The 57,163-nt window shown below is 72.5% G+C and carries 51 protein-coding genes (1 of these 51 cut by a window edge); 28 read left to right on the top strand and 23 right to left on the bottom strand.

Annotated elements, in window-relative coordinates:
* The 5 genes from B9S64_RS27465 to B9S64_RS27480 all read right to left on the bottom strand — a co-directional run.
* A protein-coding gene (locus B9S64_RS27465) for a nitrite/sulfite reductase (RefSeq protein WP_103488397.1) crosses the window boundary here: on the bottom strand, window positions 1–128 show its 5' end (the start). The gene continues 1,567 nt to the left of window position 1, outside the view; 128 of the gene's 1,695 nt are visible here — the first part of the coding sequence; it begins with the start codon at window positions 126–128; the stop codon falls past the left edge of the window.
* Window positions 129–245: 117 nt separating this feature from the next.
* On the bottom strand, window positions 246–329 hold the full coding sequence (locus tag B9S64_RS35575) for a putative leader peptide (RefSeq protein WP_309486338.1): 84 nt from the start codon (window positions 327–329) through the stop codon (window positions 246–248).
* 184 nt (window positions 330–513) lie between these two features.
* Window positions 514–1,140, bottom strand: coding sequence for a GNAT family N-acetyltransferase (locus B9S64_RS27470; RefSeq protein WP_103488396.1), 627 nt, complete (start codon window positions 1,138–1,140; stop codon window positions 514–516).
* Window positions 1,141–1,355: 215 nt separating this feature from the next.
* On the bottom strand, window positions 1,356–2,618 hold the full coding sequence (locus B9S64_RS27475) for a GAF domain-containing protein (protein ID WP_103488395.1): 1,263 nt from the start codon (window positions 2,616–2,618) through the stop codon (window positions 1,356–1,358).
* Between the two features lie 335 nt (window positions 2,619–2,953).
* Window positions 2,954–4,588 carry an acyl-CoA dehydrogenase family protein gene (locus B9S64_RS27480; protein WP_103488394.1) on the bottom strand — a complete coding sequence of 545 codons (1,635 nt, stop codon included), beginning with the start codon at window positions 4,586–4,588 and terminating at the stop codon, window positions 2,954–2,956.
* A 17-nt stretch (window positions 4,589–4,605) separates the two neighbouring features.
* On the opposite strand from B9S64_RS27480, the gene B9S64_RS27485 reads away from it, so the two are divergent.
* Window positions 4,606–5,808, top strand: a complete 1,203-nt coding sequence (locus tag B9S64_RS27485; RefSeq protein ID WP_103488393.1) for a YihY/virulence factor BrkB family protein — start codon at window positions 4,606–4,608, stop codon at window positions 5,806–5,808.
* Window positions 5,809–5,876: 68 nt separating this feature from the next.
* On the opposite strand, the gene B9S64_RS27490 is transcribed toward B9S64_RS27485, so the two are convergent.
* From B9S64_RS27490 to B9S64_RS27500, 3 genes are read right to left on the bottom strand one after another with little or no spacing between them, the layout of a single operon-like run.
* Window positions 5,877–7,403: a 3-hydroxyacyl-CoA dehydrogenase gene (locus B9S64_RS27490; RefSeq protein WP_109492153.1), complete on the bottom strand. Its 1,527-nt coding sequence runs from the start codon at window positions 7,401–7,403 to the stop codon at window positions 5,877–5,879.
* A gap of 52 nt (window positions 7,404–7,455) precedes the next feature.
* Window positions 7,456–8,301, bottom strand: a complete 846-nt coding sequence (locus tag B9S64_RS27495) for a CoA-transferase subunit beta (protein WP_258037691.1) — start codon at window positions 8,299–8,301, stop codon at window positions 7,456–7,458.
* Between the two features lie 26 nt (window positions 8,302–8,327).
* The gene (locus B9S64_RS27500; RefSeq protein WP_103488956.1) at window positions 8,328–9,245 is read right to left on the bottom strand and encodes a CoA transferase subunit A; all 918 of its coding nucleotides are present in this window, start codon (window positions 9,243–9,245) and stop codon (window positions 8,328–8,330) included.
* A gap of 169 nt (window positions 9,246–9,414) precedes the next feature.
* Between B9S64_RS27500 and B9S64_RS27505 the strand changes: the two genes are divergently transcribed.
* The 4 genes from B9S64_RS27505 (at window position 9,415) to B9S64_RS27520 (ending at window position 13,709) form a co-directional block, all read left to right on the top strand.
* Window positions 9,415–10,317 (top strand): LysR family transcriptional regulator, encoded by a 903-nt coding sequence (locus B9S64_RS27505; protein ID WP_103488948.1) that lies wholly within the window; start codon window positions 9,415–9,417, stop codon window positions 10,315–10,317.
* 172 nt (window positions 10,318–10,489) lie between these two features.
* Window positions 10,490–11,716, top strand: coding sequence for an acetyl-CoA C-acetyltransferase (locus B9S64_RS27510; protein ID WP_103488949.1), 1,227 nt, complete (start codon window positions 10,490–10,492; stop codon window positions 11,714–11,716).
* Between the two features lie 154 nt (window positions 11,717–11,870).
* Window positions 11,871–13,214 carry an MFS transporter gene (locus tag B9S64_RS27515; RefSeq protein WP_103488950.1) on the top strand — a complete coding sequence of 448 codons (1,344 nt, stop codon included), beginning with the start codon at window positions 11,871–11,873 and terminating at the stop codon, window positions 13,212–13,214.
* A gap of 33 nt (window positions 13,215–13,247) precedes the next feature.
* Window positions 13,248–13,709, top strand: a complete 462-nt coding sequence (locus B9S64_RS27520; RefSeq protein ID WP_103488951.1) for a MaoC family dehydratase — start codon at window positions 13,248–13,250, stop codon at window positions 13,707–13,709.
* A 63-nt stretch (window positions 13,710–13,772) separates the two neighbouring features.
* On the opposite strand, the gene B9S64_RS27525 is transcribed toward B9S64_RS27520, so the two are convergent.
* The 4 genes from B9S64_RS27525 to B9S64_RS27540 are packed head-to-tail and all read right to left on the bottom strand — an operon-like array spanning window position 13,773 to window position 17,886.
* A complete protein-coding gene (locus B9S64_RS27525) occupies window positions 13,773–15,251 on the bottom strand; it encodes a sialate:H+ symport family MFS transporter (RefSeq protein ID WP_103488952.1) in 1,479 nt (492 codons plus the stop codon).
* Between the two features lie 57 nt (window positions 15,252–15,308).
* The gene (locus B9S64_RS27530; protein ID WP_103488953.1) at window positions 15,309–15,989 is read right to left on the bottom strand and encodes an N-acetylmannosamine-6-phosphate 2-epimerase; all 681 of its coding nucleotides are present in this window, start codon (window positions 15,987–15,989) and stop codon (window positions 15,309–15,311) included.
* Complete coding sequence (locus B9S64_RS27535; protein WP_109492154.1) at window positions 15,986–16,930, bottom strand: ROK family protein; 945 nt, start codon at window positions 16,928–16,930, stop codon at window positions 15,986–15,988. Before B9S64_RS27535 ends, B9S64_RS27530 begins: the two co-directional genes overlap by 4 nt.
* Window positions 16,927–17,886, bottom strand: a complete 960-nt coding sequence (locus B9S64_RS27540; protein ID WP_103493099.1) for a dihydrodipicolinate synthase family protein — start codon at window positions 17,884–17,886, stop codon at window positions 16,927–16,929. The genes B9S64_RS27535 and B9S64_RS27540 overlap by 4 nt, the downstream gene beginning before the upstream one ends.
* A 209-nt stretch (window positions 17,887–18,095) precedes the next feature.
* Here B9S64_RS27540 and B9S64_RS27545 point away from each other — a divergent pair, with 209 nt between their 5' ends.
* Window positions 18,096–18,875 (top strand): FadR/GntR family transcriptional regulator, encoded by a 780-nt coding sequence (locus B9S64_RS27545; RefSeq protein ID WP_103493086.1) that lies wholly within the window; start codon window positions 18,096–18,098, stop codon window positions 18,873–18,875.
* On the opposite strand, the gene B9S64_RS27550 is transcribed toward B9S64_RS27545, so the two are convergent.
* The 5 genes from B9S64_RS27550 to B9S64_RS27570 all read right to left on the bottom strand — a co-directional run bounded on the left by B9S64_RS27550 (window position 18,779) and on the right by B9S64_RS27570 (window position 24,919).
* Window positions 18,779–20,035: an FAD-dependent monooxygenase gene (locus B9S64_RS27550; protein ID WP_103493087.1), complete on the bottom strand. Its 1,257-nt coding sequence runs from the start codon at window positions 20,033–20,035 to the stop codon at window positions 18,779–18,781. The genes B9S64_RS27545 and B9S64_RS27550 overlap by 97 nt on opposite strands.
* A 160-nt stretch (window positions 20,036–20,195) precedes the next feature.
* Window positions 20,196–21,647 (bottom strand): exo-alpha-sialidase, encoded by a 1,452-nt coding sequence (locus B9S64_RS27555; protein ID WP_103493088.1) that lies wholly within the window; start codon window positions 21,645–21,647, stop codon window positions 20,196–20,198.
* Window positions 21,648–21,718: 71 nt separating this feature from the next.
* Window positions 21,719–23,014 carry a GDSL-type esterase/lipase family protein gene (locus tag B9S64_RS27560; protein ID WP_258038005.1) on the bottom strand — a complete coding sequence of 432 codons (1,296 nt, stop codon included), beginning with the start codon at window positions 23,012–23,014 and terminating at the stop codon, window positions 21,719–21,721.
* 14 nt (window positions 23,015–23,028) lie between these two features.
* Window positions 23,029–24,033, bottom strand: a complete 1,005-nt coding sequence (locus tag B9S64_RS27565; protein WP_103493090.1) for an acetylxylan esterase — start codon at window positions 24,031–24,033, stop codon at window positions 23,029–23,031.
* Between the two features lie 154 nt (window positions 24,034–24,187).
* The gene (locus B9S64_RS27570) at window positions 24,188–24,919 is read right to left on the bottom strand and encodes a FadR/GntR family transcriptional regulator (protein ID WP_103493091.1); all 732 of its coding nucleotides are present in this window, start codon (window positions 24,917–24,919) and stop codon (window positions 24,188–24,190) included.
* Window positions 24,920–25,088: 169 nt separating this feature from the next.
* On the opposite strand from B9S64_RS27570, the gene B9S64_RS27575 reads away from it, so the two are divergent.
* The 5 genes from B9S64_RS27575 to B9S64_RS27595 all read left to right on the top strand — a co-directional run bounded on the left by B9S64_RS27575 (window position 25,089) and on the right by B9S64_RS27595 (window position 31,613).
* Entirely contained in the window at window positions 25,089–26,684 is a 1,596-nt protein-coding gene (locus B9S64_RS27575; protein ID WP_103493092.1) for an ABC transporter substrate-binding protein, read from the top strand.
* 73 nt (window positions 26,685–26,757) lie between these two features.
* Entirely contained in the window at window positions 26,758–27,708 is a 951-nt protein-coding gene (locus B9S64_RS27580; RefSeq protein ID WP_028442625.1) for an ABC transporter permease, read from the top strand.
* 1 nt (window position 27,709) lies between these two features.
* Window positions 27,710–29,677 (top strand): dipeptide/oligopeptide/nickel ABC transporter permease/ATP-binding protein, encoded by a 1,968-nt coding sequence (locus B9S64_RS27585; protein WP_103493093.1) that lies wholly within the window; start codon window positions 27,710–27,712, stop codon window positions 29,675–29,677.
* Window positions 29,674–30,681, top strand: coding sequence for an ABC transporter ATP-binding protein (locus B9S64_RS27590; RefSeq protein WP_103493094.1), 1,008 nt, complete (start codon window positions 29,674–29,676; stop codon window positions 30,679–30,681). The genes B9S64_RS27585 and B9S64_RS27590 overlap by 4 nt, the downstream gene beginning before the upstream one ends.
* Window positions 30,678–31,613, top strand: coding sequence for a dihydrodipicolinate synthase family protein (locus B9S64_RS27595; RefSeq protein ID WP_103493095.1), 936 nt, complete (start codon window positions 30,678–30,680; stop codon window positions 31,611–31,613). Before B9S64_RS27590 ends, B9S64_RS27595 begins: the two co-directional genes overlap by 4 nt.
* Before the next feature lie 72 nt (window positions 31,614–31,685).
* On the opposite strand, the gene B9S64_RS35445 is transcribed toward B9S64_RS27595, so the two are convergent.
* Window positions 31,686–32,402: a chaplin gene (locus B9S64_RS35445; protein WP_103493096.1), complete on the bottom strand. Its 717-nt coding sequence runs from the start codon at window positions 32,400–32,402 to the stop codon at window positions 31,686–31,688.
* Window positions 32,403–32,672: 270 nt separating this feature from the next.
* Here B9S64_RS35445 and B9S64_RS27605 point away from each other — a divergent pair, with 270 nt between their 5' ends.
* From B9S64_RS27605 to B9S64_RS27630, 6 genes are all read left to right on the top strand, one after another.
* Window positions 32,673–33,074 (top strand): rodlin, encoded by a 402-nt coding sequence (locus B9S64_RS27605; RefSeq protein WP_028442620.1) that lies wholly within the window; start codon window positions 32,673–32,675, stop codon window positions 33,072–33,074.
* Window positions 33,075–33,298: 224 nt separating this feature from the next.
* Window positions 33,299–33,532 (top strand): chaplin, encoded by a 234-nt coding sequence (locus B9S64_RS27610; protein WP_028442619.1) that lies wholly within the window; start codon window positions 33,299–33,301, stop codon window positions 33,530–33,532.
* A 270-nt stretch (window positions 33,533–33,802) separates the two neighbouring features.
* Window positions 33,803–34,090, top strand: coding sequence for a hypothetical protein (locus tag B9S64_RS27615; RefSeq protein ID WP_028442618.1), 288 nt, complete (start codon window positions 33,803–33,805; stop codon window positions 34,088–34,090).
* Between the two features lie 187 nt (window positions 34,091–34,277).
* Entirely contained in the window at window positions 34,278–34,688 is a 411-nt protein-coding gene (locus B9S64_RS27620) for a rodlin (protein ID WP_028442617.1), read from the top strand.
* Window positions 34,689–34,938: 250 nt separating this feature from the next.
* Window positions 34,939–35,124 (top strand): hypothetical protein, encoded by a 186-nt coding sequence (locus B9S64_RS27625; protein ID WP_028442616.1) that lies wholly within the window; start codon window positions 34,939–34,941, stop codon window positions 35,122–35,124.
* Window positions 35,125–35,251: 127 nt separating this feature from the next.
* On the top strand, window positions 35,252–35,659 hold the full coding sequence (locus tag B9S64_RS27630) for a rodlin (RefSeq protein WP_103493097.1): 408 nt from the start codon (window positions 35,252–35,254) through the stop codon (window positions 35,657–35,659).
* Window positions 35,660–35,778: 119 nt separating this feature from the next.
* Here the strand turns inward: B9S64_RS27630 and B9S64_RS27635 are convergent, their stop codons facing one another.
* Complete coding sequence (locus tag B9S64_RS27635) at window positions 35,779–36,279, bottom strand: DUF5949 family protein (protein ID WP_103493100.1); 501 nt, start codon at window positions 36,277–36,279, stop codon at window positions 35,779–35,781.
* A 377-nt stretch (window positions 36,280–36,656) separates the two neighbouring features.
* On the opposite strand from B9S64_RS27635, the gene rsgA reads away from it, so the two are divergent.
* Together rsgA and B9S64_RS27645 are read left to right on the top strand one after the other, a co-directional pair.
* The gene (gene rsgA / locus B9S64_RS27640) at window positions 36,657–37,811 is read left to right on the top strand and encodes a ribosome small subunit-dependent GTPase A (RefSeq protein ID WP_103493098.1); all 1,155 of its coding nucleotides are present in this window, start codon (window positions 36,657–36,659) and stop codon (window positions 37,809–37,811) included.
* A 76-nt stretch (window positions 37,812–37,887) separates the two neighbouring features.
* Window positions 37,888–39,249, top strand: a complete 1,362-nt coding sequence (locus B9S64_RS27645) for a bifunctional transcriptional activator/DNA repair enzyme AdaA (protein ID WP_103505233.1) — start codon at window positions 37,888–37,890, stop codon at window positions 39,247–39,249.
* A gap of 4 nt (window positions 39,250–39,253) precedes the next feature.
* Here B9S64_RS27645 and B9S64_RS27650 read toward each other — a convergent pair whose 3' ends face one another.
* From B9S64_RS27650 to B9S64_RS27660, 3 genes are all read right to left on the bottom strand, one after another.
* Entirely contained in the window at window positions 39,254–39,631 is a 378-nt protein-coding gene (locus B9S64_RS27650; RefSeq protein WP_181012266.1) for a PPOX class F420-dependent oxidoreductase, read from the bottom strand.
* 143 nt (window positions 39,632–39,774) lie between these two features.
* A complete protein-coding gene (locus tag B9S64_RS27655; RefSeq protein WP_103490995.1) occupies window positions 39,775–40,257 on the bottom strand; it encodes a DUF456 domain-containing protein in 483 nt (160 codons plus the stop codon).
* A gap of 190 nt (window positions 40,258–40,447) precedes the next feature.
* Window positions 40,448–41,434: a helix-turn-helix domain-containing protein gene (locus tag B9S64_RS27660; RefSeq protein WP_103490994.1), complete on the bottom strand. Its 987-nt coding sequence runs from the start codon at window positions 41,432–41,434 to the stop codon at window positions 40,448–40,450.
* Window positions 41,435–42,657: 1,223 nt separating this feature from the next.
* Between B9S64_RS27660 and B9S64_RS35255 the strand changes: the two genes are divergently transcribed.
* From B9S64_RS35255 to B9S64_RS27700, 8 genes are all read left to right on the top strand, one after another.
* The gene (locus B9S64_RS35255) at window positions 42,658–44,133 is read left to right on the top strand and encodes a protein phosphatase 2C domain-containing protein (RefSeq protein WP_258317586.1); all 1,476 of its coding nucleotides are present in this window, start codon (window positions 42,658–42,660) and stop codon (window positions 44,131–44,133) included.
* Window positions 44,134–44,255: 122 nt separating this feature from the next.
* Window positions 44,256–45,998 carry a pyruvate dehydrogenase gene (locus B9S64_RS27670; RefSeq protein ID WP_103488450.1) on the top strand — a complete coding sequence of 581 codons (1,743 nt, stop codon included), beginning with the start codon at window positions 44,256–44,258 and terminating at the stop codon, window positions 45,996–45,998.
* 254 nt (window positions 45,999–46,252) lie between these two features.
* Entirely contained in the window at window positions 46,253–47,443 is a 1,191-nt protein-coding gene (locus B9S64_RS27675; protein WP_103488451.1) for an FAD-binding oxidoreductase, read from the top strand.
* 5 nt (window positions 47,444–47,448) lie between these two features.
* Window positions 47,449–47,766 (top strand): (2Fe-2S)-binding protein, encoded by a 318-nt coding sequence (locus tag B9S64_RS27680; RefSeq protein WP_374936017.1) that lies wholly within the window; start codon window positions 47,449–47,451, stop codon window positions 47,764–47,766.
* Window positions 47,747–49,294, top strand: a complete 1,548-nt coding sequence (locus B9S64_RS27685; protein ID WP_103488453.1) for an NAD(P)/FAD-dependent oxidoreductase — start codon at window positions 47,747–47,749, stop codon at window positions 49,292–49,294. The genes B9S64_RS27680 and B9S64_RS27685 overlap by 20 nt, the downstream gene beginning before the upstream one ends.
* Before the next feature lie 301 nt (window positions 49,295–49,595).
* Window positions 49,596–50,504, top strand: a complete 909-nt coding sequence (locus tag B9S64_RS27690; protein ID WP_103488454.1) for a dihydrodipicolinate synthase family protein — start codon at window positions 49,596–49,598, stop codon at window positions 50,502–50,504.
* A 187-nt stretch (window positions 50,505–50,691) separates the two neighbouring features.
* A complete protein-coding gene (locus B9S64_RS27695) occupies window positions 50,692–51,693 on the top strand; it encodes a proline racemase family protein (RefSeq protein WP_103488455.1) in 1,002 nt (333 codons plus the stop codon).
* A gap of 98 nt (window positions 51,694–51,791) precedes the next feature.
* Complete coding sequence (locus B9S64_RS27700; RefSeq protein ID WP_103488456.1) at window positions 51,792–52,562, top strand: GntR family transcriptional regulator; 771 nt, start codon at window positions 51,792–51,794, stop codon at window positions 52,560–52,562.
* 327 nt (window positions 52,563–52,889) lie between these two features.
* Here the strand turns inward: B9S64_RS27700 and B9S64_RS27705 are convergent, their stop codons facing one another.
* Window positions 52,890–54,356, bottom strand: a complete 1,467-nt coding sequence (locus tag B9S64_RS27705) for an aminopeptidase P family protein (protein ID WP_355967745.1) — start codon at window positions 54,354–54,356, stop codon at window positions 52,890–52,892.
* 304 nt (window positions 54,357–54,660) lie between these two features.
* On the opposite strand from B9S64_RS27705, the gene B9S64_RS27710 reads away from it, so the two are divergent.
* On the top strand, window positions 54,661–57,096 hold the full coding sequence (locus tag B9S64_RS27710; protein WP_374936016.1) for a M9 family metallopeptidase: 2,436 nt from the start codon (window positions 54,661–54,663) through the stop codon (window positions 57,094–57,096).
* Window positions 57,097–57,163 lie beyond the last annotated feature (67 nt).

Here is a 57,163-nt window from a genome sequence, read left to right on the forward strand (position 1 = left end):
TCGTCCTTCTTGAACTGCTCGTTCCCGTTGAGCGGAGTGAAGTGCCCCATGGCCCACTGGCCCTCGCCACGGTGCCGGCTGACCTTGCGGCGGGGCGTCACGGCAGGGGGCTGTTCGGTGGTGGCCATGGCGAATACGTCCTTCGGGACTGCAGGAGGGCGGCTTTGAGCTGCACACTCGCGTGAGGCGCGGCGGTGCGCAGGGGTGGTGCGGGGAAAAGGGATCGCGGCAGTGCTGGAGAACTCTCAGCTGGCCGGACAGATGGCGCTGGACATGCGGCCGAGGTCGACGTGCCGCCGACTCACCAAGGCAATTCCAGTTCCAGACATGGCGGAAGCGTGTCACGCGGATCTCGGGCCAGTCCACCACGATCCATCATGTGGACGAGATGGTCCCGAGGCGTGAGATGGTGTGGGGTCGGTCACGCTCTGCGGGTCGACAAAGCGACCCATTACGGGAATCGGAAGGGGGCGGTCCGGAACGCTCCGGCGCCGGGGCCGGTCTCCCTGACGCTCAGGCGGTGGGGGACGGGTACGCGCCGGGCCAGGGGCCGGGGGCCTCGACGTCCGCCTCCCGCTCGGTGCGGGTGTCGAAGAGCCGGAATCCGCGCCGCAGGTAGTTGTCCATGGCGTGCGGACCGTCGTCGGAACAGGTGTGCAGCCATACCCGGGTGGTCGCCGCCCGGCCCTCGTGCCGCTCGGCCAGGTCCCAGGCGCGGGCCACCCCGTACGACAGGAGGTGGCCGCCGATCCGGCGGCCCCTGAAGGCGGGGATCAGCCCGAAGTACGCGATCTCGACCACGCCGTCCTCCTGGGGGTCGAGCTCGATGAACCCGGCGGGGGTGCCGTTCTCGTACGCCACCCACGTCTCGGCCGCGGGCCGCCCGAGGATCTCCTGCCACTGGGCGTACGACAGGCCGAGGCGGTCCGTCCACCGGATGTCCCCGCCGACCGCCGCGTACAGGAAGCGGCTGAACTCCGGCAGCGGCGTCCGCGCGCACACGATCCGTACGTCGCCCGCCGGGGCGGCGGCCGGGCGCAGGTCGGAGGGGGAGGTCTGCTCAAGGGACCAGATCGTCACCTCCACCTCGGCGGGGGCCGTCTCGGAGGTGGCGGGCGCGGGGCGCGTGGCGTTGCTCATGGCCGCCAGAAAACCACGCCGCCGTCCCGTCCCGCACACCGGGGCGGCCGCGAGGTGCCATGTCACATGTCGCGGCCCGTCACCGTCCGGCCCGTGACTGCCCCCCGGCCCGTGACTGTCCGGCCCACGACGGTCCAGCCCCTCACGTCCGTCCGGCGTGCCGGGCCGCCCGGCTGCCGCCCCGCACGCCCCGCGCGCCCGGACCGCCCCGTCCCTCAGACCCGGTGTGTGGAGGCGCGTGCCCCGAGCACCACCGGGGCCGTCGAGCGGGGCAGCAGGTCCTCCGGCTGGTCGGGGTGGACCACCTCCACCTCGACGTCCTCGCCGAAGCGGTACGGGCGGTGGGCGAGCACCTCCGCCAGATGGCGGCGTATCCGCGAGATCTCCGCCCGCACCGTCACCGTCCTGGTCGGGTCGCCGAAGACGTCCTGGGCCAGTTCCGCGGCGGTGCGCCCCTCCCGGTGCACGGCGAGCGCGTACAGCAGCTCCGCGTGCCGGGGCGAGAGCCGCACCGTCCAGGTGCCCACCGGCCCCGCCACATGCGCCACCAGCCCCCGCGGCCGGCTCAGGTCGAGCACCACCCGGCGCGGCGGCGCGTCCCTCTGGCCCTCGGCCACCTGCACCAGCCAGCCGCCCGGCAACGGCTCCACCCGGCACATCCCCAGCGAGGCCAGCCACACCCGGCCGGGCCCCAGCGACTTCGGCAGCGGCAGGCGGTCCACCGGCGGCATCCCGCTCACGGCGGCCAGCCACCCGTGGCCGTCCACCACCAGCGCCCGGCCGCCCAGCCGGCACAGGATCGGGGCGGCCACCGACCGCAGCCGCTCGATGGCGACCAGATGCCGCGCGCGCATCTCGCCCTCCGCGAGCGCGGCCACCGAACCGACCAGGGCGAGCGTCGCGGGATGGAAGGTGGACGCCGGGCCGCTGATGTCCACGATGCCCATCAGCTTGCCGTCCCGCGGATCACGCACCGGAGCCGCCGCGCACGTCCAGCCGTGCAGGGCGCGGATGAAGTGCTCGGCGGAGTGGACCTGGACGGGCGACCGGGTGGCCAGCGCCGTCCCGATCGCGTTCGTCCCGGTCGTCGACTCCGACCAGGCGGCCCCCTCCTCCAGGCAGATGTCCTTGGCCCGGCGCATCACCGCCGCGTGGCCCTGGCGCCACAGCACCCGGCCCTCCGGGTCCGTGACGACCAGGATCTGCTGCGCGGCGTCGGCGATCGCGGCCAGCCCGTCCCGCAGCACCGGCATCACCCCGCCCAGCGCCGACGTCCTGCGGCGGTGTTCGATCTCGTCCATCTCCAGCAGTTCGCTCCCCGGCGACTGCTCCGGATCGACGCCGATGCGCAGCACCCGCTCCCAGGACGCGTCGATCTCGGCGCGCGGCGTGGGCACCGGGCGGTCGCCCGCGAGCCGGGCCCCACGGGCCCGGCGCACCGGACGGACGGTGCCGGTGACGACAGGACGTGTTTCCATGACGGCCCCCCAAGACAGCGCGCGGGCCCGCTCCGGAAGTGAGCTACCCGGCCCGGAACCCCATCCTGCCGTCTCCCGGGCCCTGTTGACCTCGCAGTCCACGAATGGTTTGCAACCCATTGCAACTCTGGTGAGCGGCCGCGGACCGTACCAGAGTGGCAGAACACCACGCGGCGGTGTCCGACGACGCCACCGTGGGGTGCGTACAAGCGTGGAGGGTGGTGCCGTGTCGGCGCAGCACCACCCTCCGTCGTTTGCCCCGGGGTGTCCGGCGGATCAGAGCCGGGCGCCCCTACGCGTGGGCCACGGCGCCCCCTACGCGTGGGCCGGGCGCCCTACACGTGGGCCCGTGCGCGCTCCACGACCGCCGCCAGATCCAGGCTGTGCGGCAGCGTCCCGAAGGCGGCGCCCCAGTCCCCGCCCAGCCGTGAGGCGCAGAACACGTCCGCGACCTCGGGCGGCGCCCAGCGCAGCAGCAGCGACCCCTGGAGCACCAGCGCCATCCGCTCGACCAGCCGCCGGGCGCGCGCCTCGACGCCGTCCAGGTCAGCCAGTTCGGTCAGCAGGTCCTTGATCGCCGCGTCCAGCCGGTGATCGGCGCCGCGCGCCTCGCCCACCTCCCGGAGGAAGGCGTCGAGGGCCTGCGGCTCGCGCCGGAGCGCCCGCAGGACGTCGAGCGCCTGGACATTGCCCGAGCCCTCCCAGATCGAGTTGAGCGGTGCCTCGCGCAGCAGCCGCGGCATCCCGGACTCCTCGACGTACCCGTTGCCGCCCAGGCACTCCAGGGCCTCGCCGACGACCGCGGTGCACCGCTTGGTCACCCAGTACTTCGCCGTCGGCACCGCGATCCGCAGGAAGGCCCGCTCCGCCTCGGTGTCCGCGTCGTACGCGGCGGCCAGCCGCAGCGCCAGCGTCGTCGCCGCCTCCGACTCCACGGCCAGGTCCGCCAGCACGTTCCGCATCAGCGGCTTCTCGATCAGCAGGCCGCCGAACGCGCTCCGGTAGGCGCTGTGGTGGACCGCCTGCGCCACCGCCTGCCGCATCAGCGCCGCCGACCCCACCACACAGTCCAGCCGGGTCGCCGCCACCATCTCGATGATGGTGCGCACCCCCCGCCCCTCCTCGCCGACCAGGCGGGCCCACGTCCCGTCGAACTCGACCTCGGCGGAGGCGTTCGACCGGTTGCCCAGCTTGTCCTTGAGCCGCTGGATCGCGAAGACGTTGCGGACACCGTCGGGCAGGACGCGCGGGACGAGGAAGCAGCTCAGCCCGCCCGGCGCCTGCGCCAGCACCAGGAACCCGTCGGACATCGGCGCCGAGCAGAACCACTTGTGGCCGGTCAGCAGGTACTCCCCGGCACCGTCCAGCGGTTCGGCGCGGGTCGTGTTGGAGCGTACGTCGGTGCCGCCCTGCTTCTCCGTCATGCCCATCCCGAAGAGCACCCCGGCCTTCTCCCGGGCGGGCCGCAGTCCCTCCTCGTACACGTGCGAGGTGAGCAGCGGCTCCCACTCGGCGGCCAGCGCCGGGTCGGTCCGCAGCGCGGGCACCGCCGCGTGCGTCATGGACAGCGGGCAGCCGTGGCCGGCCTCGACCTGCGTCCACACCAGGAACCCGGCGGCCCGGCGCACATGGCCGCCGGGCCTGCCCCAGGCGTCGGTCAGACCGGCCGACACCGCGTGCCCGAGCAGCCGGTGCCAGGCGGGGTGGAACTCCACCTCGTCCAGCCGGTGCCCGTACCGGTCGTACGTGCGCGCTCTCGGCGGGTTCTCGTTCGCCTGCGCCCCCCAGCTCTGGGCCTGGGCGGACCCGGCGGAGCGCCCGAGCGTCTCCAGTTCCTCCCGCGCCTCGACGTGGATTCCGGGCTCCAGATGCCGCTCGACGGCCTCGGCCAGCACCCGGTCGGCGGCGAAGACGTCATAGCCGACCAGCGGCGGAACCTGGTTGGTCACTGTGTGGGTGGTTGCTGCCATGCCGATACGGTAAAGAGGTGCAGGCAGCAAAAGAAACACCCGAACGCCCATCGGGCCGGCTCCACCGGGCGCGCGTCCTCTACCGCAACGTGTCCAAGCGGCGGATGGTGTGGCACTTGCTCAAGGACACGGTCAACTCGTGCATGGAGTACCGCATCCTCGGGCTCGCCGCGGAGGCCGCGTTCTTCACCCTGCTGTCCTTGCCCCCGCTGCTGCTCGGCCTGATCGGACTGCTCGGCTACGTCGACGAGTGGACGTCCACCACCACGGTGGCCTCCATCGAACGCAACATCCTGAGCGCCGTGCAGACCGTGCTGTCCGAGCGCGGCGTCAACGAGATCGCCAAGCCGCTGCTGCAGGACGTCACCACCGGGGCCCGCCCCGACGTCATCTCCATCGGTTTCGCCATCGCCCTCTGGTCGGGCTCACGCGCGGTGAACGTCTTCATCGACACCATCACCGTGATGTACGGACTCGACGGGCACCGCGGCATCGTCAAGACCCGGCTGCTCGCCTTCCTGCTGTACGTGGTCGCGCTGCTGCTCGGCTCCGTGGTGCTGCCGTTGCTGGTGGTCGGGCCCGACCGGGTCGTGCGGTACGTCCCGTGGGGCACCGAGGTGCTCGCCGTCCTGTACTGGCCCCTGGTCATCGTGCTGTCCATCGCGTTCCTGACGACGCTCTACCACGTGTCGGTACCCGTGCGTTCGCCCTGGCTGGAGGATGTGCCCGGCGCCCTGGTGGCCCTGGGGATGTGGGTCGTGGGCAGCTTCCTGCTGCGGATCTACCTCACGAGCACGGTCGAGGGGCCCACGATCTACGGTTCGCTGGCCGCCCCCATCGCCGTCCTGCTCTGGATAGGGATCTCGGCCTTCGCCGTGCTGGTCGGCGCCGCCGTCAACGCCGCGATCGACCGGGTCTGGCCGTCCCTGGCCACCGCCGAGGCCCGGGAGGCCACCGAGCGCGCCCGCACCGCGCAGGCCGCCGAACTCGTCGCACGCGCCCAGGCGGCCAACTGGGAGGCCTACGCGGACGACGAGGACGACGAGGACGACGTGTCCATGCCGTCCGAGTTCCCCGAGCGCTGGTCCCGCTTCCTGCCCCCGGACGACGTGAAGGCCCGGCTGCACACCGGCCGCGACCCGAAGGACCCCAAAGACCCCAAGGGCCCCGGAGGCGGCGGAAAAGGCACCGGGGAGTCCCCGGACGGCCGCGAGCACTGACCCCGCGGTGTGGCGGCGCGCCGGGGACCGTCACCCCGGCGCCGTGTCCGGGGACGTGCCCGGTGGCGTCACCCGGCGCAGTCCTCCGGGGAGGTGCCCGGCCAGGTCAGCGGCAGGCCCAGGTGCGCGCGTTCGGTCAGCCAGCGGGTCGGCCGGTGGCGCGGGTCGCCGGTCGTGGCGTGCAGGGCCCGCTGGAGCTCCAGCATCCGGCCGGCCCCGATCCGGTCGCCCCAGGCCAGCGGCCCCACCGGGTAACCCAGTCCCGTCGTCACCGCCAGGTCGATGTCCGCCGGCGCGGCGAGCGAGCGCTCCGCGATCGAAGTGGCGACGGACACCACGGAGGCCAGCAGCCGCTGCGCCACCGAGCCCGCCGTGTCCCGGACCACCGACACGGCGTACGGCTCCCCGCCGTCCGCCGCCCTGGCCAGCACCGCCCGCGCGTCCCGGGCCGCGTCCGGACCGGCCGCCGGGGTCACCGCGAGGACCCGGCGCCGGCCCGCCGGGGGCAGCGGGTCCACCCCGAAGGTCCGGTCGGCGGGCAGGCCCTCCTCTGCCACCGCGGAGGCCACGGTGGTGCCCCAGACCGGGACCAGGACCAGCGCCCGCGCCGACGGCCGCGGCCCGTCCTCCACCGTCGCCCCGGCGGCGGCCAGCGCCCCGGCGTACGCGGGGTCCCCGCCCGCCACGAAGACCGGGCGGTCCGGATCGCCGGTCACCGCCGCCTCGGCTGCCGGGGCGGGGGCCCCGGGGCCGTACGCGTACCAGCCCCGGCCGGTCTTGCGGCCGTGCAGCCCCGCTGTGACCCGGTTCGGGGTGAGGAAGGAGGGGCGCAGCCGGTCCTCGTACCGGAAGCCCTCCCAGACCGAGTCGATGACCGCCGCCGTGACGTCCAGCCCGGTGAGGTCCATCAGCTCGAAGGGGCCCATCCGCAGCCCCAGCACGTCCCGGGCGATCCGGTCGAGGACGGCGGGCGGGGCCACCGACTCCTCCAGCAGCGCCAGCGCCTCCGTGACCAGGCCCCGGCCCGCGTGGTTGACCAGGAAGCCCGGGGTGTCGGAGACCGTGACCGCGCGGTGGCCGCAGCCGGTCACCAGCTCCGTGAGGAACGGCGTGATCTCCGGCCGGGTGGCCGCGCCCGGCACCACCTCGACGATCCTCATCAGCGGTACCGGGTTGAAGAAGTGCAGCCCCGCCAGCCGCGTCGGGTCCTCCAGGGCGGCGGCGATCCGGGTCACGGAGAGGGACGAGGTGTTGGTGGCGAAGACCGTGGAGGCGGGCAGGACCTTCTCCAGCCGGCCGAACACCTCGGCCTTGGTCTCCAGGTCCTCCCGTACGGCCTCGACGACCAGCGCGACGTCCGGTCCCGGGGCCCACGGGTCCTCCAGCGGGACCAGCCGCTCCAGGGCCGCCGGGAGCCCGGCCTCCGGCATCCGGCCCTTGGCCACCGCCCGCTCCAGCATGGACCGTACGAAGTCCACGGCGGCCGTCACCGCCTCCCGCCGTACGTCGGCCAGCTCGACGGTGTGTCCGGCGACGGCCGCCCACTGGGCGATGCCTCGGCCCATGGCTCCGGCGCCGACGATCCTGATGCGCATGACGGGTGCGGTCCTCTCGTTGAAGCGAACGGGTGCGCGACGGTGTGCCGCCTCAGCGAAGATAGACCCGGCCGGGGTCCACGTCCTCGCGCAGCAGCCGCAGTTCGGCCGCGGTCGGCGGCGGCACGGTCGCCACCCGGTCGGCCACCGCCAGCTCCCAGCCGGTCGCCGCCCGCACCTGATCCACCGTCACCCCCGGGTGCGTGGCGACCAGACGCAGTTGGTCACCGACGCCCTCGCGGGCCAGGATGCCCAGTTCGGTGATGACCCGGGTGACCCCCGCGCCCAGCGGCCGGATGCCCTCCGCCAGCGCCCGGTCCGGTCCCGGTGTGGTGCAGAAGTCCAGGAACTCCGTGAAGGAGCGCGGGTCATGACGGCGCATCACCACGAAGACCTCCCGTGAGTTGGCCATCACCTCGACCCCGCCGCCGGACCCCGGCAGCCGTACCTCGGGACGCTCCCAGTCCCCGATCACCGAGGTGTTGAGGTTGCCCCACCGGTCGATCTGCGCGGCCCCCAGGAACCCGACGTCGATGTGCCCGCCCTGGAGCACATAGCCGAACAGCGCGGGCATCGACAGCACGGCCTCCGCACCGGAGATCAGCACCGCGTCGGCGATCGTCTCCGGCAGATGCGAGGGGTGCGCCCCGCACACCCCGGACTCGTAGACGACCTCGATCTCCGGGGCGACCGTCAGACGGGCCAGCTCGGTGGCGAGAGTCGGCAGCCCGATCCCGGCGAACACCGTGCGGCGCGCGGCCAGTTCACGGGATGCGACGACGGAGAGCAGCTCCGAGGACGTGACGGACGTGACGGATGTGGCGGATGTGGTGGAGGTGACGGATGTGACGGATGTGACGGACGCGGTGGTGCCCGCGTCCGGTGCGGTGGTGGTCATGACCTGTTCCCTCTCCCTCGGCGCGCTCACAGCCGCCGCCCGTAGTCCACCGGTTCGCTGAGCGCCTCGCCGACCGCGAGCCCCGCCCAGAACTCCTCGCCCAGCTTGTCGACGTACGCGGCGTGGTCCTCGGTGCCGTACACCCACTCCCGGAGCCACTCCCGCAGCCGCTCCGGGTCCTTGCTGATGTGCGACCAGGCGCGGTAGAAGGCGTTGTCACGGTCGTAGTAGCCCTGCGCGAAGGACGGGTGCGCGCCGCGCGGGCAGACCACCACCGCGTCCACCGCGTGCGCGGGGATCAGGGTGCGGTTGGGGTCGGAGCGCACCACCTCGTCGGCGACGACCTCCTCCACGACGACGATCGCCTTGTCCGCCGCGTAGACCGCCTCCGCCTGGATACCGGTCAGCCCCCACATCTGGGTGTTGCCCCGGCGGTCCGCCCGCTGGGCGTGGACGATCGTCACGTCCGGGTTCACCGGCGGGACGACGTAGATCCGCTCCTGCTCACCGTCCGGTCCCGGATAGGGCGAGGTCACCGTGCGCAGGTCGCTGTTGATCCCGGGCAGGTCGCTGCCGCCGTAGCTGCGCAGCGGATAGAAGGGCAGGCGCTGCGCACCGGCGAGGTAGCGGCAGACCATCCCGTAGTGGCTGTACTCCTCGAAGGCCAGCGGCGCCGGGTCGGCGCGCTCGATCCTGCGCCGGAGCTCACCGAGCGAACCGGCGGAGGAGTTGCCCACGAAGGAGGAGACCAGCCGCGAGACACAGCCCGCGGCGATCATCTGGTCCACCACGATGTCCGCCGTCATCCGCACCACCGTGAGGTCGCGGCGGCCCTGCCGGATGATCTCGTGCCCGGCGGCGGTGGGGACGAGGTGGGTGAAGCCTTCCAGGCTGACGGTGGCGCCGTCGTGCACGAAGGAGGCGACGGCCTCCCTCATCGACATGACCACGCCGGCTCCGGCGGCCGTATCCGTCCGTTCCACGGTGCTCCTCGGCGAGTGTGTGGGGGGTGTCCCCAGGGGGTGTCCTCCTACCGTGTCAGCGGCTATTGATTGCTGTCCAATACCGAATTAGGGTCCCGTCAAGACCGCAGAGCTATGAATGGAGGGTCCGATGGAACTGCGTCACCTCGCCGCGTTCACCGCCGTGGCCGAGGAGCTGCACTTCGGCCGGGCGGCCCGGCGCCTCCAGATGGCACAGCCCCCGCTCAGCCAGCAGATCCGCCAGCTGGAGAAGGAGCTGGGCGTCCAGCTCTTCGAGCGCAACACCCGGTCCGTCCGGCTCACCGGCGCGGGGGAGTCGTTCCTCGGACCCGTCCGCGCGGTCCTGGAGGACCTCGACACGGCGGTACGGGCCGCCAAGGCCGCCGGGCGCGGGGAGTACGGCCGCGTCACCGTCGGCTTCGCCGGGGCCTCCAGCCACGAGACCCTGCCCCGGCTGACCCGGGCGGTGCGGGCGGCCCACCCCGCGCTGGAACTGGTCATGAAGGGGCAGACCTACGCCAACGTCGCCCTGTCCCGGGTCGCCGACGGCTCCCTGGACCTGGGGTTCGTCCGCCTCCCGGTGACCCAGCCGGGCGTGGCCCACCGGGTCATCGACGAGGAGGAGCTGCTGTGCGCGCTGCCCTCCGACCACCACCTGGCGGGCCTGGACAGCGTCCCCATCGCGGTCCTGGCCGAGGAGCCCTTCGTCTCCTTCCCCGCGAACGCCGGTTCCTCGGTGCGCGACGCGATGGTCCAGGTCTGCGAGTCGGCCGGCTTCAACCCGCGCGTGGTGCAGGAGGCGCCCGACTCGTACACGATCCTGGCCCTCGTCGCCGCGGGCGTCGGCGTCACGCTCACCGTCTCCTCGGTCCGGCACATCCAGCAGAGCGGGCTCGTCTACCGGCCCCTGGCCGGTCCGCCCGTCCGGCGGCAGGCGGCCCTCGCGTGGCGCACCGACAACCCCTCACCGGCGCTGCGGGCCGTGCTGGCGGTCGCCGAGGACGCCCTGCCGACACCCCGTCACCCGGGCTGAGGCGCCCGGCGCCGAGACCCCGTCGTCCGGACCGAGACGCCCGGCGGCGGACCCGGTCATCCGGATTGAGACGCCCGGCGTCTGGAAAGGCCGCCAACTCGATATTGGACCGACTCAGTGGTCGGGTGCGAAGGTCAGCCCACACACCCGAGCCGCCGAAAGGTGTTCCGCCGTGCCCGATCAGACCGATGTCGTCATCTGTGAACCGCTGCGCACCCCCATCGGGCGCTTCGGCGGAGTCTTCGCCGGGCAGACGCCCGCCGCGCTGGCCGCACGCGTCATCGCCGAGGTCGTCGCCCGTACGGGAATCGACCCCGGCCGGGTCGACGAGGTGATCCTCGGCCATGCCTACCCCACCGCCGAGGCGCCGGCCGTCGGCCGTGTCGCCGCGCTCGACGCGGGGCTCCCCGACACCGTCACCGGTCTCCAGACCGACCGCCGCTGCGGCTCCGGCCTCCAGGCCGTCCTGGACGCCGCCATGCAGATCCGGGCCGGCTTCAGCGACGTCGTCGTCGCGGGCGGGGTGGACGTGATGAGCGCCGCCCCCTACTACACCCACGACGGCCGCTGGGGCATCAAGGGCCCCGGCCTCCAGCTCCACGACTCCCTCGCCCGCGGCCGGGTCACCGCGGGCGGCGTCCACCACCCCGTGCCCGGCGGCATGATCGAGACCGCCGAGAACCTCCGCCGCGCCTACGGCATCAGCCGCGCCGACCAGGACGCGCTGGCCCTGCGGTCCCAGGCCCGCGCCGCCCGCGCCGTACGGGAGGGGCGCTACGACGCGGAGACCGTCCCCGTGACCGTACGCACCCGGAAGGGCGAGACCACCGTCACCGCCGACGAGCACCCCCGCCCCGACACCACCGCCGAGCAACTCGCCGCGCTGCGCCCGATCATGGCCAAGAGCGACCCGGAGGCCACCGTCACCGCCGGCAACGCCAGCGGCCAGAACGACGCGGCCGCCGCCTGCCTGGTCACCAGCGCCGCCACCGCCGAACGGCTCGGCCTCACCCCGCTCGTCCGCCTCGTCTCCTTCGCCCGCGCCGGAGTGCCCGCCGCGACCATGGGCCTCGGCCCCGTACCGGCCACCCGCGCCGCCCTCGGCCGCGCCGGGCTCACCCTCGCCGACCTCGACCTGATCGAGATCAACGAGGCGTTCGCCGCCCAGGTCCTGGCCTGCACCCGCGAACTCGGCCTCGGCGAGAGCGACCACGAGCAGCGGATCAACGTCAACGGCTCCGGCGTCTCGCTCGGCCACCCGGTCGGGGCCACCGGCGCCCGCGTCCTCGCCACCCTCGCCCACGAGATGCACCGCGGCCAGGCCCGCTACGGCCTGGAGACCATGTGCATCGGCGGCGGTCAGGGCCTCGCCGCGGTCTTCGAGCGCGTCACCGCCTGACCCTCCCTCACCGCCTGACCCCCGCCCCCTCACCACCCACTCCACCGCGCCGCCGTCCCCGTACCACCCCGCGCGGCGCAGGGCGTCCCCCGGGCGACGCCCCGGTCCGTCATGCCCTCATCCGCTTGATCAACGATGTCCACGGGAGCCACCTATGAGTGCGTCCACCGCAACCGCACACGAGAAGACGAAAGCCGCCAACCGCGCGGGGTTCGGGGCCTTCATCGGCTCCACCATCGAGTGGTTCGACTTCTACATCTACGGGACCGCGGCCGCCCTCGTCTTCGACAAGGTGTTCTTCCCCGAACTCGAAGGCCCGCTGGGCACCCTGGTCGCCTTCGCCACCTTCTGGGTCGGCTTCCTCGCCCGCCCCCTCGGCGGCGTCGTCTTCGGCCACTACGGCGACCGGCTCGGCCGCAAGAAGACCCTCGTCATCACCCTGCTGATCATGGGCGTCTCCACCACCGCGATCGGCCTCCTGCCCGGCTACGCCTCCATCGGCATCGCCGCCCCGATCCTGCTGGTCCTCATCCGCATGATCCAGGGCATCGGCCTCGGCGGTGAGTGGGGCGGCTCCGTCCTGATCGCCTCCGAACACGCCCCCAAGGGCAAGTCGGTGCTGTACGGGGCGTTCGCCCAGCAGGGCTCGCCCGTCGGCAACACCCTGTCCACCCTGAGCTTCCTGGCCATCAGCCAACTGCCCGACGACGCCTTCGTCGCCTGGGGGTGGCGCGTGCCGTTCCTCGCCTCCGCGGCCCTGGTCGTCGTCGGTCTCCTCGTGCGGCTGAAGGTCGCCGAATCGCCCGCCATGGCCGGCCTCATCAAGAAGAAGGAGGTCGTCAAGCTCCCGCTGACCGAGGTCCTGCGCAAGCACCCCATGCTGATCGTCCTCGGTATCGGCGCCTGCACGATCGGGCTCTCGGCGACGTACTTCAAGTCGACGTTCGCGCTGTCCTGGGCGACCAGTTCGCTCGGCTTCGACCGCAGCTCGTTCCTGACGATCATCCTGGTCGCCAACATCACCCAGATCGTCGTCCAGCCCTTCGGCGCGGTCATCGCCATGCGGATGAAGAGCTGGTCGCGCGCGGTCGTCGTCATGCTGGTGCCCGAACTGGTCCTGATGCCACTGATGTTCGTCCTCATCAGCACCGAGAACTACGGCCTCGCCATGGTCGGTGTCGCCGTCGCCACCATCCCGCACTGCCTGTACTACGCGGCCCTCGCCGGTATGCTCGCCAGCCGCTTCCCCGCGCACGTCCGCTACACCGGCATCTCGCTCTGCTACCAGCTCTGCGGCACCCTGCTGGGCGGCACGACCCCGATCATCGGCCAGTTCCTCCTCAACCGGACCGGCTCCATCACCGCGGTCATCGTGTACGCCGTCTTCCAGGTGGCGCTGAGCCTCGGCTGCATGCTTCTGCTGCTCCGGCGCCCCAACCACGACGAGCTGGCCGCCGACACGGCCGCCGGTCCCCGTACCGCCCCCGTCGCCGCCTGACCCGCCCCGACGCACCGAACGGAGAAACCACCGATGCCCCTGACCGTCCACGGCCTCCCGGAGATCCTCGCCCTCGGCGGGCGCGACCTCGGGCACTCCGGTTGGAAGGAGGTCACCCAGGAGCTCATCGACGCCTACGCCGACGTCTCCGGTGACCACCAGTGGATCCACACCGACACCGCCCGCGCCGCCGAGGGCCCTTACGGACGCACCATCGCCCACGGTTACATGGTGCTGAGCTGGGGCATCCCGATGTTCGCGGAACTCCTCCAGGTCACCGGCGTGGGGCGCGCGCTCAACTACGGGGTGGACCGGGTCAGGTACCCGGCGCCCGTCCCCGTCGGCAGCCGCGTCCGGCTGCACGCCACGGTCACCGGGGTGCGGGAGGAGGCCCGGGGCGGGGTGCGGATGACCCGCGCCTTCACCTTCGAACGCGAGGGATCGCCGAAGCCGGTCTGCGTCGCCGAGTCCCTGACGTACTACGTCTCCGCCTGAGGGACGGCGTCCCCGAAGGCGGGCGGGGCCGCTTCCCGGGGGACGGGGAGCGGCCCCGGGCCGTCAGAGGCGGCTCGCGGGTTCCGGCCGGGGCAGCCCCTCGGGCACGTCCGCCGCCGCGAGGTGGTCGTCGGTGGCGTCCGGGTCGACCAGCCGGTTCAGCCGGGCCGGGACGTCGAAGCCGACCAGCACCACCACGATCACGGTCCCCGCGAAGGTCAGCACCGCGAGCGCCTGCCCCAGGTCCATCCCGGACGCCAGCCGCGCCCCGAGGACCGGCGCCACGGCCCCGCCGAGCGCCCCCACGTTGTACGTGAAGCCCAGCGCGGCACCACGGCTCGCGGTGGGGAAGTGGCCGCCGATCCAGCGCGGCAGCAGCCCCGAGATCCCGAAGCTCGTCGCCTGGAGCAGGAAGAGCAGACAGCCCAGCAGCAACAGGTTGTCGTGCACCATGAAGACCGGGAAGACGAACGCCAGCGAGGCCAGCAGGGTCACCGCGTAGGCCTTCTTCGCGCCGATCCGGTCGCCCAGGAAGCCCGCCGTCCAGCAGCCCGCCATGGTGCCGAAACCCGCGAAGTACAGGACGTCGGTGACCTGGCCGGTGCTGTAGCCCAGTTCGGACTTGAGGTAGGTGGGCAGGAGCGCCTGGATGGGCCAGGAGTACAGGAACGCGAAGAACAGCGTCACGATCATCGACACGTACAGCAGCCATCCGCGCTTCCCGCCCAACTGCACCGCGAACGCGACGAGGGCGAGGCCCGCGACCACCGACAGCACCGGCACCAGGCCCGCGCCGCCGGGGGTGAAGACCAGGAAGAGCGAGAGCGTGGCGGCCACCACCAGGACCGTGTTGACCAGCGCCAGTCGCGGGGTCCGGAACAGCGGCCGGAACGGGTTCGGCCGGGCACCCCGCTCCGCCACCTCCGCGGTCCACTCCTCGGCCTCCGGCAGGGCCCGCCGCATCCACAGCGCGACCGCGATCGGGATCAGCCCCAGATAGAACATCCAGCGCCAGCCGAGGGAGGGCACCACCCAGGTGTAGACCTGGGCGGCGAGGACCGAGCCGACGGAGAAACCGGAGATCAGGAAGCCGCTCGCCCGGCCGCGCAGCCGGGCCGGCCAGCTCTCCATGACGTACGTGGCGCTGGCGCTGTACTCACCCGCCATGCCCATGCCGATGGCGAGCCGGGCGGCGAAGAGGCTGTGGTAGTTCCACGCGAACCCGCAGGCGAAGGTGCCCAGTGAGTAGAGCAGGATGCTCAGCACCATGGAGAGCTTGCGGCCGTAGCGGTCGCCGAGGGCGCCCAGCACCGCCCCGCCCAGCCACCGGGTGACGAAGGCGCCGGAGACCAGGCCGGCCGCCTGCACCGTGGTCAGCCCGAAGTCGTCGCTGATCTCGGTGAGGACGAGGGTGATCAGGACGAAGTCGAAACCGTCGAGGACGTAGCCGATCCAGGCGGCGAAGAAGGACTTCCACTGGGTACCGGTCACCTCGCGGTACCAGGGCAGCGTGGGGGGTGGTGTCTGCACGGTGCGCTCCATGGTGCGGGACGGCGTCTCGTCGCCGGGCAGCCGTCCCGCGGGGGTGGGTCGGGCCGCTCAGGGCCGGGCGAGGCCGGCGACGAAGCGGGCGGTCAGGGCGGTGGGTGCGGTGATGGCTGTACCGACCACGACGCTGTGCGCGCCCCGGGCGATCGCCTCGGCGGCCTCCCCGGGGGTATTGATACGGCCTTCGGCGACGACCGGTACAGAGATCGCGGCCGAGAGAGATGTCACAAGGTCCAGGTCGGGGCCGGTCCGCTTCGGGGTCCCGGGCACATAGCCGGACAGCGTCGTGGAGACGAAGTCCGCCCCCAGCGCGGCGGCGGCGATCCCCTCGTCGAGGGTGGAGACGTCCGCCATGACCAGGGCGCCCGCCGCGTGCACGGCGGTGACCAGCTCGGCGAAGTCCGAGCCGTCGGGGCGCGGGCGGTCGGTGGCGTCGGCGGCGACCACGGCCGCACCGGCCTCGACGATCGCCAGGGCGTGCCGGACGGTCGGGGTGATGTAGACGCCGGTGTCGCCGTCCTTCCACAGGCCGATGACCGGCAGGTCCACGGCCTTCACGATCGCGGCGACGACCTCGGGTCCGTTGGCGCGGATCGCGCTGCCGCCGCCGGCGACGGCCGAGAGGGCGAGGCGTACCAGGGTGGCGGTCTCCCGCATCGGGTCGCCGGGGGGCGCCTGGCAGGAGACGATCAGCCGGCCCCGGAGGGTGTCGGCGAGATCCTGAGCGGTCATCGGAGGGCTCCCGGGTGGTGGAGGGGAAGGGTGGTGGTCAGGGCCGCGGCGCCGGTCACGGCGGCGTCGTGGCCGAGGAGCGGGGGCTCGGGCAGGAGCCCGCGCAGCGGTGGCATCAGCTCGGCCGCGAAGGCGGCGGCCAGCGCGTCGCCGTACAGCGGTCCGATCCTCGGGACACCGCCGCCGACGACGACCCGGTCGGGGCCGAGCGCGTTGGCGAGTCCCCCGAGGGCGCGTCCGGCCGCCGTGGCACCGGTGGTGACGGCGCGTACGGCGGCCGCTTCGCCCCCGGCGGCGCGGGCGGCGACCGTTTCGAGCCGGTCCACCGGGGCGCCGGTGAGCCGCTCGTAGTGGGCGGCGATGCCGGGGCCGGAGGCGATGACCTCCAGGTGCCCGGTGGCCCCGCAGGTGCAGGGCAGCCCGGCCGCCTCCGCGCTGGGCAGATGGCCGAGGTGGCCGGCGATGCCGTACGCGCCGTGCAGCATCCGGCCGTCGACGGCCAGCGCGCCGCCCACGCCCGTACCGACGGCCGCGAACAGCAGCGAACCCCGGCCGTCCGCCAGCGCGGCCAGCTCCGGACCGGCGGTGGCGCGTACGTCGTTGTCGCAGGCCACCGGCAGTCCCGTACGGTCCGCGAGACCGGCGCCGAGCGCGGTGCCCGCCCAGCCGCTGATCGAGTCGGTGGCGCTGGTGACCAGGCCGCTGTGGGGATCGACGACCCCGGCGGCGGCGATGCCGAGCGCCGTGGCCAGCCGGCCCGGGTCCACCTCGGCCGCCGCCCCGGCGAGCGCGTCGAGCACCGCCCCGGCCCCGTCCCGCGCGGGGGTGGGCCGGGTGTGCCGGGCCAGCACCGTGCCGTCGGCCGCGAAGAGCGCGGCCGCGATCTTCGTCCCGCCGAGGTCGAGGCCGATCACGACGGCCCCGGTCGCGCGGGCGCTCATCGGACCGGCGGCAGACCGGCGCCGCGCAGCCGCTCCGCGACCAGCGCGACGGACTCGGCGGACAGCGGGATCTGCGGGAAGGCGGTGGCGCCGTTGTCGATCACACCGAGCAGCCGCAGCGCCTCCTTGAAGGAGCCGAGCGCCGAGGAGCTGCGGCCCATGTCCTCCTCCGGGCCGGCGTCCACCATGGCGAACAGCTCGACCAGCCGCTCCTGCTCCCGTGCGGCGAGCGCCCAGTCGCCGGCCCGCGCGGCGTCGTACAGCCGGACGTAGCCGGCCGGGTCCACGTTGCCGATGCCGGGCACCACACCGTCGGCCCCGGCCAGCAGCGCCGCGTCCACGGTGAGTTCGGAACCGGTCAGCACGCTGAAGTGCGGCACGGGCCCCCGGGACCGGCCCTCGCGGCCGCCGAGCTCCACGATCATCCGGCGCAGCCCGCCCTCGTCACCGCTGCTGTCCTTGAGACCGGCCAGGGTGCCGTCCTCCGCCAGCTCGCGCACCAGGGCGGCGGAGAGCTTGGAGTGCACCGCCACCGGGATGTCGTAGGCGAACAGCGGGAGATCGACGGCGGCGCGCAGCCGGCGGAAGTGCGCGGCGATCTCCTTGGGGTGCGTACGGGTGTAGAACGGCGCGGTCGCCACGAGGGCGTCCGCGCCCAGTCCGGCGGCGGCGCGCGCGTGCTCGGTGACCCGCGCGGTCGTCGTGTCGATGACGCCGGCCAGGACCGGGACCCGTCCGGCGGCCGCGGTGACCACGGTCTCCAGGGCGGTGGCGCGCTGGGCGTCGGTCAGATAGGCGACCTCGCTGGTCGAACCGAGCGCGAAGAGACCGTGGACGCCGCCGTCGACGAGGTGGCCGACGAGCCGGGCGAGCGAGGCCGTGTCGACCTCCCCGCGTGCGTCGAGCGGGGTGCAGACCGGCGGTACGACGCCGTGCAGCGGTGCGGTCAGGGGCATGGTGAGGGGCTCCAGCTCGTTCGGGACATCGGCCCGTTTTCCGGAATCCTCCGGCACGTCCTCCGAAGACCTCCGGAGGGCCGCCCGGAAGGGGAGACGGACCAGAACATGAGACGTAAGATGTCCTATGTCTGGGGCTTACCTTAGACAGATGCCCCGGCGGCCGGTCAAGAGGCACCGGCACCCGGCGACACCTCAGGAGGACCGCAGTGGCCCGCCCCACCATGGCTCAGGACATCGAGCGAAGGATCAAGGAACTGATCCTCGAACGCAGGCTCGGACCCGGTGACCCGCTGCCCACCGAGGCCGAGTTGATGGAGCTGTTCTCCGCCGGACGGGTCTCCGTGCGCGAAGCGCTCAAGGCGCTCCAGGCCGTGAACGCCGTCGAGATCCGGCGCGGCTTCGGCACGTTCGTCGGCTCGCTCTCCCTGTCGCCCTTCGTCGAGGGGCTGGCCTTCCGGGCCGCCGTCCGGCACGGTCAGGGCGAGCCGGGCCTGCTGGAGCTGATGAAGGTGCGCGAGGCGCTGGAGACCGGCCTGATCGGCCCCGTCACCGCGGGCGTGCCCGCGGAGGACCTGGCCGTGCTGAGGGCGCTGGTCGCCACCATGGAGTCCGAGGCCGCCCGGGACGGCCGGGTCGCCCGCGCCACCGACCGCGCCTTCCACCTCGCGCTCTACTCCTCGCTCGACAACCACCTCCTGAGCGAGGTGCTGGACGCCTTCTGGGCGGCCATGGACCGGGTGCGCGAGGACCTGGACGACGGCCACCAGGACCCCGCCGTCACCTGCGCCCAGCACCACGAGATCGTCGAGGCGGTCGCGGCGGCGGACGGCATGCGGGCGGTGCGCGCCATGCGCACGCACTTCGACGGCATCCGCGGCCGGCTCGAACCTCAGCCCGCCTCGGCAGCGGCGTCCGGGGCAGCCTCGGGAGGCCCGTCCGCGCCCGCGTCGGCGTCAGGGACCGCGCCCGCGCCCGCGTCCGCGTAGAGGTAGCTGGTGGCGCCCGCCAGGGTGGCCCGGCACCAGGCCTCCACCGCGCCCTGGTCCATCGCGGTCCAGTCCGGGGCCCGTTCCACCTGGGCGCGGCCCAGCCTGCGGCCCAGCTCCACCAGCCGTGCCACCTCCGGGGTGCGCTCGCGCGCGTAGGAGCGCAGGGCCTCGGCGGGTGAGGCGGACGTCCGCAGTGCCTCCTCCAGGTACAGGGCGTCCTGGAGCGCCTTGACGGCGCCGCTCGCCGTGTGCGGGCGGGTGACCCCCGCCGCGTCCCCCGCCAGCAGGAACGGCGGGTCCGCGGTGAGGGGCGCGCGCACGTCCGCGACGGGGTGGCAGGTCATCGCGGTGTGCTCGCCGCGGGCGACGATCCCGGCCCACTCCGCGGGGAAGTGCCGCTCGGCGATCTCCCGTACGTGGGCGACCTCGCCCGGGGACCGGCCCGGCGGCGTCGCGTAGATCGCGTAGGCGAGCAGACGCTCGTCGGGCCCGGCGCCGCCGCCCCGGGGGATCAGGTAGAAGATGCCGTGCCCGCCGGGGAAGCCGATCGTGACCCAGGCCTCGCGCAGCAGTTCCCGCGGCCGTGGGTGCTCCGCGAGAGCGCTCGGCGGAAGCGTGCCGCGCCACACCGCGTACCCGGCCGGGGCGGCGCGCACCGAGGGTGCGAGGAGGCGGCGGGTGAGCGAGCGGTGCCCGTCGGCGCCCGCGACGACGTCGTACGTCTCCTCGCCCTCGGCCGTCCGTACGACCGCGCGCCCGGCGGCCGTCCGTCCGAGGGAGAGCACCGGGCGCCCCCGGTGGTAGCGCGCGCCGGTGGTGGCGGCGCGCAACGCCTGCCACAGCAGACCCCAGTTGCACGGGGTCACCGGGCTGGGCTGACGCGCGAACTCACGCGCCGACCGTCCCCCCGGCTCCCGGGTCAGCCAGACACGGGTCGCCACGGGGGCCGTCGGCATGGCGGCGTCCAGATAGCCCGCGCCGACCAGCCGTTCGTGCAGCGCGGGCGGGACGACGATGCCGAGCCCCCGGTCCTGGAGCGCGCCCGCGCTGCGCTCGTACACCGTGACGTCCGCCCCCGCCCGGACACCCGCGACCGCCATCGCGCACCCGGCGACGCTGCCGCCGACCACGCCCATCCGTACACCCGTCGCCGCCATGGAGCTGCCGCCTGTCCGTCGTCCCGGGAGGTGCCGTCCCCGTATCGTCGCAGCCGGCCGGAGTGGGTACAGCGGTTTCCGGGGCCGTCCCGGCTCCGGCACGAGGCGGAGCCGGGACGGGGGAGCGCCGGGACGGGGGAGCGCCGCCTCTGTCCGGGGCCTACGGCGTCACGGTCACCGTGCGGCTCCCCGAGGCCTGCTTGCCGTCGGCCTGGTAGGTCACGGTGAGCTTGGCGTCGCCGGAGGCACCGGCCGGGATCGTGACCGGGACCTTGATGTTGGCGCCCTCACCCGGGCGCGTCGCCGGGAAGGCCACCCGCTTCGTCGTCCAGCCGCCGGGCACCGCCAGGTCGAGCGTGCCCGCGCTCCGGGTCACGTCCATGCGGTTGACGACCCGGACCGTGACCTCCGTGCTGGTGCCGGCCTTCAGGGTGGCCGGCGGGGTGATGGTGATGTCCGCGCAGGTGCCGCCGAGCCACTTCAGGTCGAAGGAGGAGTAGGTGATGGCCTGGACGTTGCCGCGCTCGTAGAGCAGCCCGAGCCGCCCGTCGGGCAGCCGTGTCAGCGTCGAGTACGCGGCGCTGCCGGGCTCGACGACCTTCCGGATCGGCCAGCTCCTCCCGTTGTCGCAGGACATCTTCACGGTGAGGTTGCTCCGCGAGGAGGTGCTCTCCGTGTTGCTGAACAGCAGCCACGAGGACTGCGGGTCGGACGCGGCCGCGTCGGGGGCGTAGCGGATGACCGAGCCGTTGTTCGCCGGGTCGGGCAGGTTGGTGTCCTGCGTGAACGGCGTGTAGGTGACGCCGCCGTCGGTGGAGTAGGCGACGGTGCGGTACGGCGCGGAGCGGTTGTTGAGCATGATCCGCCCGTCGTTCAGCTCGACGGTCTTGTTCTCGTCGCCACCGGGACCGACCGGCGTGCCCATCCTCCACGTCTCGCCGTGGTCGTCGCTGTACGCGCTGACCGCGTAGTTGGCCCCGTTGTCGCGGATGGCGTACTGCTGGATCAGCCGGCCCTTGTACGGGCCGTTGCGCAGCTGGATGCCCTGGCCCGAGGCGGCGAACATCCCGGCCCAGGCCGGGTTCTTGATCTGCCGGGTGATGCGGCGGTGGGTCCAGGTCACCCCGTCGTCGTCCGAGTAGCTGTAGTCGGCCTGGAGGACGTCCGGATCGTTCTCGTCGTTGCCGGTGGCCGATCCGAAGAAGCCCTGGTTCACGGAGCTCGCGTAGAAGACGAAGATCCGGCCCGTGGTGGTGTCGGTGAGCAGGCTCGGGTCGCCGAAGCCCTTGGGGGCGGCCTCCTTGCGGACGACCTGCTGGGTCTGCCAGGTGGTCCCGCCGTCGGTGCTGCGGCGCAGGACGACCCCGAGGTTGCCGGGCAGGTCACCGAGCGTGGGGCGGGCGTCGTAGGCGGCGAGCAGGGTGCCCTTGGTGGAGGTGGTCAGCGCGGGGATGCGGTAGTACGGGGACCCGACGCCCGCGGTGGCGATGTCCTGGACGGTCAGTTCGCCTGCGGCGGCGGCGGCGGTGGTGGGGGCGCCGTGGGCGGTGCCGGCCGCGGTGGCCACCAGGACGGCGGCGGACAACAGGGCGACGGTGACTCTGCGCTGCATGAACGGTCTCTCTTCTTGTGAGGGGGAGAGGTGCGGAGAGGGAGCGGAGCGCGGCGTTACGGGCCGACGCGTCAGGGGATGGAAAGGGTGCACACCCGGCTGCCGGAGTCGAAGATCTGTAGTTCTTCGATCATCTTCAGGGCGATCCGGTGATGGCCCCGCTCGTTGGGGTGGAGCCCGTCGTTGAGCAGGGACAGAGGGACCTGGCCGCCGTTTCCGGTCAGCCAGTCGTCGTAGTGGTCGACGAAGACCACGTTCTGCTGCGCGGCCACCTCGCCCATGACCCGCGCGTAGCCCGAGAGGGCGACCCGGCCGGGCCACTTGGCCGGATCGACCGGGTTGGGCGCCTGCAGGACGGGCACCGGCGATCCGGGCAACGCGCGCACCGAACCGACCAGCGAGACGAGATTGGCCCGGTAGGTTTCCAGGCCGAGGCCCGACGTCGCGATGTCGTTGGTACCGATCATGATCGAGACGACCTTCGGCGAGAAGGCGGTGACCCGCTCGCCGAAGGAGGCGGTGAGATCGGCGCTCGTGGCACCGCTCACCCCCGAATCGATCACGAAGTCGCGGTTCTTCGGCTTGCCCAGTTCCCAGCGGACGCGCTCGGTCCAGTGCTCCGGGTAGCTGCGCCAGCCGTTGGTGTGCTGGGCGCCGTGGGTGATGCTGTCGCCGGTGAAGACCCAGGTGGCGGGGGTGTCGCTGTTGAGGATCGTGGAGATCCGGCCGTGGTCGGCGACAACCGGTCGCGGGCACTGGGCCACCAGTTCGCCCGCGTCGAGCACCCGGTCCCAGACCGCGGCCCGCTCGACGGTGCCGGTGAAGAACCATTCGCCGGACGGGTGGTCACTGTCCCGGTTCGCTCCGAGCGTCAGGGCGGTCAGCCCTGACACGCTGCCGAAGAACGGACGGCTCGCCGTCTCGAACACCACTTGGCCGCCCGCGTGGAGGCGGGTTCCGGCGCCGTCCACGGTGACGGCGACGGTGTGCTGCCGCCCGTCGTCGTACCGTGTCCTGGTCATGACATTGACGAGTACGGCGCCCCGCTGCCGTACCGAGAACTGCAGGGCTCCGCCGCTGAGGTTCAGCGTGAGGTTGGAGGAAGGGGTGGACGGATCGGACGCGCTGATCAGCGTCATCGCGTCGTGGTGGCTCGTGGTGCGGAAGGTGACGAGGATCGTTCCCGTGGTGAGTGGAGCCACGGCCCCCACCTGGGGCGACAGGTCGACCTGCCCGCCCCCGTCCAGGTCCACGGCTGTGCCGTGGTCCACCAGCGGGCCGCTGCGGGAAGCGGCGAAGGCGTGGCCGGCCAGGGGGCCGGTCAGGGCCGCCGCGCCTGCGGCGAGGAGCATGGAACGTCTGCGCACGGAGCTTCCTCCGGTCAGGAGAGGGCGGCCTGCCCGGTCGGCAGGCCGGCGAACAGGGAGCGCACCCAGGCCAGTTGTTCCGCCCGGTGGTGCTCGGTGCCGCCCTCGTGGCCGTTGAACTCGTAGACCCGCACGTCCTTGGGGCCCGCGTAGCGGTGGTAGGCCGTGAAGCAGGTGGAGGGCGGACAGATCTCGTCCATCATCGCGATGGAGAACAGCGCGGGCGCGGTCGCCCGGGTGGCGTGGTGCGCCGCGTCGAAGTACGACAGCGTGCGGAAGACGGACGCGGTGCGGTCACGGTGGAGCTGGAGGTAGGCGGCGATCTCGGTGTACGGCGGGACCCCGGCGATCCGCGCGGCCCGGGGGATGTTGCAGAGGAACGGCACGTCCGGCATGACCCCGGCCAGCCCGTCCACCAGCCCGGCGACCGCCAGCGCGATACCGCCGCCCTGGCTCACCCCGGTCACCACGACGCGGGCGGGATCGACCTCGGGGTGCTCGCGCATCGCCTCCACGCAGCGCACCGCGTCGGTGAACACCCGCCGGTAGTAGTACGTTTCGGGGCTCTCGACGCCCCGGGTCAGGAAGCCCGGCACGGTCCCGGACGCCCCGGGGTCGGTGTCGGCGGTGACCCCGCCCGCCGCCGACCAGCCCTGCCCCCGGGTGTCCATGACCAGGTGCGCGTATCCGGCGCAGGCCCAGGTCAACTGCTCGTGCGCCAGCCCCCGTCCGCGCCCGTAACCGAGGAACTCCACGACGCAGCCCAGTGGTTCGGTGGCCCCGGCGGGCATCCGCAGCCAGCCGCGCACCGGACGGCCGCCGTACCCGGGGATGCTCACGTCGTACGTACGCACCTGTGTCAGCCCGCAGTCGACCTCCTTGAACCGCGGCTTGTCCGGTGTTCCGTCGTGGGGCGCCTCGGCGAGCGTGGCGGACCAGAAGTCGTCGAAGCCGTCCGGCAGCGGGAGTTCGGGCCGGTAGGTGAGGCAGTCCGCGAGCGGGAGATCGGCCGACGGCATGGCTGTGCCCTCCAGGGGTACGGGAAGCGGCAGGACAGAAGACGTCAGATGTCCTGGTGGCAACGGGACCCTAGAGAGCTTCGCGGCCGGGCGTCAAGGGTGGGGCGGGGGAGGGGCTCCCGCCCCGGGGTGGGGCGGGACGGGGCGTCCCCGGTCAGACCTGGTCCGCCCCGCGCGCCCTGGCCTCGGCGATCCGCCGCCTGACCGGTGCGTAGTGCTCGCCGAGGGCCTTGAGGAACGCGCTGATGTCCCCGGCCCGGGCCGCGTCCACGATGTTCTGGTGGGCGGCGATCGTCTCCGTCTCGTCGGCGTGGGTGAAGCCGTCCAGATGCGGCGCGACGATCGTGTACACGTCCCAGAAGGCCATCGACAGCTGGCCGATCAGCTCGTTGCCGAGGGGGGCCACGAGCAGCGCGTGGAAGGCCCGGTCCGCCGCCACGAAGCCGTGCCCGTCGCCCACCCCGGTGGCCCGCATGGTCTCGACCAGACCCTCCAGGGTGTCGAGCTGCTCCGCGCTCAGCGAGGAGACGATCCGGTCGGCCATGCCCCGCTCGAAGAGCTCCCGCACGTCCACGAGGTCGGCCATCACCTGGAAGTCGTCGTCGGGGGAGAGCAGCCCGCGGAAGGTCAGGCTCTCCACCAGCGCGGACAGGCTGAGCCGGCCCACGTACGTTCCGTGGCCGTGGCGCACCTCCACGATGTCCAGGGCGTCGAGGATCTTGACGGCCTCCCGGACGCTGGAACGGCTGGCGCCCAGCGCCTCGCACAGGGCCGGCTCCGTCGGCAGCGGGTCCCCGGGGCGCAGCCGCTCGTCGAGGATGTAGCGCTTGATGCCCTCGACGACTTCCTGCCGCAACAGGGTGCGACCGGGCCGTGTGCCGGACATATCTGAACTCCCCACCTCTTGACCCCTCTCGATTGTCAAGCTACGTTCCCACGCTATCAAGGCATCAGACATCTGACGTCTGACGCTCGGCGGTTCATCGGTCCCCGATAGCCGTCGAAACAGCCCTTTCCTCATCCATCTCCCACCCCTCACGTCCCTTGGAGGACCCGTGCCCGAGCTGAGGCCAGCCGGCGTCGAGCGCCGCACCTTCCTGCGTTACACCGGCGTCATCGGCGCGGCCGCCGCCATCACGGCAAGCCTTTCCGCGTGCGGTGGACCCTCCTCGACCGCCGACGGCGCGGCGGGCAAGGGCGATGGCAACGGCACCATCGAGGCCGGTCTCTCGTACCCCCTGTCGACCGGGTTCGACCCGATGATCACCTCGGGCGCCACGCCCTACGCCGCCAATATGCACATCTTCGAGGGCCTCGTGGATCTCGATCCGGCAACACTCGTGGCCGCGCCCGCGCTCGCCACGGAGATGCCGAAGAAGATCAACGCCACCACCTACCGCGCCACCCTGCGGGACGGCGCGACCTTCCACGACGGCTCCCCGGTCACCGCCGAGGACGTGGTCTTCAGCTTCGAACGCATCCTGGACCCGAAGAACTCCTCGCTGATGGCGCAGTTCGTGCCCTTCATCGACACGATCACCGCCGTCGACACCAAGACGGTCGAGTTCAAGCTCAAGTACGCCTTCGCGCTCTTCCCCTCCCGCATCGCCGTCGCCCGCATCGTGCCCAAGAAGATCGTCGAGGCCGACGTCAAGGGATTCGACGCCAAGCCCGTCGGCTCGGGCCCCTACAAGTTCATCTCGGCCACCCGCGAGGACAAGATCGTCTTCGAGAAGTACGACACGTACAACGGCCCCCACCCCGCCAAGGCCAAGAAGATGATCTGGCGGCTGATCGCGGACCAGTCGGCCCGCGTCAGCGCCATGCAGTCCGGCCGCGTCCAGGCCATCGAGGACGTGCCCTACATCGACGTCGCCGGCCTCGCCGCCACGGCGAAGACCGACTCCGTGCAGTCCTTCGGCCTGCTCTTCCTGATGTTCAACACCGCCGACAAGCGGTTCGCCGACAAGCGGGTCCGCCAGGCGCTGCACTACGCGCTGGACACCGAGAAGATCATCAAGACCGCGATGGTCGGCAACGCGTCGGCCGCCACGGGATACGTCCCCGCCACCCACCCCGAGTACCACAAGGCCGCCACGGTCTACACCCACGACGTGGCCAAGGCGAAGAAGCTGCTCGCCGAAGCCGGCGTGAAGGACCTCAAGTTCACCGTCCTGACCACCGACACCGGCTGGGTCAAGGACATCGCCCCCCTGCTCAAGGAGAGCTGGGCGGCGGCGGGCATCGAGGCGAAGCTCGACATCGCCCAGTCCGCGGCCCAGTACGCCAAGGTCGACACGGGCAAGTACGAGGTCCTGGTGGCCCCCGGCGACCCGTCCGTCTTCGGCAACGACGTCGACCTCCTGCTGCGCTGGTTCTACTACGGCCTCTGGCCCGAGACCCGCTACAACTGGAGCAAGAGCGCCGAGTACAAGAAGACCAAGCAGCTCCTCGACAAGGCGGCCCAGTCCGCCGACGAGGCCACCCGCAAGCAGCTGTGGGGCGAGGTCACCGACCTGATCGCCGACGAGGTCCCGCTCTACCCGATCCTCCACCGCAAGCTGCCCACCGCGTGGAACGACAAGGCCCTCACCGGCTTCAAGCCGCTCCCCACCACGGGCCTGTCCTTCGTGGACGTCGGCCGCGCCTGACGTCCACCGGTCCGGGCCGCCGCCTCCCCGGCGGCCCGGACCCGCTGTCCGCCCAATCGCAAGGAACCCGACGATGGTTGCTTTTCTCCGGCTCGCGCTGCGCCGCGTCGCGATGATGCCGGTGATGATCCTCGGCATCGCACTGCTGGTCTTCGTGGTGCTGCAGTTCTCGCCGGCCGACCCGGCCCTCAACGCGCTCGGAGAGGGCGCCTCACCCGAGGCCAGAGAGGCCTTCGCCGAGGCCAACGGGCTCAACGACCCGCTGCCGATCCGCTACTTCGACTTCCTCGGCCAACTGCTCCACTTCGACCTCGGGATGACCGTCCCGCCGAGCCAGCCCGTGATCGACCGCATCACCGCGGCCTTCCCGCTCACGCTCCAGCTGACGATCCTCGGTCTGGTCATCGCCGTCGTCCTCGCCGTCGTCGGCGGCGTCCTGGGCGCCATGTACCGCGACCGCTGGCCCGACCAGCTCTTCCGGATCCTGTCCATGGCCGGGGTCGCCGTCCCGTCGTTCTGGCTCGGCGTCCTGCTCATCCAGCAGTTCGCCCTGAACACCCGGATCTTCCCGACCGGCGGATACACCAACCCCGCCGACTCGTTCAGCGGCTGGCTCACCACCATGGCCCTGCCCGCCGTCTCGCTCGCCGTACCCGTCGCCGCCTCACTCGCCCGCCTGGTCCGCACCTCGATGGTCGCCGAACTCGACCGCGACTACGTCCGCACCGCCCAGGGCAACGGCCTGCCGGTCTTCCTGGTGATCCGCTCGGTCCTGCGCAACGCGCTCGTCACCCCGCTCACCGTGCTCGGCGTCAAGGTCGGCTACCTGCTCAGCGGCGCCGTCGTCATCGAGGCGATCTTCGACCTCCCCGGCATGGGCAAACTCATCCTCGAAGGTGTCACCGGCGGCGACGTCGCCCTGGTCCAGGGCACCGTACTGACCATCGCCATCGCCTTCCTGGTGGTCAACGTCATCGTCGACCTGCTCTACCTGCTGGTCAACCCGCGCATCAGGACGGTGTGACATGTTCGCCACGGGCCGACTGGCCAAGAAGCTCTCCCGACCGGGCATCGCCTTCCGCGCCCTCCCGGTCACCTCACGCGTCGCCCTCGGCGTCCTGGTCGTCGTCCTCCTCGGCGCCGTACTCGCCCCGCTGCTCACCCAGGACCCGCTCACCACGGGCACCCCGGTACAAGCACCCAGCGGCGACCACTGGTTCGGCACCGACCGCGCGGGCCGCGACGTCTTCGCCCGGGTGGTGCACGGATCGCGCTACTCCCTGATCATCGGCCTCGGCGCCACCGCCGTCGCCCTGGTCGCCGGGGCCGTACTCGGCTCGCTCGCCGCCACCTCGCGCAAGCTCGGCGACGAATCGGTCATGCGCACCCTCGACGTCGTGATGTCGTTCCCGCCGATCGCCCTCGCGGCCGTCCTGGTCGCCGTCTTCGGCACCAGCATCCCCGTCATCATCTTCACCATCGCCTTCGTCTACACCCCCTCCCTGGCCCGCGTCGTACGCGCCAACGTCCTCGCCCAGTACGGAGAGGACTACGTCGCCGCCGAGAAGGTCATCGGGGCCCGGCGCGGCTACATCGTGCTCCGCCACGTCGCCGTCAACTGCATGGCCCCCGTCATGGTGTTCGCCACCGTCATGGTCGCCGAAGCCATCATCTTCGAGGCCAGCCTCTCCTTCATCGGAGCCGGCGTGCAGGACCCGGACCCCAGCTGGGGCAGCGTCCTCGCCTACGGACGACAGATCCTCCTGGCCGGCGGCTGGTGGGCCACCTTCTTCCCCGGCCTGGCCCTCCTGATCACCGTCCTCGCCCTCAACATCCTCTCCGAAGGCCTCACCGACGCCTCCGCCGCACCCAAGACCGCCCGCGCCGCCGCCCCCGCCACCACCACGGCACCGGACCCCGTCGAGGCCTCCTCCACCGCCGACATCGACGCCGCCCTCGACAGGCTCGCCCGGCACATCCACGCCACCGAACCCACCATCACCCCGGTACCCGAGGACGCCGACGCCCTCCTCGTCGTACGCGACCTGGCGATCCGCTTCCCCGACCGCTACGGCGACATCCCCGTCGTCGACAAGCTGAACTTCACCGTCCACGAGGGCGAAACCCTCGGCCTGGTCGGCGAGTCCGGCTGCGGCAAGTCCATCACCAGCCTCGCCGTCATGGGCCTCCTCGCCCGCAACGCCGAGGTCAGCGGCGAGATCCTCTACCGCGGCCGGGACCTGCTCACGCTCCCGCCCAGGGAACGCCGCGCCCTGATGGGCCCCGAGATCGCGATGGTCTACCAGGACGCGCTCTCCTCCCTCAACCCCTCCGTACTCGTCGGCACCCAGCTCCGGCAGCTGACCTCACGCGGCGGCACCAAGACCCCCGCCGAACTCCTCGAACTCGTCGGCCTCTCGCCCGAACGCACCCTGCGCAGCTACCCGCACGAGCTCTCCGGCGGACAGCGCCAGCGCGTCCTCATCGCCATGGCCCTGTCCCGCAGCCCCCGCCTGCTGATCGCGGACGAACCGACCACCGCCCTCGACGTCACCGTCCAGGCCCAGGTCGTCGAACTCCTCATCCGGCTCCGGGACGAACTCGGCTTCGCCATGGTCCTGGTCTCCCACGACCTCGCCCTGGTCGGCGACCTCTCGCACCGGGTCGCGGTCATGTACGCGGGCCGGCTCGCCGAGGTCGGTGACACCCGGTCCGTCCTCACCGACCCCGCCCACCACTACAGCCGCGGCCTCCTCGGCTCCGTCGTCTCCCTGGAGGCCGGCGCCGAACGGCTCCACCAGATCCGCGGCGTCGTCCCGGCCCCCCAGGGCTTCGGCGAGGGGTGCCGCTTCGCCGGCCGCTGCGGCGCCGCGACCGAACTCTGCCGCACCACCACACCGGCACTCACCGGGCGCGGCACCACGAAGGACCACGGCTTCGCCTGCCACCACCCGGCCGAGGCCGCCGCACAGCTGGAAGGGAGCGCCCTGTGATCAGGCTCGACGGCGTCCACGTACGCCACAAGGCACGCAGCGGAGGCCTCTTCAGCCGCGACGCCGTCCACGCGCTCACCGACGCCACCCTGGAGGTCAAGCGCGGCGAGATCGTGGGCCTGGTGGGGGAGTCCGGCTGCGGCAAGTCCACCCTCGCCCGCGTCCTGACCGGACTCCAGAAGCCCACCGAGGGCCAGGTCCTCTTCCACGGTCGCGACCTGTGGGAGATGACGGGCGCCGAACGGCGCGACGACTTCGGCTCCGCCGTCGGCGTGGTCTTCCAGGACCCCTCCACCGCCCTCAACCCGCGCCTCACGGTCCGCCAGATCCTGCGCGACCCGCTCGACGTCCACCGGCGCGGCACCCGGGAGGCGCGCGAGGCCCGCGTCGAGGAACTGCTCGACCTGGTCGGACTGCCCGGCCACACCCTCGCCGCCCTGCCCGGACAGCTCTCCGGCGGACAGCGTCAGCGCGTCGCCATCGCCCGCGCCCTGGCCCTCGAACCGGAACTGATCGTCGCCGACGAACCGACCTCCGCGCTCGACGTCTCCGTACGCGCCCAGGTGCTCAACCTCCTCGTGGACCTGCGCGAACGCCTCGGCCTCGGCATGGTGTTCATCTCGCACGACATCCAGACCGTGCGCTACCTCGCCGACCGCATCGCCGTCCTCTACCTCGGCCGCGTCGTCGAGGAGGGCCGGGCGGACGACGTCGCCGGTGAGCCCAGCCACCCGTACACCGAGGCCCTGCTCTCCGCGACCCCCAGCCTGCTGGAGGCGACCCAGCGCATCGTGCTCACCGGCCCGGTGCCCTCGGCCACCAACCCGCCGCCCGGCTGCCCGTTCAGCACCCGCTGCTGGAAGGCCGACGCGGAGTGTTCCACCGCCTTCCCCGTGGAGACCTCCGGGCCCGGCGGACACCGCTGGCACTGCGTCCACCCCCAGACCTCCGCGTCCCCCGCCGGGGACGGGACCCCCGTACCGCCCGCAAGGAGCACCGCATGACCGCCCCCACCACCTCCTACTCCGGAGTGATCCCGCCCGTCGTCACCCCGCTCACCGCGGACGGCGAGCTCGACCGGGCCTCCCTGGAGCGGGTCGTCGGCCATCTCCTCGACGGCGGTGTCAGCGGCCTCTTCGCCCTCGGCAGTTCTGGCGAGACCGCCTATCTGACGCCCACGCGGCAGGACGAGGTCATCAAGGTGATCACCTCGGCGGCGGCGGGCCAGGTGCCGGTCCTCGTCGGAGCCATCGAGACCACCACCGACCGGGCCGTCGAGCGGGCCCGCGCCGCGGCCGCCCTGGGCGCCGACGCGGTCGTGGCCACCGCCCCCTTCTACACGCGCACCCACACCACCGAGATCGACCGCCACTTCCGGGACATCGCCGCGGCCGTGGACCTCCCGCTCCTCGCGTACGACGTGCCGGTCTGCGTCCACACCAAGCTGGACCCGGAACTCCTGCTGCCGCTCGCCGCGGACGGCGTGCTCGCGGGGGTCAAGGACTCCAGCGGGGACGACGGTTCCTTCCGCCGGCTGGCCATCGCGGCGCGGGACCTGCCGGGCTTCTCCGTGCTGACCGGCCATGAACTGGTCGTCGACGCGATGATGCTGGGCGGCGCCGACGGTTCCGTCCCCGGCCTGGGCAACGTGGACCCGCACGGCTATGTACGGCTGCACGAGGCCGCCGTGCGCGGTGACTGGGCCGCGGCCACGGCCGAACAGGACCGGCTCGTCCAGCTGTTCGAGATCGTCACGGCCGCCGCGCCGGGCACCGCCTCGGCCACGGCGGCCGGGCTGGGCGCGTTCAAGACGGCCCTGATGCTGCGGGGCGTCATCGCGACCAATGTGATGAGCCCGCCGATGCGCCGGCTGGACGCCGCGGAGACGGTGAAGATCGCCGCCTACCTGGACCGCGCGGGGCTCTCCCGCGTGTAAGAAGGACACACACGAGGGCCCCTGGCGGTGTCGGTCACCGCCGGGGGCCCTCGTGTGTGTCCGGAGCGGGTGCTACCGGCCGCGCGTGACACGGGTGCGGCGCATCAGCACCGCGCCGCCCAGCAGCAGCGCGGCGCTCGCACCGGCGGCGACGCCGATGTCACCGGCGCCGGTCTCGGCGAGCTGGGTGTCCGGGGTGTTCGGGGTGTGGGCCGGCGGCTCCTCGGCCGGGGTCTCCTTCACCGGCGGCTGCTCGGCCGGCGGCTCCTCGGTCGGCGGGACGACCGTCGGGGGCTGCTCGGTGGGCGGCTCCTCGACCGGGGGCTGGACCGGCGGGTGGTGGTGCGTGGGACCGCTGTCGTTGACGCAGGTGTTGCCGAAGACCGGGTTCAGCAGGCCGACGACGTCCACGGAGTTGCCGCAGGCGTTCACCGGGACGTCGATCGGCGCCTGGACGGCGTTGCCGGAGATGACCCCGGGCGAGCCGACGGCCTCGGCCTCGGCGCTCGCGCCGGAGCCGCCCTGCCCGTGGTGGTCGTCGCCCGAGTCGACGTTCGCGCAGGTGTTGCCGAAGGCGGGGTTCAGCAGAGCGATCACGTCCACGGTGTTCCCGCAGAGGTTGACCGGGACGTGGACCGGGACCTGCACGGCGTTGCCCGAACCGACGCCCGGCGAGCCCGCGGCGATGCCGTCGGCCGAGGCGTCGGCGTGCGCGTAGCCCCCGGCGGCGGTCAGGATGCCCGACGCCGCCGCCATGACGATCATGCTTTTATTCAGAACCTGTCGCATTACTTGCCCTTCTTCGGGAAATTCGCGCGGGCGGTGACCCGGATGGAACGTAGCCATTCCATATACGCGGACGCACTCCTAACGACGAGGCGGTTACGGGGGAAACTTGGAGAACGGTGGAAATTTTGTAATCACCCGGAAGGGTCACGCACATCCGTTCGCGCGCCGGGGTGCGATGCGGCATTCGGGTGAACGGGGGGAACCAAAAGCCGTCCGGCGAGTTGATCAGGACGCTCCGCCACGGGGCACTCGGTACGAGAAGGGTTAATCGTGATCAAGAAGGTTCTGGCAACGGGCGCCGTCGCCGCCTCCGTCCTCGGTCTCTCGGCGACGAGCGCCATGGCCATCGGTGACGACATGGGCACCACCGTCGTCAACGGCAACGGTGCCGAGTCGGAGTACGGCAACTCCGCGACCAAGGGCGACATGAGCCCCCAGCTCAGCCTCGTCCAGGGCTCGCTCAACAAGCCCTGTGTCGGTCTGCCGCTCAAGGCCAACGTCGGTTCGCTCATCGGGCTCGTCCCGATCACGGTCCAGGACGTCAACGTCCTGTCGAACCCGCAGAACCAGCAGTGCACCGACAACTCCACCCAGGCCAAGGGCGACGAGCCGCTGTCGCACATCCTGGACGACATCCCGGTGCTCTCGGGCAACGGTGCCGGCAACCGCTGATCCGGCCACCACGACCGGTCCGGGCCGCCGACACTCCTCCATCGCGCGGTCCGGGCCTGTGTCATTCGGGCGGACTTCCGGGAAACCTCCCCCATAGAGTTTCGCGGCCGCCCGTCAATCGTTACGGATTACAGCTCCGGAGTCACGAACGCATGTCACGACAGCGCGCTCGTGCGGCACGAAAGACGTGACCGCTCAGGACTCCGCAGCAGAAAGGGACGAAAGTGAAGTACACCAAGGTTGCCGCAGTCGCCGCCGGAACCCTCATGGCGCTGGGCGTGGCCGCGCCGGCCATGGCCGACTCGGGTGCCGAGGCCGTCGCGGCCCACTCCCCGGGCGTGCTGTCCGGCAACGTCGTGCAGGTTCCGATCCACATCCCGGTGAACGTCTGCGGCAACAGCATCAACGTCATCGGTCTGCTGAACCCGGCCTTCGGGAACACCTGCATCAACGCCTGACCGGCTCACCGGCCCCGCCGGTCGCTCGTCATGTGAGGCCCCGGACCGCTCGCGCGGTCCGGGGCCTGTCCGTGCCGTCCGGAGACCTCCTTCGCCCCGTTCGCACGGGAGTGCGCCGAATTCCGTCGAAAAAATACCGCGTCGCACAGTTTCCGGTGCCCCCGCGAATCGTTATGCCTGGTGAAAGCGGTGGACGTCACAGGCTCAGAAGGCTTGTGCGGCGCGGGAACGCGACCGGAAACCATGCCGCTGCAAGAAGGGAATCCGAAAGTGAAGTACGCGAAGACCGCCGCGTTCGTCGCCGGCTCCGTGGTCGCACTCGGGACGGCCGCACCCGCCTTCGCTGCTCCCGCGACCTCTCCCACGCTCAGTCTCACCACCGGCGTGAACCATCTGATGGCCAGCACTCCGCAGGTCTTCGACCCGGTGGTGGACACGGTGGGCGGTGCGACCCGGAAGGTCCACGAGGACGGCACCGTGGCACGGCTGGCGGACCAGGCGACCGGTGTGGCGGCCGAGGCCGCCCCGCTGCTCGGCGGCCTGCCGGTCGGTGGCTGACCGGTCCGTACCGCGAAAGTTCTCTCCATTCAGCGCATTTTCTCCGGTGCCCGGTCCGACGCGTTCCCTGGTCGGCCGGAGAACACAGCACCGTTCGAGTGAAGTGGCACAACCGCGTCCATCCGTGAGGAGCGTGTTCGGCATGTTCCGCAGCGGTGGGCAACAGGCAATCCAGAAGGGCTAGTTCATGATCAAGAAGGTTCTGGCGTCGGCGGCCATGGCCGCCTCCGTCGCAGGCGTCTCCGCCGTCGCGGCCCCCGCGGCCATGGCCACGGGCAACGACATGGGGACCACCGCGGTCAACGGCAACGGTGCCGTGCAGTACTACGGCAACAGCAGCACCTCGGGCGACATGAGCCCCCAGATCGGTCTGATCCAGGGCTCGTTCAACAAGCCCTGCATCGCCCTGCCCGCCAAGGCCAACCTCGGTTCGCTCATTGGCCTCGTCCCGATCTCGGTCCAGGACATCAACGTCCTGTCCTCGCCGCAGAACCAGCAGTGCACCGAGAACTCCACCCAGGCGAAGGGTGACGAGGCTCTGTCGCACATCCTGAACGACATCCCGATCCTGTCGGCCAACGGCGCGGGCAACAACTGACAGAGGGCGGTTCCGGCTCCCCGCCGGTGACGTCCCGGGACCCGTCCAGTTCCCTGGGGGCGCCACCGGCGGACCGGACCGCCACCTGTGCGCGGAGCGACCGGGGCCGGCCCGCCGAGCCGGTGGACCGGCCCCGCCGTGCCCCTTCGTGTGCGTCTTCCCGCCGGTCGGGTAACCCGATCGTGCGGACATTGGTCCGATTGCCGCACGTGCGGTCGGCAACTCCCGCTCGGTCGGGTAGTGCCACCTCATGGACCAGTACGACAGTCAGCCCCGGCGCGGCCACGACGGAACGCCCGACCACTCCACGCCGACCCCGATCTACGACCGGCTGCTGGCCGAGTGGCGGGAGGCGGGCAGGAGTGCCGCCGAGCGGGAAGCGGCGGTGGCGCCCGGGAGCGTGCGGGTCTTCGTCCCGGCGGCTCGCAGGACGTAAATCCCTTCTGCGGCGGAACGTCTACCTCTCACCCCATCGAATCCGTTCGAGTGGTGGAGCAGAACCTCGGCCTCCGACCGCGGTTATCAGTCCGTCCCACAAGGGACGCGTGGAAAGGTGAAGCGTAATGAACAAGATGATGGCCGGCGCGGCCGTGGCCGTGTCCCTGATCGGCGCCTCCGCCGCTGCCGCCCCCGCGGCCATGGCGATCGGCAACGACCACGGGACGACCGTCGTGAACGGCAACGGTGCCTCGACGGGCTCCGGCAACTCCGTGACCAAGGGCGACCAGAGCCCGCAGCTCAGCCTGGTCCAGGGCTCGCTGAACAAGCTCTGCCTCGGTGTCCCGGCGAAGGTCAACGCCGGTTCGCTGATCGGCCTCGTGCCGATCACGGTCCAGGACGTCAACGTCCTGGCGAACCCGCAGAACCAGCAGTGCGCCGACAACTCCACCCAGGCCAAGGGTGACGAGCCGCTGTCGCACATCCTGGACGACATCCCGGTGCTCTCGGGCAACGGCATCGCCAACAACTGACGCACGGCGGGGCGCGGCCGGCCACGGTCGGCCGCACCCCCTGGTACGGCACCGTCACGACGATGCCCACCACTCCACGGGGGGTGGTGGGCATCGTCGTGTGTGCGGGGCCGGGCGGGTCAGCCCAGGCTGCGGACCGGCAGGAGGCAGTGGGCCGACGTCCCGACGACCTCGGGATCGCAGACGAAGGACCGCAGCGACTCCTCGCTGACCGGCTGCCCCGGGACAGCCGCGGGCCACGGGCGGGTCGCGAACATGCCGTGCACCGTGCCCTCGGCCCGCGCGGCGGCCAGCCATTCACGCGGCACGGTGTACTGGGCGGTGAAGTGAGGCAGCGTCAGAACGGCCTGGCCGGCCTGGACGAGGAGCTTCACCGGGAGGTTGGGCGACTCCGAGGCGTCCAGCGTCTCGCCGCCCACCCGCAGTCCACTGCGTTCGAGTGCCGTACGCATGGCCCTCTCCCCGGCCTCCGGGCCGTCCTGCCCGTCGCCGAGCGAGTAGGTGAGCAGGAAGGCGACATCGCGGTCCCCGGACGGGTGCCCGCCGCTCCAGCCGAGGAGGATCTGGGTGCCCAACTGGGCTTGTGTGAACGTGCCGGTGGCGGTCTGGGGTGTGGTCATGTCCGGCACCCTAATGGTCCGGAACCGCCCGTCCCGCACTCGTATCACCTGATCGAGGGAGATCTGCCGGAATCTCCGGCGAACCGGGGGCCAGGGGAGGGTGACGGCAAAACCCGTTGACGCCGACGGAGGGCCTCCCGCTAGGGTGTGCCGAGTTGGCCGAGGCGGTCTGGAGGCCGCCGTGGCGGACCGAAGCCGCCGAGATGTGCCGAGTCCCAGGAATCAGGAGGTGAGGACATTGATGTCTGTCGTCGCGATGGGCGCTGCCCACGACCGGAAGAGCATCGTTCCCACCCCTGTGGCCGCCGGCTGACCCGAACCTTTTCCGCGCACGAGAACGCGCGGTGCCGGGGCCACCCTTGTGAAAAGGGTTTCCTTTGTCTTTCCTCCATTCCCGCCTCTCCTCCCCGTCCCACCCGCTGACCCCGTACGGCTGGGACGCGGACTGGGCCGCCGCCTTCGCCCCGCACGCCGAGCGGGGACTCCTTCCGGGACGGGTGGTGCGGGTGGACCGCGGCCGGTGCGACGTGGTCACCCCGGACGGCACCGTCCAGGCGGACACCGCGTTCGTGGTGCCCCGGGACCCGATGCGGATCGTCTGCACCGGCGACTGGGTGGCCGTCGACCCCGGCGGCGACCCGCGCTTCGTGCGCACCCTGCTGCCCCGGCGTACCGCCTTCGTACGCTCGACGTCCTCGCAGCGTTCCGAGGGCCAGGTCCTCGCCACCAACGTCGACCATGTCGTCGTCTGCGTCTCGCTCGCCCTCGAACTCGACCTCGGCCGGCTGGAACGCTTCCTCGCGCTGGCCATGTCCAGCACCGCCGGGGCCGCGCTGCTCGGTGACGGTACGGGCGGCCCGGAGCACGAGGCGCGGCCGGTCGTCCTGCTCACCAAGGCCGACCTCGTCCCGGACGCCACCGCACTGTCCCACCTGGTGCGGGACGTCGAGCGCAGCGCCCCCGGCGTGCCGGTGCTGCCCGTCAGTTCCGCCACCGGAGAGGGCGTCGACGTGTTCCGCGCCGTCGTCGCCGACGGCACCAGCGTGCTGCTGGGGATCTCCGGCGCCGGAAAGTCCACCCTCGCCAACACCCTGCTCGGCGAGGAGGTGATGGACGTACGGGCGACCCGCGACGTGGACGGCAAGGGCCGGCACACCACCACCACCCGCAACCTCCTCGTGCTGCCGGGCGGCGGCATCCTCATCGACACCCCGGGGCTGCGGGGGGTCGGCCTCTTCGACGCCGGGACCGGTGTCGGGCAGGTCTTCTCCGAGATCGAGGGGCTCGCCCGGGAGTGCCGCTTCCACGACTGCGCCCACGACGGCGAGCCGGGCTGCGCGGTGCTGCGGGCCGTCGAGGACGGCACCCTGCACGTCCGGCGGCTGGACAGCTACCGCAAGCTGCTCCGCGAGGACCGCCGGATCGCCGCCAAGACCGACGCCCGGCTGCGCGGCGAGGCCCGGCGCGAGTGGAAGCGCCGCAGCGCGGAGGGCAAGGCCGCCATGGACGCCAAGCGGGGCCGCTTCCGGTAGCGGGCACGCCCGCCGGGCGCGACGTCCGAAAACCGCGAGTGCGGTGGCCCGGCGGGGGCGCACACTGGACGGTGTGATGGACGAACGGACCAGGTACGAGGCGGTGAGCAGCCGCGACGCGCGCTTCGACGGAGTGTTCTTCTTCGCCGTGACGACCACCGGCATCTACTGCCGGCCGAGCTGCCCTGCCGTCACTCCCAAGCGGGAGAACGTGCGGTTCTACCCGACCGCCGCGGCGGCGCAGCGCCACGGTTTCCGTGCGTGCCGGCGCTGCCGCCCGGACGCCGTTCCCGGCTCCGCCGAGTGGGACGTCCGCGCCGACGTCGTGGGGCGCGCCATGCGGATGATCGGCGACGGGGTGGTGGACCGGGAGGGCGTCCCCGGCCTCGCCGGCCGGCTCGGCTACAGCACCCGCCAGGTACAGCGCCAGCTCACCGCCGAAGTGGGCGCGGGCCCGGTCGCGCTGGCCCGCGCCCAGCGCGCCCACACCGCACGCGTCCTGCTCCGGACCACCGGGCTGCCGGTCACGGAGATCGCGTTCGCGTCTGGCTTCGCGAGCGTGCGCCAGTTCAACGACACGATCCGGCAGATCTACGCCCGTACCCCCAGCGCGCTGCGCACCGGGACCGGGACGGGACGGGGCGCGGGCACGTCCGCGGGAAGCGAGGCGGGTGTCCCGCTGCGGCTGGCCCACCGGGGCCCGTACGCGGCGCGCGAGGTGTTCGACCTGCTGGCCGCCGAGGCGGTGCCGCTGGTCGAGGAGGTCAGCGGCGCGCCCGGCTCCCGTACCTACCGGCGCACCCTGCGGCTGCCGTACGGGACGGGTGTCGCGGCCGTCGAGGAGGCGTCCGCCGGGCCGTGGCTGGAGGCCCGGGTCCACCTCACCGACCTGCGCGACCTGACGACCGCCGTGCGGCGGCTGCGCCGTCTCTTCGACCTGGACGCCGACCCGTACGCCGTGGACGAGGCCCTGGGCACCGATCCGCGGCTGGCCCCGCTCGTCGCCGCCCGGCCGGGGCTGCGCTCGCCGGGGACCGCCGACCCGCAGGAGTTCGCGGTGCGCGCCCTGGTGGGCACGGCGGCCGCCGGGGCACTGGTGGAGCGGTTCGGCACGGCCCTGGACGTGCCGTGCGGCGGGCTCACCCACCTCTTCCCGGAGCCCGGCGCGCTGGCCGACGGCGCCGAGGACCCCGCGCTCCGGGAGCTGGCCGGGGCCCTGGCGGACGGGACGGTGCCGCTGGACGCCGGCGCCGAGCGGGACGAGGCGGAGCAGGCCCTGCGGCGGCTGCCCGGGACCGGCGCGGTGACCGCGGCACTGATCCGGATGCGCGGCCTGGGCGACCCGGACGTCGATCCGTGGGGGATGCCGGGGACGGAGCGCCTGCGGCCGTGGCGCTCGTACGCCGTACGGCATCTGCGGCCGCCGCGCCGACCCTGACGGATCAGGGCCGCTCCTCCTCCAGACCCCAGCTGTGGATCTTCCTCGGGTGGATGCGGATCAGCTCATCGCTGAAGTGCGCGCCGAGGTCGTGCGGCCCGGTGAGCAGTTCGGCCTCGCCCCGGATGTCCACGCCCCGTACGGTCCACGGACGCAGACTGACGATGTCGTCGACGACCAGGGCCACCTTGGGGTTGGCCTGGAGATTGCGCCACTTCTTCGTCTTGCCGAGGGTGTAGCCGCCGACCAGGATCGTGCCGTCCGGCTGCGGGAAGAAGCCGACCGGGTTGGCCTGCGGTTGCCCCCGCCGGTCCACGGTGGCGAGCCTGCCGAGCCGCTGGGAGCCGAGGTAGGCGCGTTCGGCCTCGCTGAATTCGGTCATGGGACCAGCGTCACACGGGGACGTGCGGGCGCACATCGGGCGGCCGTCCCGCGCCGGTGGTCTGCCCTGCGCCGGGGGCGCACTGCGTGGTGGTGGCCCCGCGTCGGTGGTCGCCCTGTGCCGGGGTCGTGGTTGTCCGCCGCTCAGGCCCAGATCAGGGTGCCCAGCCAGGCACCCACCGGCAGCAGGCAGCAGTAGAGCTCGACGAGCACCGAGTAGCCGGCCGCCCGCATCACCGTTCGGACGGAGGTGCGGCCCGCGCCGTGGCCGCCCAGGCGTGTCCGTTCGGCCCCGTACAGCGCGCCGACGTACCCCAGCACACCGCCGATCACCGGGACCACGAAGAATCCGGCGATGCCCGCGAGACCGGCGAGCATCAGGGTGCCGCGCGGCGCCCCGGTCCGCTTCCGGCGGCGCGGGGGAAGCAGCGCCTTGAGCGCCTGGTTCAACAGCAGCAGGCCGGTCGTCCCGATCAGGACGCCCCAGGCGACCGGGGTCGGGTCCGACAGCGCCCACCACAGCACCGCGGCCCACACGATGGCCTGTCCGGGCACGCCCGGCACCAGCACCCCGACCAGGCCGAGCAGCATCACCGCGCCGACGGCGACGAGCTGCCACACACTCATTCGACCAGCGTGCCGGAGCCCGCCCGGTCCCGCCTGTCAGCGGGGTCCCGCCGTGGCGGACGCGTGGTGCGGGCGGAGGTGTCACCGTGTCGCGCCGAGCGGGCCGTCCCGGCGGGCCGGCGCGCCCAGTGGGGCCGTCCCGGCGGTTTGGCGCGCTCAGTGAAGGGGTCCCGGCGGGCGCGCGGTGTGTTCAGCGGGGTGCGCGGGCCACCCAGCCCCGCTCGTACGCGTGCCACCCCAGCTGCAACCGGGTGGAGACGCCCGTCAGCTCCATGAGCCCCTTCACCCGCCGCTGCACCGTCCGCAGGCCCAGCTCCAACTGCTTCGCCACGCTTGCGTCCGTCAGACCCGCCAGCAACAGGGACAGGATCTCCAGATCGGTGGCGTCCGGCCCCGGTCCGCTCTCCTCCCGTACGCCGCTCTCGCCCAGCCGCAACGGCATCGCGTCCCGCCACACCGCCTCGAAGAGCCCCATCAGTGACTCCAGCAGCCCACTCGCGTGGACGACCAGCGCGGCGGGCTCCACGGCCGGGCCGGTCAGCGGCACCATCGCCAGCGACGCGTCGGCCACCACCAGCTTCGTCGGCACCCGGTCGACCACCCGGCACTGCTCGTCCCGTCCCAGTGCCGCGGACAGCTCGTCGATGCCGGACGGCAGCGACAGCACATCGCGTTCCACGACCACGCGGTAGGACACCCCGCGCATCGCCACCCGCTCCTCCGAACCGTTCTCCATCCCGGTGACCGCGACCGGTTTCCCCGTGACCAGGGCACACACCTCCGAGGTGGCGCCCAGTTGCAGCTGATGGAAGCGGTGCGCCACCGCGCTCGCCCCGGTCACCACCTCCACCAGGTCGTGCGCGGCGGGCTCGTCCGCCTCGGCCCGGTACTCCTCGGCCAGCAGCACGGACGCCAGCTCGGCCCGCTCCAGTTCGTGCCGCTGCTGGGTCAGCAGGGCCCCCAGCGCGACCCCGGGCGGCGCGGCCACCCAGCGTCCGGCCCGCGCGGAGGACTGCGCGGCGAGCCCTTGCTGTTCCAGCCGGCGCAGGGCGCGTTCCGTGTCCGCCTCGGGCAGCGCGAGCCGGCGCGCGAGATCGGTGACTTCCGCCGCGCCCACCGTGACGAGGGCCCGGTAGGCCGCCTCCTGCCTCACGTCGAGACCTATCGCTGCCAGCATCTTCCGGCCCTCCCCAGGGGTGGTGGTCGCGCACCGCTGCGCCCGTGCGGCGGGCCGCGGTGGCGGAAAGCAGCCACGGCGTAAACCCGCCGGGCCCATCATGCACCGTCCGACCTGACCTTCTGCCAGGGTGGCGCCACCGCGGCACCATGGCCGGAACCTTTCGGAACCGGCCCGCAGGCGGGCTGCGGGGGCCGGCCGGTCGTCCTTCCCGTGGGGGGTGTGGACGCCCGGCGGGCTCCTGCCGACGTGTCAATTCCGGGCGCGTTTCGCGGATGACCCGTTTCCGTACGCCCGGCGCGGTGGACACTATGGGCATGAGCCAGCAGGGGGAGAAGCCCGCCGCCCACGAGGACGACTGGTGGCGTCGGCTGTACGACGAGGCCACGCCGGACACGGGTCCGAGCAGCGCGCCCGACAGTCTCGACGACCGCTTCGACTCCGCGTCGGACGCGGTGGGCGGGGCGGGCGGGGCACCGGCCGGAGGTGGGGAGTCTGCCCTGGGCGAGGGACCCGAACTGGGCGAGAGACCCGTACGGGGCGAGAGCTCCGTCCCGGACTGCGATGGGGAATCCGGCCAGGGGTGGGGCCGGGACCGGGGCGAGGGTTCGGAGCGCGGACGAGGACCGGGGCGGAGCGAGCCCGTGGGGGACGCCACTGATGCGGGTTCGAGGCCGGGCTCGCAGCAGGGCGTGGTCCCCGGCCCTGAACCGGTTCGGGAACCGGGTCCGCTGGACCATCCGGTCAGGGGCGTGCGCGTACCGGAACCCCGCCTTTCGGCGGCTGCCTCGTCGGAGGCGCGTACGCCGGTGACGCCCGAGCCGGGGTCGCCCGCACCGGAGGTGCGTACGCCGGGGACACCCGCGCCCGTGACGCCGCCGCCGGAGCCGCTTCCACCGGCAGTTGCCGCGCCGGAGCCGCCGGTACCGGTGACGCCCGAGCCCGATTTGCGTACACCGGAGCCGCCCGCACCGGAGCGGCCCGTTCCGGCCGATGAGGTGGAACGGGTCGTTCCGGGTGCCTCGCCGCGTGGCCGGGACCCGCGGTCGTCCGTCCACCGGGAGGCCCCCGGCCGGACGGCGGCCGACCAGGGGCGACCGGCCGGTGCCGCGCCGGAGCCGCCCCCTGAGGCCGGGACGGGCTACGGAGCCTCGCCGTCCGCCCCGGCCGCGTGGTCCGGATCGGCCCTTCCGCCCGAGCCGGGCCCTCCGGAGACGTCACCGGTGCCATGGGCGGCAGAGGCGTCGGCGTCGGACGGCGGTGCCTCGGAGCGGGGGACGGGATTCGAAGCGGTCTCGTCCGGTGCCCCGGTGCTGCCCGCCGCCGGGTCCGCCTGGGACCCGACACCCGAGCCGGCCGGCCCGCCGCCCCCGCGCCCCACACCGAAGGCGGCGTCCCCGGCTGACGGACCCCTGCCGCCACCCGCCCCCGCCCAGCCCGCCCAGCCCCTCCGGCCGGAGGCCCTCTCGGCGCCGGAGGCCCACTCCGCACCCGAGCCGCCGCCTCCACCGCCCGTACCCGATCCGCGTACCACGTCGCGGAAGGCCGAGACCGCGTCGTCGCCGAGGACGCGGCCGCAGATCATCGCCGTGCGCCCGCCGTGGGAAGCCCCCGGCGTCCGGGAGCCGGCGCCCCTGACCTTCGCCGTGCCGCTGTCGCCCCAGCTCTCGACCGAGAGGTCCGCGCCGCCGTCCGAGGCCTCGTCCGTACCGTTGCCGGACGCGGACCGGCACGCGCCGCGCCCGCTCCTGGAGCATCTCGGGGACCGGCCGCCCACCTATGAGCCCGAGCCCGTCACGCTGCCCGCGTCCGGTGCCGACGACCTCGACGGACTCGTGCCGGACACCGTGCTCGACGGCGCCCGGTACGGCACCTGGACGCTGCGGGCCACGTCCGTACGCGGGGACTCGGCGCGCTTCCGTGGCGAGCCCCGCCGTGACGCCCTGCTCACCGCACGCTTCGGTACGGGGGACGGCGCGCTCGTCCTGGTCGCGGTGGCCTGCGGCGCGCGGGCCACCGAGCACGCCCACCTGGCCGCCGCCGACGCCTGCCGGTGGATCGGCGGTGCCGTCGCCCGCAGCCACACCCGCCTCGCCGACGACATAAGGGCCGGCCGCAGGGGCGACCTGAAATCGGGGCTGCACCGGCTCACCGACCGTACGTACGGGAAACTGCGCGCCCGAGCCGCCGAACTCGGCCTGGAACCGTCCGCGTACACCGCCGGGCTCCGCTGCCTGCTGCTGTCCGCGGATCCGGCCTGCCGCACACGGATCTTCTTCGGCGTGGGCCCCGGAGGACTGTTCCGCCTGCGCGACGGAGCCTGGCAGGACCTCGAACCGTCGTTCGCTCCCGCCCCGGCCGACCGGTCCCGGCCCGAAGAGGGGCCGGGGGGCGACCGGTTGACGATGGACCTCCAGATCACCACGGCCCCGTCGCCGTACGCCGGGGGACCGGCCACGCCGCCACCCACCGAGCCGTTCCGCTTCCGTGCCTCGGTGGCCCGGCCAGGCGACACCCTGCTCCTCTGCGGCAACGGGCTGGCCGAACCGATGCGCGGCGCCCCGGACCTCGCCGAGGAGCTGGCCCGCCGCTGGACGGCCGGTGACCCGCTGGGGCTGCCCGCCTGGCTCGCGGACGTCCAGCTGCGGGTCAAGGGCTACGCCGACGACCGTACGGCCGCCGCGGTCTGGGAGGCGTAACCGCGCACACCATGGGTTGATGGACACCAAAGTCCGCCCGGCGGGCCCTCGGCCCGACGTTTCGGGCTCCGGTGCCGGGACAGCCGCATGTGTACGGAGCAGAGCAGAAAGGGTGCGCACCCATGGCCAAGCAGAACGTGTCGGAGCAGTTCGTCGACATTCTCGCGCGGGCGGGCGTCAAGCGGATGTACGGCGTCGTCGGCGACAGTCTCAACCCCGTGGTCGACGCCGTTCGGCGTAACCCGGCCATGGAGTGGATCCAGGTCCGCCACGAGGAGACCGCCGCGTTCGCCGCCGGGGCCGAGGCCCAGATCACCGGGAAACTGGCCGTCTGCGCCGGCTCCTGCGGCCCCGGCAACCTGCACCTCATCAACGGGCTCTACGACGCCCACCGTTCGATGGCCCCGGTGCTCGCCCTCGCCTCGCACATCCCGTCGAGCGAGATCGGCCTCGCCTACTTCCAGGCGACGCACCCCGAGCTGCTCTTCCAGGAGTGCAGCCACTACAACGAGATGATCTCCAACCCGCAGCAGATGCCGCGACTGCTCCAGACGGCCATCCAGCACGCGATCGGCCAGGGCGGCGTCAGCGTCGTCGCGATGCCCGGTGACATCGCCTCCCAGCCCGCTCCGGAGAAGTCCGTCGAGCACGCGCTGGTGACCTCGCGGCCGTCCGTACGGCCCGGCGACGAGGAGATCGACAAGCTCCGCCGCATGGTGGACGAGGCCGAACGGGTGACCCTGTTCTGCGGCAGCGGCACCGCCGGCGCGCACGCCGAGGTGATGGAGTTCGCCGAGCGGGTGAAGGCCCCGGTCGGGCACGCGCTGCGCGGCAAGGAGTGGATCCAGTACGACAACCCGTTCGACGTCGGCATGAGCGGACTGCTCGGCTACGGAGCCGCCTACGAGGCGACCAACGAGTGCGACCTGCTCATCCTGCTGGGCACCGACTTCCCGTACAACGCCTTCCTCCCGACCGATGTGAAGATCGTGCAGGTCGATGTGCGCCCGGAGCACCTGGGCCGCAGGTCCAAGCTCGACCTGGCGGTCTGGGGTGATGTCCGCGAGACGCTGCGGTGCCTGACACCTCAGGTGAGGATCAAGGAGAACCGCAAGTTCCTCGACCGGATGCTGAAGAAGCACGCCGACGCGCTGGAGGGTGTGGTCAAGGCCTACACCCGCAAGGTCGAGAAGCACGTCCCGATCCACCCGGAGTACGTGGCGTCGGTGCTGGACGAACTCGCCGACGACGACGCGGTGTTCACCGTGGACACCGGTATGTGCAATGTGTGGGCCGCCCGCTACCTCACGCCCAACGGCAAGCGCCGGGTGATCGGTTCGTTCAGTCATGGCTCGATGGCCAACGCGCTGCCGCAGGCGATCGGCGCCCAGTTCGTCGACCCGGACCGGCAGGTCGTGTCGATGTCCGGTGACGGCGGGTTCAGCATGCTGATGGGGGACTTCCTCACCCTCGTCCAGTACGACCTGCCCGTGAAGGTCGTCCTGTTCAACAACTCCTCACTCGGCATGGTCGAACTGGAGATGCTCGTCGCCGGACTGCCGTCGTTCGGTACGACCAACAAGAACCCGGACTTCGCGGCGATCGCGCGGGCCGCCGGAGCGTACGGCGTGCGCGTCGAGAAGCCCAAGCAGTTGGAGGGCGCCTTGAAGGACGCCTTCAAGCACAAGGGGCCCGCGTTGGTGGACGTGGTCACCGACCCGAACGCGCTCTCCATTCCGCCGAAGATCAGCGCCGACATGGTCACCGGGTTCGCGCTCTCCGCCAGCAAGATCGTGCTGGACGGGGGAGTCGGGCGGATGTTGCAGATGGCCCGCTCCAACCTCCGCAACGTGCCCCGGCCTTGAGACCGACTATGTGCGGCGGCACTCTGAGGCCGGTGAGTTGCCGCCCTGGCCTCTGAGGCCGGGGGCGTGCCCCGGCTCCGGGGTTCGGAGCTGGGGCCGCCGGAATGGCTGCCGGGTGCGCGGGGAGGGAGTCGGTGGGGGTTCCTGGGGGTGTAGGTGCTGAAGTGACGGGTGGTCAGGTGCGTGGCGGGCGGGCGCCATGTCACCTGGTCCGCACCCTTGGCACCCTCAGAGCAATGTGACATATTACTGCCGTGCCCATCAGACAGCCTGTGGATGTCGTTGTCGTCGGGGCCGGGGTGGTGGGGGCCGCGTGTGCCTACTACGCCTCCCGGTCCGGACTGTCGGTAGCCGTCGTCGAGCGGGGGCCGGTCGCCGGGGGGACCACCGGAGCGGGGGAGGGAAACCTCCTGGTGTCCGACAAGGCTCCCGGCCCCGAACTGGACCTGGCTCTGCTCTCCCTCTCCCTCTGGCGTGAGCTGGCGGAGGAGCTGCCGGCGGACATCGAGTTCGATCCCAAGGGCGGCCTTGTCGTGGCGGCGGGGGACGCGTCGCTGGCCGCGCTGTCCGCGTCGGCCGAAGGGCAGCGGGCCTCGGGTGTCGAGGCGTACCACGTCACACCCGACCGACTGCGTGATGTCGAGCCCCACCTGGCGCCCGGCCTCGCCGGCGGGATCCTGTACCCGCAGGACTGCCAGGTGCAACCGGCCCTCGCCGCAGCCCGGTTGCTGCACGCGGCGCGTCGCGCGGGCGCGCTCTTCCTGCCGGACGAAGAGGTGCTGGAGATATGCGGGGAGCCGGGGGGCGGCGGTGTTCGCGGGGTGCGGACGTCACGAGGCGAACTGGCCGCCGCCGTGGTCGTCAACGCGGCGGGCACCTGGGGCGGTCGCGTGGCGGCCCTGGCCGGCGTGGAGTTGCCGGTGCAGCCCCGCAGAGGATTCGTCCTGGTCACCGAGCCCCTGCCCCCGCTGATCCGGCACAAGGTCTACGCGGCGGAGTACATGGCGGACGTGGCGAGCGGCTCGGCGGCACTCCAGACCTCACCGGTCGTGGAGGGCACGCCCGCCGGGCCCGTGCTCATCGGGGCCAGCCGTGAGCGGGTCGGGTTCGAGCGGACGCTGTCCGTGCCGGTGGTGGCCCGGCTGGCCTCCCAGGCCTCGGCGCTCTTCCCCGCACTCGCGGATGTGCGCGTGCTCCGCACCTATCACGGGTTCCGGCCCTACCTGCCCGACCACCTTCCCGCGATCGGTCCGGACGGCCGGATGCCGGGCCTCTTCCACGCCTGTGGCCACGAGGGAGCAGGCATCGGGCTCGCACCCGCCACGGGGAGCCTGATCGCCTCCGTGATCAGCGGGGAGAAGCCCGCGCTGGACCTGGAGCCGTTCGCGCCGGACCGTTTCGACCCCCTTGTGCCATGTCACATGACGGAGGAGTGGACCTCTTGAGACGTATCCGCGCACGCAATCCCGTGGGTTCCGGCGTTTCAGCTCCCGGGGCGGGGTTCGAGTTCAGCTTCGACGGGCTGCCGGTCCGCGCCCTGCCGGGGCAGAGCATCGCGGCGGCCCTGTGGGCGGCCGGCATCCTGAGCTGGCGCACCACCCGGCTGAACGGCCGCCCACGCGGGGCGTTCTGCGGGATCGGCAGCTGCTACGACTGTCTGGCCACCGTCAACGGCGCCCCCAACAACCGGGCTTGTCTGCTGCCGGCCCGGGCGGGCGACACCGTGACCACCCAGGAAGGAAACGGCCGTGCCTGGCTCCAGGAGTGAGGCACGCGCACCGGCCGGCGGCCGGACCGCCACCGGTCTCGCCGTGGTGGGGGCGGGCCCGGCGGGACTGGCCGCGGCGGTCACCGCGGCGGACCACGGGCTCGACGTGACCGTGGTGGACGCGGCCGCCGCACCCGGCGGGCAGTACTTCCGGAGCCCGCCCGAGGAGCTCGAGGCCGTCCGGCCGGGGACGGCCCCGCACGGGCAGCGTGTGTTCGACGACCTCGTCACCCGGCTCACCGCCCACCGCGCGGCGGGCCGTGTCCGCCATGTGTCCGGGCACCATGTGTGGACGGTCGCCCGTACCCGTGACGGCTGGGCCCTGCACACGGTGACCGGTCAAGGCGGCGAGGGCGGGCCCATGGTCCTGGCCCGGCGGATACTCCTGGCGACGGGGGCATACGAGCGCCAACTGCCCTTCCCCGGCTGGACGGTGCCCGGTGTGGTGGGCGCGGCGGGGGCGCAGGCCATGCTCAAGTCCGGTCTCGTGCTGCCGGGACGCCGTGTCGTGGTGGCGGGCAGCGGACCGCTCCTGCAGGCCGTGGCCGTGTCACTCGTCCACGTCGGCGCGCGGGTTCCGGCCCTGGTGGAGGCCGCGGGCTACGGCGGGTATGCCCGCGCGCCCCGGGTACTGGCGGCCAACCCGGCCAAGTTGGCGGAGGGGATCCGTCACGGTGCGGCGCTGGCCCGCGCCGGAGTCCGTGTCATGTCACACAGCGCGGTCACCGCGGTGCACGGAGCCGACCGGGTCGAGGCGGTGACCGTGAGCCGCGTGGACCGCGACTGGCGTCCCGTGCCCGGTTCGGGGCGCACCCTGGTGTGCGACGCGCTCGCCGTGGGGCACGGACTGACACCTCAGCTCGAGCTCGCCGTCGAGATCGGCTGCGACACCACGGTCCGGGCCGACGGCTCCCCGGCGCTGCGGCTGGACGAACGGCTGCGGACCAGCGTCGGCGGAGTCTGGGCGGCGGGCGAACCGGGCGGTATCGGGGGCGTCGCACTCGCCCTGGTCGAGGGGGAGTTGGCCGCCCACGCGGTGGCTGCCGAGGTGCGGGGAGGTCCCCTGCGGGAGACGGCCGGCCGCGTCCGGTCCCTCCGCCGGGCCCGGCGCGCGCAACGGGCCTTCGCCGAGCTGATGGGCGCTGTGCACCGGCCCGGCCCCGGATGGCGGGACTGGGCCGACGACGACACCGAGGTGTGCCGCTGCGAGGAGGTCACCGCGGGCCGGATCAGGACGGCGGTCACGGAGCTCGGCGCCTCGGACGCCCGTACCGTCAAGCTCTTCACCCGGGCCGGGATGGGCTGGTGCCAGGGGCGCACCTGCGGATTCGCTGTCCATGAACTGGCCCGCTCCGACATCGACGGGGCACGGGCACCCACGCCCGACCGACGCATGCCGGCCTGCCCGGTACTCCTGTCCGCACTGGCCGGTGAGGACACCACCGCCGACCCGGAAGGGGCACCCGGGGCACCAGAGACACCCGGAACCGCCGCGCCGGGCGGGAACGGTGGGAACCGTCGTCCATGAGCCGGCGTCCATGAGCCCTCGTCCACGGGTCGTCGTCCACGGTTCGGTGTCCATGAGCCGTCGTCCGTGATCCGGCGCCCACGGGCCGACGGACATGAGCCGGCCTCCACCGACCGATGTCCATGCGTGGGATTCCCTGAGCCGGCGGGCGACCAGAAACCGGCCGCCGGCCCGGCGCCGACCGGGCACCCGACCGTGCCTCTCCCCCTGGTGGTCGCCCTCCACCACCCTGAGCCATCTGTGCCATGTCACATCCCTCTCTAGCCTCCCTCCCTTCTCTCCTACCTTTCGAGGAGTTCAGATGCAGAAGTTCGCGCACACCCGCAGCCACCCCTGGCGCGGAGTCATGGTGGCCACCCCGTTGCCTCTGCGGGACGACGACTCCATCGACTTCGACGCGTTCGCCGAGCACGTGCGGCAACTCGTCGCGGCGGGCTGCGACGGTGTGGTGCCCAACGGCTCGCTGGGGGAGTACCAGACACTGACGGACGACGAGCGGGAGCGGGTGGTCCGGGTCGCGGTGGAGGCCGCGGGGGACGGCAGCCGTGTCATGCCGGGCGTCTCCGCCTACGGCAGCGCGGAGTCACGCCGGTGGGCCGAGCGGGCCGCCGAGGCCGGAGCGGGCTCGGTCCTGCTGCTTCCGCCCAACGCCTACCGCTGTGACGAGGAGGCCGTCCGCGCCCATTACGCGGCCGTCGCCGAGGTCGGTATCCCGATCGTCGCCTACAACAACCCCTACGACACCAAGATCGACCTCTCACCCGCGCTGCTCGCCGAACTCCACCAGGCCGGTGACGTCGTGGCCGTCAAGGAGTTCAGCGGTGACGTACGCAGGGCGTACGAGATGGCTGAGACGGCCCCCGGACTCGACATCCTGGTCGGGGCCGACGACGTCCTGCTCGAACTCGCCCTCGCCGGTGCCGCCGGCTGGATCGCCGGCTGCCCCAACATCCTGCCGGCCTCCTGCGTCGAGCTGTACCGGGCCGCTGTCACCGGTGACATGGCAACGGCGCTGCCCCTGTACCGCCGACTGCACCCGCTGCTGCGCTGGGACTCGAAGACGGAGTTCGTCCAGGCCATCAAGGCGTCCATGGACGTGGCCGGACGGCGCGGCGGCCCCACACGCCCGCCCCGACTCCCGCTGTCCGCCCCGGACCACTCCGCCGTACGCGCCACGACCGAGAAACTGCTCGCGGAGGGCCTTGCCTGATCCCCCCGGGGTTCGAAGCCCGGAAGTCGGGAGCCGCCGAGCGGAGCGGTTCCGGAGTTCCGGGCGGGCACCCGCGGGTACGAGCGGGCCACGGCCGGGCGAAGGGCCGGGCCCGCGGCCGGGACAACCCCCGGCGGACGATGATTCCGACCCTTCCACGCCGTGACCGTGACCACCAGGGGGAGCCTTGCAGACCCGTCACATCTTCCACGCCGTCGACTCACACACCGCCGGTATGCCCACCCGCGTGGTCACCGGGGGCGTCGGCACCCTGCCGGGGTCCACCATGGCCGAGCGGCGGGCGTACTTCCTCGAACACCGGGACTCCGTACGCACGTTGCTGATGTACGAACCGCGCGGGCACGCCGCGATGAGCGGTGCGATCCTCCAGCCGCCCACCCGGCCCGACGCCGACTACGGCGTGCTCTTCATCGAGGTGTCCGGGTCCCTGCCCATGTGCGGGCACGGCACCATCGGGGTGGCCACCGTGCTCGTGGAGACCGGGATGGTGGAGGTCACCGAACCCGTCACCACCGTACGGCTGGACACCGCGGCCGGACTGGTGACCGCCGAGGTGCGGGTGGAGGACGGCTGTGCCGTCGCCGTGACCCTCACCAACGTGCCGTCGTTCAGCGTCGCCCTCGACCGCACCGTCGAGATCCCCGGCCACGGAACCGTGCGCTACGACCTCGCCTACGGCGGCAACTTCTACGCGATGGTGCCGCTGGCCGGGCTCGGGCTGCCCTTCGACCGGTCCCACAAGGACGACATCCTCGCCGCCGGGCTCGCCGTCATGGACGCGGTCAACGCGGCGGACCGGCCCGTCCACCCCGAGGACCCGGACATCAACGGCCTCAAACACGTCCAGCTGATCGCCCCGGGGTCCGACCACGAGCGCTCCCGGCACGCCATGGCCATCCACCCGGGCTGGTTCGACCGCTCCCCGTGCGGTACGGGTACCTCCGCGCGCATGGCGCAACTGCACGCCCGAGGACACCTGCCCCTGCACACCGACTTCGTCAACGAGTCGTTCATCGGTACCTCCTTCACGGGCCGGCTCGTGAAGGAGACGACCGTCGGGGGTCTGCCCGCGGTCGTCCCCACCGTGACCGGGCGGGCGTGGATCACCGGAACCGCCCAGTACTTCCTGGCCCCTACGGACCCCTTCCCCGAAGGGTTCCTTCTGTGAGGTGAACGCGCCCGGCGGGAACGCGCCCGGCGTCGGCGGATCTCAACGGAAACGTGACATTGTATTCTGGGGTTCCGCACGGTGCTGGAGGAACAGACATGGCCCGCCTGACGTCGCTCAACGTGATCTCGGCGCAAGAGCATCTGCGTGACCAGGTCGCGAACGCGCTCAGGGCCGCTCTGATCGCCGGTGAGCTCCGTCCGGGGCTGATCTACTCGGCCCCGGCGCTGGCCTCCGAGTTCGGTGTGTCCGCCACCCCGGTGCGCGAGGCCATGCTCGACCTGGCCCGTGAAGGGCTGGTGGAAGCCGTCCGCAACAAGGGTTTCCGGATCACCGAGTTGACCGAGCAGGACCTCGACGACTTCACCGAGCTGCGGGCCATGATCGAGGTCCCGACGGTCGGCCGTATCGCCGGCATGGGCAAGACCAGGGAGCTGGAGGCGCTCCGGCCGCTGGCCTCGGCGATCGTCGACGCCGCACGCGAACACGACATCCTCGGCTACCTGGAGGCCGACCGCCGCTTCCATCTGGAGCTGCTCGCACTGGGGGGCAACCGGCGTCTGGTCGAGGAGGTCGCCAACCTGCGGAAGCGCTCGCGGCTCTTCGGGCTCAACCGGCTTGCTGAGACAGGGCAGTTGGTCACGTCGGCCGAGGAGCACGTCCAGCTCCTCGACCTCATGGTGGCCGGTGACGCCCGGCGTGCGGAGGTCTGCATGCTGGCTCATATGTCACATGTCCGGTCCCTCTGGGCCGACGGCGATCCCACCGGGGACGCCGCCGGGCAGTCCACGGAGGGAGACGTCCTGGGAGCGGGGGAGGACGGTCCACGGGCGAGGCGCGCGTACCTGCCGCCCCAGCCGAAGGCCTGAGCGGCGGTCTGCGCCCACCGGGCCGGCCACCACCGCCCGGACCGGGCCGGGCTGCCCACAAGCGCCCGGCCTGCTGCCCAGCCGGGCCACCCGGCCACCTCACGTCACCCGCCCACCTCGCGTCACCCGCCCACCTCGCGTCACCCGGCCACCTCGGGCCACCCGGCCATGGCGGGCCACTCGCCTGACCGGGCCACCCGGCCTGACCGGCCTCCCCGAACCACTCGCCCGGGCTTCCCGGGCGTGCCCGCCCCCGCACACTCGTCCCGCCCCACGCCCCGTCCCCACGCCCCGTCCCCGCGGGCCGTGCCCGCGGGGACGGGGGACTCAGACGTCCAGCAGCGAGGCCATCCACTCCTCGACACCGTCCGCCGTCCGCGGCAACGCGGAGGACATGAGCCGGGCACCGTCCGCGGTGATCACCAGATCGTCCTCGATCCTGACGCCGATCCCGCGCAGCGCCCGGGGCAACGTCTCGTCGTCGGGCTGGAGGTAGAGCCCCGGTTCCACCGTCAGTACCTGCCCCTCCTCCAGCAGCCCGTCCGGATAGGCCTCCCTCCGTGACTCAGCGCAGTCGTGGAGGTCCATGCCGAGCATGTGCCCGCTGCCGCAGAGCGTGTACCTGCGGTAGAAACCGTTGTCCGACGCGAGCGCCTCATCGGCGGACATCCGCAGCACACCCCACGCGTGCAGCCCTTCGGCCAGCACCCGCATCGCGGCCAGATGGAAGTCGCGGAAGCGCGCGCCGGGGCGCAGAGCGGCCATACCCGCGTCCTGGGCGGCCAGCACCAGATCGTAGACGGTGCGCTGCACAGGGGTGAAGCGGCCGGACACCGGGAGCGTGCGCGTGATGTCCGCCGTGTAGAGGGAATCCATCTCCACGCCCGCGTCCAGCAACAGCAACTCCCCGTTCGCCAGGGCCGCGTCGTTACGGATCCAGTGGAGGACGCAGGCGTTCGCCCCGCCGGCCGCGATGGTGTGGTAACCGGGGCCGTTGCCTTCGAGCCGGGCGCGCAGGTTGAAGACCCCCTCCACCCATCGTTCGCCCCGGGCGTGGCCCAGCGCACGGGGCAGGGCACGCACGACGTCCTCGAACCCCGCCGTCGTCGCGTCGACCGCTCGCTGCAACTCGCCCTGTTCCCAACGGTCCTTGACGAGCCGGAGCTCGGAGAGCACGCTCGCGAGCTGAGCCGGTACCCGCCGTGCGGCAGGACTCGCCCGGCGACCGCGCAGGGCCTCGTCGACCGCCGGATCCACGCCGTCGAGGACCCGGGTGGGCGGCTGAGGACCCGTCAGCAGCTTCTCCCAGGCGTCCAGGGGCGCGCAGCGAATCCCGGTCATCCGGGCCGCCTCCTCCAGCTCCGGTCTGCGGCCCACCCAGAACTCCCCGTACCGGCGGTCGCGGTAGAACTCCTCGCCGGTACGCGGTGACCGGGGACGCAGATAGAGCACTGCCTCGTGCCGCGCGTCGCCGTCGGGTTCCAGGACCAGGACGTGGCCGGCCTGCTCCTCGCCGGTGAGGCCGGTGAGCCACGCGTACGCCGTGTGGGGCCGGAAGCGGTGATCGGTGTCGTAGGAACGGACGGCGAGGGCGCCCGCCGGGATGATCAGGCGCTCCCCGGGGAAGCGCGCGGCCACCCGGGCCCGGCGCGCGGGCGTGAGGCCGTGGCTGGGCACACGCGCGTCGGCGGGCAGCGGAGTGGGTGTCCACGCCGTGCTCATGAAGGCGTTCAGGGCGGGTGACGACGGTAGATCGTGACTGCTGGTGCGCGGCGAGGTGAAGGTACGGGACACGGGGCGGTACTCCTCATGGCTCTGTAGGGGCACGGCGGTACGAGGTCCGGTGAACGCCTCGACCGGGCCGGTGATCCCGGGGTGCGGCAAGGGCCTGACGACGACGGGAAGTTGGCGCGGCGATGAATGTACGTCCAGCGGCTTCCGAAGAACATGTGACATGTGCCATTGTACAGACGCGCCGGGACGAGGTCGTGCTCATGCCACAACGTGAGTGAAGTCAGACCTGGTCCGGTCTCTCCCCGGTGCTCACCCCCACGGCCACGCGGTGTCGCGTGGCCCCCACTCCGCTGGGAGGCGGCACGTGAAGAACCGAACGGTCCGACAGAGGCAGAGAGAGAAAAAGGGAATCCGCGGCGTAGGCGGTGTGGCCACCGTGCTCCTGGCCGCGTGCCTGGGCGCCGGAATGCTCACCGCACCGAGCCAGGCCGCCGAAGCGCGGTCCCCCCTGGCTCGTACGGCGACGGCCGAGGGCTCACACGAGGCGGCTTCGGCACGGGCGGACGACCCCGACGGACCCACGGCCCGCCCCGCGACCGCGCCGGTCCTCGACGCGGACCACGTCGGCACCGGGGCACTCGAACCCTCGCGACGAGCCCCGCTCTCCGCGTCGAAGGACGCGCTGCGCCGGGACTACGACACCCAGGACGCCGGGCGGCCCCGCCACCCCGCACCCTCCATGAAGGCCGCGACGGCCGCGACGGCCGCGAAGTCCACCACGGCGAAGTCCACCGCCGTGCGGGCCGCCACCGCTTCCGCCGCCCCGGCGTGCAAGGTCTCCGACTTCACCAGCCGCACCGGCAGCGCCCTGGTCCAGCAGATCAAGTCCTCGACCACCGACTGCGTGAACACGCTCTTCTCGGTGAAGGGCGGCGATGGCTACCAGGCCTTCCGTGAGGCGCAGATGGTCACCGTCGCCAACGCCATGCGCGACGGCTCGGCCGCCTACCCCGGCGACAGCAGCACCGGACTTCCGCAACTGGTCCTCTACCTCCGTGCCGGGTACTACGTCCAGTACTACGACCCGGCGACGGTGGGCTCCTACGGCTCCGCCCTGCGCACCGCCATCCGGGGCGGCCTCGACGCCTTCTTCGCCTCCCCGCGCTCCTCGGACGTGACCGACGCCAACGGCGAGACGCTGGCCGAGGCCGTCATCCTCATCGACAGTTCCGAGCAGAACGCCCGGTACCTGTACGTCGTCAAGCGGCTGCTGGCCGCCTACGACTCCTCGTACAACAGCTCCTGGTACATGCTCAACGCGGTGAACAACGTGTACACGGTGACATTCCGCGGTCACCAGCTCCCGGAGTTCGTCCAGGCGGTCGAGGCCGACCCCAGCCTGCTGACCTCCCTCCACGCCTTCGCCGCGGGCCATCTGGGCCTGCTGGGGACCGACCAGTCGTACCTGACGTCGAACGCCGGCCGTGAACTCGCCCGGTTCCTCCAGGAAGCCTCCCTGCGGACCAAGGTGCGCCCGCTGGTCACCGAACTGCTCGGCCGGACCGCGATGACCGGCCCCACGGCGCCGCTCTGGGTCGGCCTCGCCGAGATGGCCGACTTCTACGACAAGGGCAACTGCTCCGCCTACGGCACCTGCGACCTCGCCGAACGCCTGCGCGCCGCCGTCCTCCCGGTCTCCTACACCTGCAGCGACAGCATCCGCATCAAGGCCCAGCAGATGACCGCCGCCGAACTCGCGGCGAGCTGCACCAGCCTGCGGGAGCAGGACGCCTACTTCCACCGCATAGCCAAGGACAGCGGCCCGGTCGCCCAGGACAACAACAGCACCATCGAGGTGGTGGCGTTCGACTCCAGCACCGACTACCAGACGTACGCCGGAGCCATCTACGGCATCGACACCAACAACGGCGGCATGTACCTGGAGGGTGATCCCGCGGTCGCCGGGAACCAGCCCCGCTTCATCGCGTACGAGGCCGAGTGGGTCCGCCCGGAGTTCCAGATCTGGAACCTCAACCACGAGTACACCCACTACCTCGACGGCCGGTTCAACATGTACGGCGACTTCGACGCCGGCATCAGCACCCCCACCATCTGGTGGATCGAGGGCTTCGCGGAGTACGTGTCCTACTCCTACCGCAATGTCACATACGACGCGGCCCTGGCCGCCGCCGGAGCGCATACCTACACCCTCAGGACCCTGTTCGACACCACCTACGACAACGCCGACCAGACCCGCGTCTACAACTGGGGCTACCTGGCCGTCAGATACATGCTCCAGTCCCACCGGGCGGACGTCGACAAGCTGCTCGGCCACTACCGCACCGGTGACTGGAACGCCGCCAGGACCCTGCTCACCTCGACCATCGGCAACCGCTACGAGGCCGACTGGACGACATGGCTGACCGCCTGCTCGGCCGGTGACTGCGGCACGGTCACCACGCCGTCCGCCGACGAGTGCACGGCCGCGGACACCCGGGAGCTCGGAAAGGACTGCGGGCGCAGCGGACTCAAGGCGACCAAGGGCAACTACGCCTACCTGTACCTCTACATACCGGCGGGCACCACACGCCTCGACATCACCTCGTCGGGCGGAACGGGGGACGCCGATCTCTACTACAGCGCCAACGGCTGGGCCACCACTACGGGTTACACCAGCAAGGCGACCGGAAGCGGCAACGCGCACACCCTGAGGATCGACAACCCCAAGGCCGGAGCGCACTACATCAGTCTCCACGCGGCCGCGGGCTTCGACGGAGTGAGCGTCTCCACCTCCTACTGAGCCGCCCAGCGGTGAGCGTCACGGGCCCCCGGGGTGTGCACCGCGGGGTACGGGGATCCACCTGAGA

It is taken from the genome of Streptomyces sp. SM18 (assembly GCF_002910775.2).
GTDB lineage: Bacteria > Actinomycetota > Actinomycetes > Streptomycetales > Streptomycetaceae > Streptomyces > Streptomyces halstedii.

What these genes read in the sequence shown, in the direction of transcription:
- B9S64_RS35575 (WP_309486338.1), bottom strand. Translation starts at nt 329, where the DNA reads ATGTCTGGAACTGGAATTGCCTTGGTGAGTCGGCGGCACGTCGACCTC.
- B9S64_RS27470 (WP_103488396.1), bottom strand. Translation starts at nt 1,140, where the DNA reads ATGAGCAACGCCACGCGCCCCGCGCCCGCCACCTCCGAGACGGCCCCC.
- B9S64_RS27475 (WP_103488395.1), bottom strand. Translation starts at nt 2,618, where the DNA reads ATGGAAACACGTCCTGTCGTCACCGGCACCGTCCGTCCGGTGCGCCGG.
- B9S64_RS27480 (WP_103488394.1), bottom strand. Translation starts at nt 4,588, where the DNA reads ATGGCAGCAACCACCCACACAGTGACCAACCAGGTTCCGCCGCTGGTC.
- B9S64_RS27490 (WP_109492153.1), bottom strand. Translation starts at nt 7,403, where the DNA reads ATGCGCATCAGGATCGTCGGCGCCGGAGCCATGGGCCGAGGCATCGCC.
- B9S64_RS27495 (WP_258037691.1), bottom strand. Translation starts at nt 8,301, where the DNA reads ATGACCACCACCGCACCGGACGCGGGCACCACCGCGTCCGTCACATCC.
- B9S64_RS27500 (WP_103488956.1), bottom strand. Translation starts at nt 9,245, where the DNA reads ATGTCGATGAGGGAGGCCGTCGCCTCCTTCGTGCACGACGGCGCCACC.
- B9S64_RS27505 (WP_103488948.1), top strand. Translation starts at nt 9,415, where the DNA reads ATGGAACTGCGTCACCTCGCCGCGTTCACCGCCGTGGCCGAGGAGCTG.
- B9S64_RS27515 (WP_103488950.1), top strand. Translation starts at nt 11,871, where the DNA reads ATGAGTGCGTCCACCGCAACCGCACACGAGAAGACGAAAGCCGCCAAC.
- B9S64_RS27520 (WP_103488951.1), top strand. Translation starts at nt 13,248, where the DNA reads ATGCCCCTGACCGTCCACGGCCTCCCGGAGATCCTCGCCCTCGGCGGG.
- B9S64_RS27525 (WP_103488952.1), bottom strand. Translation starts at nt 15,251, where the DNA reads ATGGAGCGCACCGTGCAGACACCACCCCCCACGCTGCCCTGGTACCGC.
- B9S64_RS27530 (WP_103488953.1), bottom strand. Translation starts at nt 15,989, where the DNA reads ATGACCGCTCAGGATCTCGCCGACACCCTCCGGGGCCGGCTGATCGTC.
- B9S64_RS27535 (WP_109492154.1), bottom strand. Translation starts at nt 16,930, where the DNA reads ATGAGCGCCCGCGCGACCGGGGCCGTCGTGATCGGCCTCGACCTCGGC.
- B9S64_RS27540 (WP_103493099.1), bottom strand. Translation starts at nt 17,886, where the DNA reads ATGCCCCTGACCGCACCGCTGCACGGCGTCGTACCGCCGGTCTGCACC.
- B9S64_RS27550 (WP_103493087.1), bottom strand. Translation starts at nt 20,035, where the DNA reads ATGGCGGCGACGGGTGTACGGATGGGCGTGGTCGGCGGCAGCGTCGCC.
- B9S64_RS27555 (WP_103493088.1), bottom strand. Translation starts at nt 21,647, where the DNA reads ATGCAGCGCAGAGTCACCGTCGCCCTGTTGTCCGCCGCCGTCCTGGTG.
- B9S64_RS27565 (WP_103493090.1), bottom strand. Translation starts at nt 24,033, where the DNA reads ATGCCGTCGGCCGATCTCCCGCTCGCGGACTGCCTCACCTACCGGCCC.
- B9S64_RS27570 (WP_103493091.1), bottom strand. Translation starts at nt 24,919, where the DNA reads ATGTCCGGCACACGGCCCGGTCGCACCCTGTTGCGGCAGGAAGTCGTC.
- B9S64_RS27580 (WP_028442625.1), top strand. Translation starts at nt 26,758, where the DNA reads ATGGTTGCTTTTCTCCGGCTCGCGCTGCGCCGCGTCGCGATGATGCCG.
- B9S64_RS27585 (WP_103493093.1), top strand. Translation starts at nt 27,710, where the DNA reads ATGTTCGCCACGGGCCGACTGGCCAAGAAGCTCTCCCGACCGGGCATC.
- B9S64_RS27595 (WP_103493095.1), top strand. Translation starts at nt 30,678, where the DNA reads ATGACCGCCCCCACCACCTCCTACTCCGGAGTGATCCCGCCCGTCGTC.
- B9S64_RS35445 (WP_103493096.1), bottom strand. Translation starts at nt 32,402, where the DNA reads ATGCGACAGGTTCTGAATAAAAGCATGATCGTCATGGCGGCGGCGTCG.
- B9S64_RS27620 (WP_028442617.1), top strand. Translation starts at nt 34,278, where the DNA reads ATGATCAAGAAGGTTCTGGCGTCGGCGGCCATGGCCGCCTCCGTCGCA.
- B9S64_RS27625 (WP_028442616.1), top strand. Translation starts at nt 34,939, where the DNA reads ATGGACCAGTACGACAGTCAGCCCCGGCGCGGCCACGACGGAACGCCC.
- B9S64_RS27630 (WP_103493097.1), top strand. Translation starts at nt 35,252, where the DNA reads ATGAACAAGATGATGGCCGGCGCGGCCGTGGCCGTGTCCCTGATCGGC.
- B9S64_RS27635 (WP_103493100.1), bottom strand. Translation starts at nt 36,279, where the DNA reads ATGACCACACCCCAGACCGCCACCGGCACGTTCACACAAGCCCAGTTG.
- B9S64_RS27645 (WP_103505233.1), top strand. Translation starts at nt 37,888, where the DNA reads ATGGACGAACGGACCAGGTACGAGGCGGTGAGCAGCCGCGACGCGCGC.
- B9S64_RS27650 (WP_181012266.1), bottom strand. Translation starts at nt 39,631, where the DNA reads ATGACCGAATTCAGCGAGGCCGAACGCGCCTACCTCGGCTCCCAGCGG.
- B9S64_RS27655 (WP_103490995.1), bottom strand. Translation starts at nt 40,257, where the DNA reads ATGAGTGTGTGGCAGCTCGTCGCCGTCGGCGCGGTGATGCTGCTCGGC.
- B9S64_RS27660 (WP_103490994.1), bottom strand. Translation starts at nt 41,434, where the DNA reads ATGCTGGCAGCGATAGGTCTCGACGTGAGGCAGGAGGCGGCCTACCGG.
- B9S64_RS27670 (WP_103488450.1), top strand. Translation starts at nt 44,256, where the DNA reads ATGGCCAAGCAGAACGTGTCGGAGCAGTTCGTCGACATTCTCGCGCGG.
- B9S64_RS27690 (WP_103488454.1), top strand. Translation starts at nt 49,596, where the DNA reads ATGCAGAAGTTCGCGCACACCCGCAGCCACCCCTGGCGCGGAGTCATG.
- B9S64_RS27700 (WP_103488456.1), top strand. Translation starts at nt 51,792, where the DNA reads ATGGCCCGCCTGACGTCGCTCAACGTGATCTCGGCGCAAGAGCATCTG.